The organism is Myxococcales bacterium, from assembly GCA_016712525.1.
GTDB lineage: Bacteria > Myxococcota_A > Polyangia > Polyangiales > Polyangiaceae > JAAFHV01.
The window spans coordinates 2,758,476-2,815,224 of the sequence record JADJQX010000007.1 but is presented as its reverse complement, the minus strand read 5'-3'; the positions used below and the strand labels follow the sequence as shown (position 1 = coordinate 2,815,224).

The window sequence follows — 56,749 nt, the reverse complement described above, 5'->3', positions numbered from 1 at the left end:
AGTCCCCCGAGCCCGTGCGTGCCCAAGATCCGGGCCCACGAAAGAAGGGCCGCGCGCGGGCCGAGGCTCCGCAGCTCGGCCTCTTCGGCAAGGAGCCCGAGGGCATGCCCAAGGAGGTGCGCGCCGTCGTGGACCGCCTGCGCGCGACCGACCCGAACGCCCTCACGCCCATGGACGCCCTCGTCCTGCTCGCTCAGCTGAAACGCGAGCTCGGGGCCTAGTACGTGACCGAAATTCGAAGTGGATCCGCGAGGTTGCGTGCCCTCGTCGGGTACGCTCTGATCGTCGCTGCGGCGGCCTCGTGGGGCACGTGGCCTTGGATCTTCTCGGTGGTGTACGGGCCCGGCGAGCCCCCGATCCCGCGCGAGCTCGGGACGCTCGTCATCATGGCGACGGTCACGTTCGCGCCGCTCCCGCTCCTCGTGCGCGACAGGGCGCGTGCCCATCGCACGACGCGTGACTGGCTCTTCGTCGTGTGGCTCGGCGTGGCCGACGCGGCGAACGTGGCGCTCTTCTTCGGGGCCTACGCGCGCACGATCGTGGCGATCGCGGTGCTCACCCACTCGCTCGCGCCGCTCTTCGTCGCGCTCGTGTCGCCGTTCTTGTTAGGGGAGGCGCCGCGCCTTCGTACGTTCGCCGCGGTGCTCGTGGCGCTCGCGGGCCTCCTCGTCGTCCTCGCTCCATGGAAAGACGCGCTTCGCCCGGGCGACGTCACGGGCGCCCTCTTCGGCGCCGGGAGCGCCGTCTTCTACGCGTCGAACGTGGTCGTCTCGAAGCGGCTCGCCGGGAAATTCTCGGCCACAGAGCTCATGGTCTACCACGGGCTCGTCGCGCTCCCGTGCCTCGCGCTGCTCGTGCCTCGCGGCGCGTTCGCGCACGTCCCGCTCACGCCGGTCGTGAAGCTCGTGCTCGCGGGGCTCGGCCCGGGTGCCCTCGCGGGGCTCGCGTTCACGTGGGGCCTAAGGCGTGTCCCGGCCACGCACGCCGCGACGCTGGCCTTGCTCGAGCCCGTGTGCGCCGTCGTGCTCGGGGTGCTCGTGCTCGGGCAAGCGCTCGCGGGCACCGGGGTGCTCGGCGTCGGGATGGTCGTCGGGGCCGCCGTCGTGGTGCTCGCGTCGCCGCCCGATCAGCGCGAGCCGGAGAGCTGCTCGAGCTCGCCCTCGTCGAGCCAAACGCCGCGGCAATCGTAGTCGTCGCACACGTCGACGAAGACGATCCCGAACACTCCCCACTTGCGGCGCGTCGTCTCGCCCCCGCAGCGCGCGCAGCGAACGGGAGCGGAGGGGCGCTCGAAGGCTTGCCGTGCCATGGCGCTCCCGGAGAGCTTCTCGGTGCGTGCCTTCTCGAGGGCGAGCATGGTCTCGTACGTCACGAAGTGGCCCCCACAGCCCCCGCACGCATGGACCGTCGCCCCCGAGGCGGCGTGGACCCGAGGCGAGAGCGGTAAGGGATCACCACGAACGCCATCGGGCCGTCCGGACATCCGGTACGGCCCGACGGAGGCGTCGTTCACCCGCGATTCGCAGCGCGGGCAGCGGAGGCTCTCAGCCACTGGCGTCGACGTGGGCCTTGTAGGCGGCGGCGTCGAGGAGGCCGGCGGCGGCGTTCGGATCGCTCGGGGCGATCTCGATCATCCAGGCCTTGCCGTAGCAGTCTTCGTTGACGAGCTCGGGCTTGTCGTTGAGGGCGCCGTTGATCGCCACGATCTTGCCCGCGACCGGCGCGTAGAGATCGCTCAGCGTCTTGACGCTCTCGATCGTGCCAAACGCCTTGCCCGCCTCGAGCGTGTCGCCCACCTTCACGTCGAGGCTGACGAGCGTGATGTCGCCGAGCTGCTCGACGGCGAACGACGTGATGCCGACCTGCATGCCGGCCGCCGTGGTGCGCGCCCACTCGTGGTCTTTCGTGTACTTGAGATCGCCCGGAAACGAATCGCTCATCGTGTTTGGTCTCCTCGAAGGTCGCGCGGGCCATAGGGCCCCGAAAAAGTCTGTAGTTTCGGTTACTTACGCTTGTAGAAGGGTGTCTTCACGACCACCGCTTCGACGTTCTTGCCGCGGCAGTCGACGAAGAACGTGGAGCCCACCGCGGAGAGGCTCGTGGGCACGTATCCGAGGCCGATGTTCTTGCCCACGGTCGGCCCCGGGCTGCCGCTCGTGCACACGCCGATCTCGGCGCCGCTCGCGTCGCGCAGCGGATAGCCGTGCCGCGCGATGCCTCGGCCGGTCATCTCGAAGCCCACGAGCTTGCGAGGGAGCTCCTTCGCCTTGATGGCCTCGATCGCCGCGCGGCCGACGAAGTCGCCCTTGTCCATCTTGACGACCCAGCCGAGGCCCGCCTCGATGGGGTTCGTCGTCTCGTCGATGTCGTTGCCGTAGAGCGAGAGGCGCGCCTCGAGGCGGAGCGTGTCGCGCGCGCCGAGCCCACACGGACGAAGGCCCACGGGCTCGCCGAGCTCGACGAGGTGGTTCCAGAGCGTGAGCGCGTCGTTCCACGCGCAGAAGATCTCGACCCCGTCCTCGCCGGTGTAGCCCGTGCGCGCGACGGTGCACTTCACGTTGGCGACGACCGCGTCGCGGAAGTGGAAGGTCTTGAGCTCCTTCAGGGCCTCGGCGTCCTTGCCGCAGCGCGCGAGCACGTCGAAGGCCTTGGGGCCCTGGAGCGCGATGAGCGCGGTCTCGTCGGAGAGGTCCTTGAAGGTGCAGTGATCCTTCGCGGCCTTGGAGAAGACGCCCACGATTTTGTCGCGGTTCGAGGCGTTGCACACGATGAGGAACTTCTCGTCGCCCGCGCGGTACACGATGAGGTCGTCGAGGATGGTGCCCGCCTCGTTGCAACACGCCGTGTAGAGGGCCATGCCCACGCCGAGGCGCGACACGTCGTTCGTGACGAGGTAGTTGACGACCTGGGCGGCGTACTGGCCCGACATCTCGAGCTCGCCCATGTGGCACACGTCGAAGAGGCCCGCCGCGGTGCGCACCGCCACGTGCTCGTCGACGATCCCCTTGTATTGTACAGGCATCTCCCACCCGGCGAACGGAACGATCCGTCCGCCCAGTCGAACGTGGGCGTCGTAGATGGGGGTGCGGCGGAGGGCTTCGGTCATGATGGCGCCACCTTACGCGCCGACATGGCCTCCCGAGAACGACAATCGTCGTGGCGTACCGCGTCGTAAGGGGTGGCCTGCGTCGCACCATGCGGACGTGCCGTCGCGCGGTCGCTCGTGCCTTGCGACGCGACCGATCAGTTCGGCGGCGGCAGTCCGTAGAGGGGCGCGGGCGAGCCGTCGCGGCCCGCATCTTCCGAAGAGCCGTCGCGGCCCGCGTCGGCCGGGGCGCCGTAGAGCGGGGCCACCGTGGCGTCGGTGCCCGCGTCGGTGCCCGCGTCCGGGGCCGGGGCGCCGTAGAGCGGCACCGCCGTGGGGTCGGTCGTGGTCGTGGGCGTGGGGGCGCCATACATCGGCGCTGGGGCCGGGCTCTCGCTCGAGCAGGCGACCGCCGAGCTCACCATGACGGCGCCTCCGAACACCATCGCCGCGCGTGTGGCGCGCGAGAGGGGCGAAGCGACGGGGTTCGTTCCTTCCGCCCCGCAGAAGGGGCAGGCGCTCTCGGTCGTTCGGATGTGTCGGGCGCACGCGGCGCAAAGCCTCAAAGCCATGCGGGTCAGCTTACGTGGGAACGGCCGAGGTGCAAGGAACCGCGCGCGCACGTGCCGCGGGTGCACCGCGTGCGTGGAGCCCCGATAGTCTTGCGGATTTTGCTCTCCTTTCCGGGGAGGGTGGGGGGTGTTACAATGCACGGGCACGGAAATGGGTCCGTGTGCGAAGGGCCTCCCCTTCCGACCCGAGGATCTCCGCATGGCCGCCCGTGACACCGCCGCGACGCCGCTCATCCTTTGGGTCTGTGCGGCCGTGTGCGCGCACTACGTGCTCGGCCAGGGAGGCAACGAGGTCGCGAAGGCCCACGACGACTCGACCTTCTTCTCGAAGATGGCCCACCAGGCGCGCGGGAGGGCGCGGGAGGCCGACAAAATCTTCGAGCTCGGCGCCATGGCCGAGAACGAGATCGCGCCGAACGAGCCCAACGCTCCGGCCCCCGTCTTGCCCAAGGCCCCCGAGCCGAAGAAGGACGATCCGAAGGAAAAAACGCCCGATCCGAAGGCTCCCGAAGAGAAGAAGGAAGAGCCCAAGAAGGTCGTGGTGCTGCCTCCCACCGCCACTCCGCCTCCCACGCCGCCACCGCCCATGCAGCCCGACAAGCGCATCGCGGTGAAGCAGCACGTGAAGCCCGACCAGGAAGACAACCCGAACGCGAAGTTCATCGGCGACGACGCCAACAAGGTCGACAAAGAGACCGTCGCCACGCAGACGTCGCACGACCAAGACGACAAGAACCCCACGCCGGGCGGCAACCACGCGGGCCCCAAAGACCGCGAAGGCGACAGCCAAAAGACCAAGATCGCCGACAGCGAGGACACCCCCGGCGAGAAGAACAAGGCGCCCGGCGACAAGGGCACCGAGTTCGACGTGCAGCCCGCGCCGAAGCCCGCGCCCAAGGTGGCCGCGCTCGAGCCGAAGCCTCAGGCCGCGTCGGGTGCGCCCGGCGGGGACGGCAAGCCTCTTCAGAGCCCGTCTGCCGCACAAAAACCGAGCCCCGACGCGCCCGGCGGCGCCTCGTCGCCCACGCCCGAGGTCGCCCAGGGCGAAAAAGGGTGGACGTTCGATCCCACGCGCCCCGGTGGCTCGGGAGCCGGAAATCAAGGCGGAATGGGCTCGTCGAACAAGCCCTCGTCTTCCGGGATGAAGGGCCTCGCCCTCGGCCTCGGCGCCAAAGCTCCGCCGGGGGCCATCAACCTGAACATGAACCAGGGGACCGTCGTGGCCGCCGTGGGCGCCGACCAGCTCCGCAAAGAGCGCGTGGCCGACGGAGAGCGCCGGAAGAGCGAGCACCGCGGCTCGTACCAGGCCTCGAACTTCGAGAAGTGGCGCAGCGCGATCGAGAACTACGTGACCACGGTGAAGCCGGGGAACCAGACCGCGCTCAACACCGCGCGGGTGCCCTTCGCCACGTACCTCAACACGATCCACAACCGCATCCACCCGATCTTCGCCGAGAGCTTCCTCGGCTCGCTCGATGGCCTCCCGAGCTCGCATCCGCTCTCGAACCCGCGCCTCGTCACGCACCTCGAGATCGTCGTGGGCCCGAAGGACGGGCAAATCGTGAAGATGGGCGTCGTGAAAGCGAGCGGTGTCACCGCGTTCGACGTGGCCGCGCTCGACTCGGTGAAGCGCGCCTCGCCGTTCGGCCCCGCGCCGAGCGCCATCGTCTCGACCGACGGCAACGTGTACCTCCACTGGGAGTTCCACAGGGACGAGGTCTTCGCGTGCACCACCATGAACGCACGGCCGTTCCTCTTGAACTTGCCCCCTGCCGCGCCGCCCGTCGAGCCGCCTGCGGGCAAGCCTCCGAGCACCCCCGAGGAGCGTGAGCGCGCCCCGGGCAACCCGACCGACACACGCCACGGCGCTCCTTAGCCTTCGCTGTTCCGTTCGCTCGCTTCGTGTCGTTCTCCCGTTCGCCACCGTCCGAAAAGCCGGTAGTGTCCCAAGAGCCCGTGACACCCACCGACGCACCTGCTCATGGCTCCGAAAGAGCGCCCGAGCCGCTCACCGGCGCACCGGCGGCCGCCTTTCCGTCCGACACCTTCGTGCGGGTCGTCACGGCCGTGGCCTTGCTCGCCGCGTTCCTGGGGACGCTCGTCTTGCCGGGGTTGCTGGGCAATGTGGGTGACAAGGCGGTGATGTGGGGGGAACGCGCGGCGGCCGTGTCGAGCTACCTCGCGTTCTTCGGCTTGCTCTCGCTGACGAGCTACGGCGGCTACGACCTCATTCTGCGCGCCGAGATCGGCGCCGCGCGTTTCGTGCTGCTCGGCCTCTCCGTGATCATCGTGGGGCTCGCCGCGCCCGCCGTGGCGACGCGCCTCCTGGCGGTGCCTCAGGCCGCGCTCGGCCTGATCGTCGCGGTGTTCGCCGTGATCGCCGCGGTCGTGGCCGTGCGCGCCCCCCACACACGCGCGCCTGCCGGGGTGCTCGCGCTCGTGGGGCTCTCCGCCTTCTTTCGTGCCGTGTCGTGGATCGTCGCGCAGCTCTCCCTCGACAACCCCCTCGGGTTCGCCTTCGGGCGCGCCTTCGCCACGGTCGCGGTGGTCGTCGCCGGTGGCTCGCAGCTCGTCGCCATCGCGTATTTCGCGACACGAGGCCGGTCGCAAGGGCGCTTGCTCGGCAACGCCGCGCTCGCCCTCGGGTTCTTCGTGACGTACGTGGGCGCCAAAAAGCCCGCGTTCGCCGGCGCGCTGGGGCACGTGCTCTCGGGCGCGCTCGCCCACGCGGTGCCGAGCCCGGAGCCGTTCGGCCTCACGCCCGTCGCGACCTTCCTCTTTCCGACGGCGCTCTTTTTGGGGCTCGTCGCGTGCGTGCAGCGTGGGCAAGTGGCGCTCGTCGCGTGTGGTCTCGGGCTCGCGCTCGCGACCCAAGGGCGCTTCGACGTGCCCCTCGCGAGCCTCTTCGCGCTCGTGTCGGGCCTCCTCCTCGTGCGGGCCTCGCAAGACCGGCGGGCGCTCTGGTCGGACCTCATGGCCTCGGGCCCACGCCGCGAAAAAGCGCCCGAGCGCCCCGTCAAGAACGCCCGCGCGTCGGACCGACCTCCCCCTCCCGAGGACCCGCCAGCCGACGTGCGCGCCGAGGTCTCGGCCGAGCCCACCCCGGCCAGCGCGCCTCCGAGCTCCGAGGTCGCCTCTCCTTCCGCTTCGTCCGAGCCGAAGGCTCTCGCCGCTTCGTCCGAGCCGGATGCTCCCGTGGAGCCCGTCGCTTCGGAAGCGCCGTCGGATCCCGTCTCTCCCGCGGCTTCGTCCGAGCCGGATGCCCCCGTCGCGCCGGATGCCCCCGCTCCTCCCGAGGGGGAGCCGAAGGCCTGACCGCGTCGAGATTCGTGCTCGAGCTCGCGCGGAAGGGGCTCGACCGCGGGTGAAGTGGCGCTAAAAGACGCGTCGATGTCCGACGCAGCCGCCCCGAAGCCCATCGAGCTCTCCGCCCTCAAAGAGGTCTCTCCGAAGCGGGCCGTGGCCGTCATTCTCGCCGCGAGCGTCGGCGCGCTGATCCTGCTCGTCACGGTCATCTACGGCCACGGTAAGCCCACCTCCGCGCCGGCGTGGGTCTCGGTGCTGCCGGCCGTGAACGCCACGCTGAACGCCACGAGCGCGGTGCTCATCGGGCTCGGCCTCGCCGCCATCAAGCGCCGCGATCTCGCCCTCCACTCGCGGTACATGCTCGGCGCGATGGGCGCCTCGGCGCTTTTCCTCGTGTCGTACCTCGTCTACCACGGGGTCCACGGCGACACGAAGTTCGTCGGCCAGGGGATCGTAAGGCCCATTTACTTCTTCGTGCTCATCACGCACATCGTGCTCTCGGCCGTGACGTTGCCGCTCGTCTTCTCGAGCTTCTTCTTCTCGCTCTCGGGGCGCTTTCCCGCGCACAAAAAGGTGTCGAAGGCGACGGCGCCGCTCTGGCTCTACGTGTCGGTCACCGGCGTCTTGGTGTTCGCGATGCTCAAGATCTGGAACCCTTGAGCTCTGCCGAGCGAGCCGCGGTCAGAGCTTCGTCAGAGCACGTCGAACGTCATTCCGGCGCGCCTTAGCCTCTCCACGAGGGGCATCCCGAGCGCGTACGCCGGGGTGAGCACGCCGCCTTCGGGGCTCGCGAAGGCCCCTTCGACGAGCGCGAGGGCCGACTCCGAGAGCATCTTCGCCGTCTCGCCGTAGCCGGGGTCGCTCGTGCCTTCGACGCGCGCCTCGAGCTTCCGGCCGCTCGAGGTCGTCGTGTAGAGCCCGATGCGGAAGAAGCCGGCGTCTCGTTCTGCCTTGGTGGGGCCCTCGCCCGGCGTGGGGAAGAGCTTCTCGAGCAACGTGCGCGTGCGTGCGTTCGCGCCGAGCACCATCGTGGTCGCGATCGCCGCGGTGACCGCGCTCGCCATGGCGAGCCCCTTCGGCCCCTTCGAGAAGCTCATGGCCTCGTCGTACGAGAACTGCTTGCCGTAGGCGTGCTTCGCGAGCGCGTTCGAGCGGCGCACGACGCGGGTGTTGATCGCGGCCATGATGAAGGGGGCGGTGTAGCCCTTCGCGTCCTCGTCGAAGGCGACCTTGAAAGCGTCCTTGCGATCGACCGCGAGCTCCGAGGCGGCATCGGGGGTGAGGGAGTACGGGTCGGCGAGGAGCTTTCGCAGCGCGCGATCCTTCTCGGCCTCGGCGAGCACGTTGAGCAGGCTCGCCGCCGTGCCTCCGGAGAAGCCCCCCTTCGCGCGGAGCACGACGAGGCGCGTCTTTCCGAGCGTCTCCCCACGCGCCTTGGCGGCCTCGGCGAGGATGAGCACGCCGAGATCGGACGGGATCGAGTCGAAGCCGCACGAGTGCACGATGCGCGCCCCCGACGCCTTCGCGGCCTCGTGGTTGTCGTCGATGCTCGCGCGAATGAACGGCACCTCGCCCGTGAGATCGGCGTAGTGCGTGCCCCTACGGGCGCACACGCGGGCGAGCGGGCGGCCGAGGAGGGCGTACGGGCCCACCGTGGTGACGACGACGCGGGTCTTCTGAGCGAGCGCGTCGAGGCCGGCTTCGTCCGAAGAGTCGACCACGAAGAGACCGACCGACTTGCCCTTGTCGCCGAGCGACGCGACGACCTCACGGAGCTTGTCGGCGTTGCGGCCCGCGACCGCCCACACGAGCCCCCGCGCGTGTTTCGCCAGGTACTCCGCCACGAGCTTTCCCGTGTACCCGGTGGCGCCGAAGAGAACGAGGTCGTACGTGCGATCCATGCCAGCGAAGGTACACGGGATTTCGCCGCGCAAGGGGGAAACGGCCCGTTCGCTTCGTGTGCCACGGGCCGAAAACACGACGCCCCGCGCCGAGCCGTGCTCTCGGGGCGGGGCGCGAGGGAGGCGGACGGCGGGCTACTTGCGGGCGCGCGTGTAGCAGCCGGGGATGTCGCTCTTTTTGAGCTTGAAGAGGCCGACGCACGAGCCGCCGGGCACGTCGTCGAAGGCCTCCTTGGCGCAGCCGACACCTGCCACACCTTCGGGCGCGGCGGGGCAGTCACTCGAGGCGCACTTGGAAGCCGAGGGTTGCGTGCAGAAGCGCTCGGTCGTGTACGACGACGAGGCGCAGATGCCGCCGCCCGCCTTGCAGTCCGAGTCGGACCGGCACGGCGAGCAGAGCTTGCCGTCGCCCACGCACGTGCCCGCGTTGGGGAAGCAGTACTTGCCGCCCGCGTAGTCCGAGCAGAACGAGTCCACCGTGCAGGTCGTGTCGCTCGTGCATGCCGACGTGCAGAACGCGCCCGCGGAGCCCGCGCCCGCGCAGATCTGGCCGGCCGCGCAGTCGACCGCGGACTTGCAGGGGCTGCAGTAGTCGCGCTTCTGGCAGATCTTGATGGTGCCCGTGCCCGTGCGCTTCGCCGCCTCGGCGCTCGGCGAGTCGTTCACCTCGCCGCAGAAGAAGCCGCCCGCGCAGTCGGCGTCCTGGGTGCAGGCGCGCGTGCAGTAGGCGTTCGCGTCGGCCGGGTTCTTGGCATAACACTGGAAGGCCTGGGCCGCGTCGCAGTCGGGGTTCGCGGCGATGCCGCCCGTGGTCTTGCAGGTCGCGCCCCACTGGCCCTTGTCGGCCTTCTGCACCTTCGCGGAGGCCGCGTTCTCGGCGCAGTAGCACTGGTCTCCCGTGCACACGGCCTCTTGGTTCGCGCGCGCGGTGCAGGTGTACCCGAAGGGGCACGCCTTGGTGGCGTCGACGTTGGAGGTGCACGTCTTGCGGCACTTCACCTCGCCGCCCACGTCGATGCAGGTGTTTCCCGCCGCGCACTTGGACGAGTCGCACCCCGTGGTCTCGGCGGGGGTGCTCGAGCAGCCCTCGGCGACGAGCACGAGCACCGACGCGAGGCTCGCTGCGGCGAGCGCGACCACGAGTCGCGCGCGGCCTTTCGCGGTGGGGGCTTGAGTACGGGCGGAACGAACGAGCTCTGTCATGGCGGCCTCGGGTAAAGAAGAGTGCGCGGACCATAGCGAAAAAGGTCGGCCGCGTCGTACGGAAAGGTGGCACGCCGGCCGCGGGTGCGCACGGAGGGGCCCTCCGAGAAAAAACGCCGTCCGCAGCGATACGACCGGGGGCTTCGTGCGTAGAGGACCTGGGACGTCCTCCGAAGGCCGAGCTTTGGCTCTCCAAAATGGCCTCGCGGGGCCTCCCCGGGTGCCCAATTCGTCTTGACGATTGGGTGGTCAGAGGTAGGGTTCACCCGTCGCGGCCTCGCCGCACGAGCCAGATTGTGCCCCACGAGGTATCTCATGAAGAACGTCGGCGTGTTTGCTTCAGTCGTCTCCACTCTGAGCCTCGCGCTCGCCCTCGGCGCGTGCTCCTCGGCGACGCCGGGAACCGAGCAGGACAAAGGGCTCGAGGGTAACGGCGTAGGTACCCCCACCGGCAAGGAGACGAACCCCGACGGCGTCCCCTACCCGACGACCCGCATCGGCACGAAGCCCGCGACCCATGAGCCGCCGCGCCAGGGCACCCCGGGCGACGTCATGAAGAACTTCAAGTTCTACGGCTACCCCAAGGGCGACAAGTCGCAGGGCCTCCAGCAAGTCTCCCTCGCCGACTACTTCGACCCGCAGACCAAGAACTTCCGCCTCATCCACATCCAGGCCGCGGCGGTCTGGTGCGGCCCCTGCAACCAAGAGGCGAAGGCCGCGGCGAGCATCGCCGGCGAGCTCAAAGAGAAGAAGGTCGCGTGGCTCGCGGTCCTCGTGGAGACGGCCAAGCGCGGCTCCCCGTCGACCCAGGGCGACCTCGACAAGTGGCTCTCGGCGTACCCGTCGGACTTCTCGCACGTGCTCGACCCGAACAACGCCCAGTTCGGCGTGTTCTTCGACGCGGCGGCCGTCCCCTGGAACGCCCAGCTCGACGCCCGCACCATGGAGATCCTCCACGCCAGCACCGGCGGTCCCGGCACGGCCGAGGGTGTCCGCACCGAGGTCGACGGCTGGCTCAAGTTCCTCGACGGCTACGCCCCCGCCAAGTGAGCCGGGAGGGCCCGAGAGGCCTGCTCCGAGCCGACACCCACGACACACGGTACACACGCCGGGCCGCGCGCGACACGATGCACGCGGCCCGCGGCCTTTTCTCCCTCGGACGGTTCCAACTATGCAAAATCGCTCAACTTTCTCTCGTGTGGCGGCGGCCTTCGTTTCGCTCTCGGTCGTCTCGTTCTCGGTGGCGGCGTGCACACCCGCGCAGACCGGCGGAGCCCAGACCACGGCCGCGGGGCTCAAGGCGGGCTCGCACGCGCAAGACTTCACGAGCCGCGACGTCGACGGGAGGACGGTCCACCTCGCCGACTACCTCGGCAAGAAGACCATCCTCCTGAACTTCTGGTCGACGTACTGCGAGCCCTGCCTCGCCGAGTTCCCGCACCTCCGGAAGATGCAGGACGACAAGAAGGACAAGGGCCTCCAGATCCTCGCCGTGGCCATGGACGGCCCCGAGACGGTGGCGCAGGTGAAGCCCTTCGCCCTCCGAAATAACCTGAATTTCCCCGTCCTCCTCGACGAAGACTCGGCGATCTGCGCCGTCTACAACCCGAAGAAGAGCGGGCCGCTCACGGTCCTCATCGACAAGGATGGGAACGTGGCCCAGGTGCGCGAGGGCTACAACCCCGGCGACGAAGAGTCCCTCGCCGTCGAGGTCGACAAGCTTCTGGCGAAGTAAGGCACGCGCGTGGGCTCGGCCGTGCCATGATGCCGGCCGCTCGCCCCGCGGGGGCGCCCCGAAACTGGCCCGTCCATGCTCAAGGTCCATCGTGTGATAGGCCCGCTCGTCGCGGGTCTCGCCGTGGTGCTCGCCGCGCGCCCCGCCCGCGCCGTCGATCTGCCCGACCTCGGCGGCAAACCCGCGAAGGTCGACGTCACCGAGACGTCGATCGTGTCGCAGCGCTTCAACGCGCGCGAAGGCGACGACTTTCGAAACCAGGGTTATTTCGCCTGGTTGAACCGGCTGAACCTCGTCCTCAACTGGGACAAAATCACGGTCGGCGCGCGCATCGACTCGGCCCTCTACGGGCTGCGCCCCGAAGACCGCGAGATGCTGCCGCAAGACCGGCAGATCACCTTGGTCGACGGCGCGAGCCGCTACCGCGACTCGATCTACCCCGCGAAGCTCTACGCGATCTACAAAACCAAGGGCGTCGAGGTCACCGCCGGCGACGGTTACGCGCAGCTCGGGCGAGGCCTCGTGCTCTCGCTCCGAAAGGTCGACGAGCTCGGCATCGACACGACGGCGTTCGGCGGCAAGGTCACGCTGCAGAAGGATCCGGCGCAGGTCACCGTGCTCGCGGGGTTCTTGAACCCGTCGCGTGTCGACGAGCCCACGGGGCGCGCGCTCTTCCTGCCGAAGCCCGTCGAGGGGCAAGCGCAGACGCCGCTCTTCGGCTCCGACCGCGTCGTCGCGGGCCAAATCTTGCTCGGCCGCGGCCTGCCGGTCGTCTTGTCGACGAACGTGGCCTACTTCTCGAAGTGCTCCCCCTACCGCTACGACGAGCGCGGCAACGTGGTCGGCGGGGCGCTCGATCGCCCCTTCGGCTCGTGCGACGAGCGGGACGTGTCCGAGTTTCTCGCGTCGCTCCCGAAGAACCTCTCGCCGACGCTCGCCTCGCCGTCGATCTTAAACGCGAGCCAATCGCTCGAGATCCCTTCCCTTTTCGAGACGGGGAGCCTCTACGTCGAGGCCGCGATCCAGAAGCGCGAGGGGGAGACGGGCCGGGAGGCGGCGCTCTCGGGCAACGCGCTCTACGCCGCCCTCACGACGAACAAAGGCGGGCTCACGAACACCCTCGAGGTGAAGAGCTACCGCAACTTCTACAACGTGGCCGGCTCGATCAACGTCACCAAGGCCTCGGCCTTCGCGAACCTCGCCTACTCGGCGCCGCCGACGATCGAGCCCATCATCAGCGACACGATGTTCGGCTTCTACAACGCGTGCGTGAACGGCGCGCGGGATCGCATCGACGCGCGGCTCTCGCCGAACGTGCTCCTCTACGGCGCCTTCGGGTACTCGGTGACCAAGAGCGAGCTGCCCGGCGGCACGTGCGACAAGTACGGCCGCGTCCAGACCGCCGAGGACACGACGAACCACGTCACCGATTTGCTCACGGGCGTCGAGATGCGGTTCGACCAGAACCGCTCGTTTTTCTTCGCGAACACGAACATCCGCAACGACGTCCGCCCCGACGGCGAGGTCTTCTACAAAGAGCGCGCCGTCCAGTACACGCTCACGAAGTACATCTCGGGGCCGTACTCGTTCGAGATCGCCGGCCGCCACAGGCTCCGCTACCAAGAGAACGAGAACCAGGTCGAGGTGCAGGACGCCTCGGGCAACCTGGTCTTCTCCGAGCGCAAGTGGGTGCAGGGCGAGAACTACACGGCGCTGAAGGTGGCGCCGCAGTGGGTCATCACGCACGGCTTCGAGTACACGACCCAAGACGGGTTCCCTGCGATCTACAACAATGGGAGCATCCTCTGGCGCTTCACCATGCAGAACAACCTGCGCCTCTTCGTCGGGCAGCAGCGCGGCGGTCTGCGGTGCGTGTCGGGCATCTGCCGGCTCTTCCCGGCGTTCTCCGGCGCGCGCATCGAGCTCACGCTGCGCTTCTGATCCGCTCGCCAAAAGTGCTTGATTCGTAACGTATTTTAGCTCGCGAGGCGAGCGACGAGCCAGGCGGCTCCGGCGAGCGTGACGGCCGCGGCGAGGGCCTTGCGTACGGGCTCGCGGGTGTGGCGCTTCGTCACGAAGAGGACGAGCGGGAGCAGCGCCGAGAGGGCGAAGAGCTGCCCCACCTCGACGCCGAGGTTGAAGCCGACGAGCGCTTGGGGGATGCGTGCTCGGTCGAGCGAGAGCTCCTCGAGGCCTCCCGCGAAGCCGAAGCCGTGCACGAGCCCGAAGAGGAAGGTGAGCACGGGGCGCTTCGGGGCCGTCTCGACGACGAGGCTCTCGACGCCGACGTACACGATGGAGAGCGCGATCGCCGGCTCCACCACGCGCGGGGAGAGCGAGACGACGTGGAGCGCCGCGAGGGCGAGCGTGACGGAGTGGGCCACGGTGAAGGCCGTGACGAGGGCGACGTAGTCACGGAGGCGCCCCCGCACGAGGAGGAGGCCCGCGAGGAACACGAGGTGGTCCGCTCCCGTGAGGATGTGAAAGACCCCGAGGTGCACGAACGTGCCGAACGAGGTCGCGCGCGGCTCTCCCTCGTGCGACGCGGCGCCGAGGGTGGCCGTCGGGCTCTCGGGCGTGAGGAGCACGTCGCGTGTCGCGCCCCCCACGACGATCCGCGCGAGGTGCCGATGCCCGCCGAGGCGCGTGAGGAAAGGGGGATGAAGGTGTGTCGGGGGGCCCGAAGGGCAGGTGATTTTCCCTCGGACGAGCACGCCGTCCGCCTCCACGAGGGTGGCCTCGACGCGGTCGTACGCGCACGCGGCGCCGTCATGCGTCGCGAGCCCGTCCAGGACCGCGGCCGCGAGCACGTCGTGCGCTCGACCGAGCTCGTCCGACGTGAGGCGTCCGTCCTTCGAGGTGTCGAGGGTGGGCGCGAGGCGGAGCGCGTCTCCCTGCGCGAGCCCGATCGATACGGAGAGCACTGCACCTTCGAGGCGGACCTCGCCGTTCGAGAGCCCCACCGTGTGCGCGTGTGCGCGCCGCGAGGAGAGCATCACGACGGTCGCGACGACGAGCGCGACGAGGGCGCGGAGGAGCGCGTGTGTGCTCAACGGCCCTTGAACACGGCCTCGCGGCGCTCGAGGAACGACACGACGCCCTCTTGGGCGTCCTCCGAGGCGAAGAGCGGGCGAGCCGTGCCCATGAGGGCAGCCTTCGCGGTCTCGAGGCCTTTTTCGCGGCAAATACGGGCGTTTTCGCGCGTCGCGCGGACGGCGAGGGGGGCGCGCGACGCGATCCGCTCCGCGATCGTGATAGCCCGCGCGACGTGCTCCCCGTGAGGGACGACCTCGGCGACGAGGCCCATCGCGAGCGCCTCGTCTGCGCCGAACTCGTCTCCCGTGAGCAGCCACTTCATGGCGCGGCTCCACCCCGCGACCTCGGCGAAGCGGAGCGTTGCGCCGCCGAACGGCATGATGCCGCGCCGAACCTCCATCTGCGCGAAGCGGGTTCCTTCGGCCGCGATGGTCACGTCGCACGCGAGCAAGAGCTCGATGCCGATGGTGAAGCAGATGCCCGAGACGGCACAAACAACCGGTTTTTTGCGGCGCGGGCCCTCGAGGTCGAGCGGGTCGACGAGGTCTTGGCCGTCGAAGAGGGAGGCCCCCGACGCGACGTGCGGACCGACCTCGGCGAGATCGAGCCCTCCCGTGAAGTGGTCACCCCGGGCCGTGAGCACACCGACCCACGCCTCGTGGTCGCGTTCGAGCTCGGTGTAGGCGAGCGCGAGATCACGCAGCATGCCGACGGTGAACGCGTTGCGCTTCTTCTCGCGGCACAGCTCGATGACGAGGACGTGGCCGCGGCGCTCGGTACGGACGGTGGGCTCGCTCATGGCCCGACAGTACCACGCGGTGGCTCACGCGCTCACGGGCGCACGGTGATCCGCGCGCGGTAGCCCTCTTCCGAGAACGCATCGACATGGGCCCTCGCGAGCGCACGATCGATGCACGCCGTCCTCTCGTCACGCAGTCCAGGCTCGACGCGCACGACACGCCCGTCGGGGCCGAAGTGGATCGTGTGCACGCGAGGTACGTCCCCCTCGGTGAGGCACGCTCGCGCCGCGTCTTGCACCGCGCGAACGGCGGCGACGATGGCGCCGGGGGCCGGGCGGAGCTGCTTCGGCTCGGTCTCTCGGGCAAGGTTCGTGGTCGGCATAGGGATCGGCTTCTCCCCCTCCGAGGGGGCCGCGGCCGCGCGCATCGCGGCGCCGAGATCGGCGGGGCCCGAGGGCTCGGGGGCCGACCGAGGGAGCGCCGCGGTCGGGGTCGCCGTGGCCGTCGCTGGTGCGAGAGCAGGCGGGGCCATCGCGACGGCCGAGGTCCGAGCGCGTGGAGGCTCGCGCGGCGGGGCCGGCACGAGGTCGTGCGCGCGCGCCGACGGGGGGCGGACCGGCTCGGGAAGCGCCTCGGCCGTGACCGCCGGCTCGGCGGAGGTCCCTCGCGAGGACGGCTTGGAACTGCTTGAATCTATGGGCGATTTTGGCGCCTTGGCCTCGGTGCCGGCGCGCCGTTCGGTGAGCACGGCGTCGAGCGCGCGGTCGTGAGAGCTCACCTTGGAGAACGCGTACGCGTGCGCTCCGAGCGAGACGAGCGCGAGCGCGGCGAGGGCGGTGGTCATCGAGGCGAGGCGCCGGCCGTCTCGCGCGCGCGCCGCGGATCGGGGCGGGGAGGCGTCGTCGTCATGGGGCGCCTCGGAGATCCGTCGTGTCCGCTCGCGCACGTCGCGTGCCTCTTCGTCGACGCGCGCGCGAACGCGGGCCATCGCGGCGTCGAGGTCGACGTATCCACTGCTCGTCCGTTGATCGGGGAAAGTCATCTGTGCACCTCTCCCTCGGTGTGTGGGCCGGCGAGGCGCGGGTATTCAGCGAAAATGTGGCAAAAACGCGCCAAAAATCGCCCGATCGCGGTGATCGTTTTTCGGCGCGCGCCCCACCGCGAGCGATGGTGTCGTCGTCAACGCGGGAAGGCCGCGGGGTTGCCGCCGTCGACCGTGAGCACGCTGCCCGTGGTCGTGCGGGCGTGCGCGAGATAGACGAAGGCCCGCGCGACGTCGTCGGCCGTGACCTCGCGTCCGAGCAGGTTCGCGCGGAAGTATTGGTCGGGGGTGAGCCCTCGCGCCTTGGCCCGCGACTCGAGCACCCCGCCATCGAAGAGCGCGGTCCGGATGCGATCGGCGTTGACGGCGTTGGCGCGCACGCCGAGCGGCCCGAGGTCGATGGCGAGCTGCCGCATGAGGGCGACGAGCGCGGCCTTCGCCACGGCGTACGGACCGAAGCCGGGCCCCGGCGCGAACGCGCTCTTGCTCGCGTTGAAGAGGAGGGCGCCGCCCGTGCCTTGGGCGCGGAGCACGGCCGTCGCGTGTTTGGCGACCCGCGTGTGAGAGAGGAGGTTCTCTCCGAGGGAGCGCTCGAGGGCGGCCTCTCCCTCTTCGGTGTCGAGCGTGCCCTCGGGGGCGGTTCCCGCGTTGCTGACGACGACGTCGAGGCCACCGAACGCGAGCACCGCCGCGCGCACGGCGTCTCGGGTCTCGTCGTCGGAGGCGAGATCGGCGCGTTTGGCGACGACACGTGTGCCATGCAAGCGTCTGAGCTCGGCGAAGGTGGCCTCGAGGCGCGCCTCGTCCCGATCCGCCACGACGACGTGCGCGCCCTCGGCGAGGAACCTCGCGGCCGTCGCGCGACCGATGCCCGAGGCTGCGCCCGTGACGAGCGCGATCTTTCCGCTCAAGGCCTTCGGCGGCGCGGGTTTGCCGAGCTTCTTCTGCTCGAGCGACCAATACTCGACGTCGAACAGGTGCTCTTCCGCGACGGGGCGGTAGGTCCCGAGCTCCTCGGCCGCGAGCATGACGTCGACCGTGTGCTCGTACACGTCGGCCGCGGCGTTCGCGTCGGCCGAGGTCGCCCCCACGGTGACGAGGCCGATGCCCGGGGCGAGCACCACCTTCGGGCTCGGGTCGAGCCGAACCACGGCGCGCTGCTTTCGCTCGCACATCGCCGTCACGTAGCCCTCGTAGCGGGCGCGGAAGCCGGAGACGGCCGCGTCGAGGTCGCTCGCGGCAGTGCCGTCGAGCTTCGTCACCAAGGGCCACGGCTTGGTTCGGATCACGTGATCGGGGGTGGCCGATCCCCGCGCGACGAGGCCCTCGAGGTCGTCGCGCTCGAGGAACGCCAGCACCGTCTCGGACGTACGCAGGGCGAGCACGGGGCCGGTCTCTTCGGGAAGGCCTCCGGCGCGGGCGAGGGCGCCGCGCAAAGCAGGGAGCGTGCTTGTCACGACGTCGGCGGTCGCTCGGAGCGCGGGGACGAAGCTCTGGGTGCTCGAGCGATCGGCCGCGAACGCCTCGGCGCGCGAGACGCACGCGATCATGCGCTCGTAGCTCTCTTTGGCCGTCGCTCCGAAGGTGAAGATGCCGTGGTTCTCGAGGAGCATCACGGACGGCTCTTCGTCGCGCGCGAGGGTCTCGTCCCACGCGCGCCGGCACGCGTGCGCGAGGGAGAAGCCCGGCATCACGTACGGCACCCACACGAGGCCCTTCGGGAAGCAGGCGCGAGCCACGGCCTCGGCGTCGGGCTGATCGACGAGCACGAGCACGGCGTCCGCGTGGGTGTGATCGATGAACTTTGCGGGCAGGACGGCGTGGAGCAACGTCTCGACGCTCGGGGTCGGAGCCTCGGCGTCGAGGAGAGAGAGGCGCAGGCCGTTCACCATGGCCTCGTCGGAGAGCTCGGGGAGCTTCGCGAGCGCGAGCAGGGCATCCATGCGGCACGCCGGGTGACCCGCGGGAGCGATCGTGGCGAGGTCCCACCCCGAGCCCTTCACGTGGAGGACGTCCACCGTCTCCCCGAGCAGCGTGCGCGCGGTCGACTTGACCGACGTGTTGCCGCCGCCGTGCAGCACGAGGCTCGGGTTCTGGCCGAGCAGCTTCGCCGTGTACGTGCGGAGGGCGAGGTCCTCCGAGATGCCGTCGGGGCGGTTCGCGACGGCGTCGGCCGCGTCGGCGTCGAGGTAGAGCGATTCCATCGCGAGGCAACAAAGCACGGAGCCGAGCGCCCCGAAAGTGCCGCGATCGAGGCACAAAAGGGGCCTTCTATCGCGTGCTTACGTGAACCGACCGGCTCGTGTTTTTCGCTCTTGACGAAAGGGCCGAAGAGGCGTACTTCTCGGGGCCTCTTCCAGGCGCGTAGCTCAGTGGTAGAGCACTACCTTGACACGGTAGGGGTCGTTGGTTCAACCCCAATCGCGCCTACAAGAATGCAGTAAAACAAGCGGGTCGAGTGCTTCGGTGCTCGGCCCGTTTGGTTTTTTCGGCCTCGGATCGGATCGGCGGCCCGACGACGACGCGTCGTCCCGCCTCCTCCCCAAGGCGCGCGCGGCAGCCGCTCGCGCGGAGATCATGGCGCCGTGCAGTCGCCCACGAGGGCCGTCGCCGTGCGGAAGAGGGGAGGCGCGCCTCGTGGCGCCGGGATGGGCCTCGCGGCCTCTTCGAGGGACGGCGCGGATCGGTAGAGCACCTGCGCGTCGAGGCGTGGGATTACGGCGACGACGGGCGTGCGCGCGAGGGATGCGACGACGCCGCCGCCCGCGAGGGCCGCGAGCGCGGAGGGCTCGGCCAACGTGAGGCCCTCGGGCCCCCGCCCGAAGCCCGCCTCGCCGCCGCGGAAGACCGCGAGGTTCTTACCCAAGCTGCCCACGACCGCGTCGGCGACGCCGTCGCCGTCCATGTCCGACAGCGCGAGCGCGCTCGGGGAGCCGTAGATGGTGACCCCGTTGATGCTCCCCGAGCTCGCCGTTTCGCCGATGGGAACGGCCCACGAGCGCGCGCTCCGATCGCTCGCGAACGAGAGCACGGAGAGCTTCATGCCGAGCCGTTCGCCCACGCCTACCACCACGAGCTCCGGCTTCCCGTCGCCGCTGACGTCGCCCACGGCGACGACGGGCCCGAGGGTCCTCACGTCGAGCGGCAACGTGCGGCGCTCGGGCCCCCCGAAGACCACCTTGAGATCGTAGGCGCGGCTGACCACGACGTCGTCGAGGCCGTCGCCGTCCAAGTCGCCAGCGGCGTGAAGTGTGCTCTCGTTTGCGACGAGGGTGGGGGGCAAAAGCTCGGGACCCTTTCGGAGCGAGACCCAGGTGCCGCTCTCCGCGCCGAGCACGAGGTCGGGCTCTCCGTCCCCGTTCATGTCGGCGAACAGCATCGCGGTCGGCGCGTCGGTCACGTCGAGGCGGACCGCCGGGCCGCTCGGGTAGGCGAAGACCTCGATGGCCTTGCCGGAGGCGACCGCGACGTGTTTTCCATCGCGCGAGACCGCGACGGGCGCGTCCTTCGCGAGGGCGCGCAGGGGGTCGCGTCGGCACACGGAAGACGTGGCCGGCATGCACACCGCGGCCCGGGCGCCGTAGGTCTCGCTGCACGCCATCGTCTCGTGGCAACCCTGGGTGTCGACGACCGCGCCGCCGCCGTAGCGCTCTGGCCTCGGCGAGCAGGTGGCCGTCGCCGGGCCCCGGCACTGGACGCCGAAGGTGCTCGGCTCGCACTCTTCCGGCCCGCCGCACGCGCCGAGCGCGCCGGCCAGGGCCATGGCGACCGTGCCGAGGGCCCGCCACGAGACATGCGATTGTTTTGGTGGAGTCATTGAGTGGTTGAACCAGTAGGTCGTGGGAGCCCCCGCGTCAAGGCCCCTCCGCGCCGCCCCTTCCCTATCCACCTCTCCAGGGCGCTCGCGGCAGCTCACGGCTCGAAGACGCGGAGGCCGGGCAGGCAGCGGAGCACGGCTTTGCACTCGGGCTTCGTCTCGCCGCACAGGTCGTTCGGCTCGTGGAACACGCTGAGGCATGTCTCGATCTCTCCGACGGTCGCCGCGCACGTCCAAGGCGCCTTCGCGCACGTCGCCGGATCCGCGTCGACCGAGAACCTCGCGCCGTTCAAGCACTCGTAGCCTGCGCCGCCGTGGCGCGGGCGGACCTCGGTCCCGAAGAACTCGCAGAGCTTCGTTCGGTCGTCCTTCCCGAGGTCGCGCATGGGGCGGTCCTTCGGGACGCCGCTGCCCGGGAGGAGCCGCAGCCTCCGTCGTTCGAGCCCCGCCGCGGTGGGCAGGAGACGCGTGCCGTAGATTCGTCGTTCGTAGGCGTGCACGCGGTCGGCGTAGTCGTCGTCCCCGAAGAGGCGCGCGCCCAGCTCGTGCGCCTCGAAGATGTCCTGGAGCTTCTGCCGCTCGGCGACGCTCATGACCGATGGCGTGTCGCCGCCGGTCTCGTCGTTCCCCGGCGTGACGAGCCACTCGTGGCAGGTGAAACAGACGACGATCGTGCCGAGCACGCGACCGTCACGGTCGTAGAAGAGGACGGCGTGGTGAGGATCGAAGCCACCGCACCGCACGATGGCCCGAGAGACGCGCTTCTGTCCGTTCGGCCCGACGTAGACGCGATCTCCGAGCTTGCCCTGCGCGATGGGCACGAGCGCCTCGAGCTCCTCCACCGTCGCCGCGGCGACCGGGGCGACCACGTCGGGGCAATACGCGCCGTTCGGCGTGACGGGCTTGTTCGAGCAGCCCGGGACGGTGCTCCGCCGGAAGGTAAGTAGCTCCGCGCGTGCGACGGCCTCGCGCTTCGGGAAGGGGCCCTTGGCCGGCACGCGAAACGGGTGTTTGGGGGGTGGCTGGCCCTTCTCCGCGAACGTGATGCGTCGATCGGCGAGCCGGTCGCGGAGCTCGAGCTCGGCTTGGTACGCGCGCTCCTCGGCGCTCGGCCCGACGCTCGTGGGCGAAGCCTCGGGGAGCGCGTCCGTCGTTCCCGCGTCGGACACCGGGGGGAGCTCGCGGGGGGGAGCGGGAGGTGGTGGGGTGGCCGCGCATCCGGGGGTGGCGACGACGGCCGCGAGCGCGAAGAGCGAGGCGAAGGTGGAGAGCCGCACGTTGCCACAGTAGACGGGGCGGGCGCCGGACGTTTGGGTCGCGCGCTTTCTTCGGGTGAGCCCGCAATCTTCGCCTCACGGTGGAAGATGCGGACCGACAAAAGGTGGAAGGCCTCGGTCGCCGGTAGAAAGGGAGGGGACGACGACCGAAGCCTTCCGGGTGCGCGGGGGGAGGGGGTAGACCCGCGCGCCGCTCTTTGGCCCATGGGCCGAAGCTCGATTTCGTCGCACCCCCTGAGGAACCCGATAGAGTCAGCCTCCCAGATGAACACTCGTATCTCAAGACAAATCGCATGTTGTCGCGACGCGTAAGTCAATGGACAGTCGAGTTGTCACGTCTCGCGGCGCCACGTTCCGCGTCCCGAGGGCGCGGGGCCCTGGTCGGAGTGGGGTGCGGGTCGCCGAGGGAGGCTCGCTCCGGAGCCGCGGCTCAGGGGCTACGGAGATCGTAGGCCAGGCGCCCCGCGGAGCTCTGGTTCCCGCAGCGCCCGGTCGGGAGGGACACGAGCGGGTGCGTCTCGTAGATGCGGAACGCCGAGGTCGTGGCGTTCCACGAGACGCGCGCCGCCGACAGCGACATGACGACCTCGTAGACGAGGTTCAACGCCGGGAACGCGCGGGACTCGGCGACGAGCGCGGCGCTCTCGCCCAAGAGCTCTCCCATGGCGTTCGACGCGTCCCACGCCTTCGTGCGGTGGCTCGAGGACGGGTTGATGAGGTACTCGACCGTGCCGTTCGCGTCGGGAGGGGTGGGGCCCGAGTACGTCCCGATCGGCGAGCCGGCGAGCGTGCCCGTGCGGGTCGTGAGGTCGAAGGTGATGGGGATGTTCACCGCCTGCGTCGCGACGAAGGCCCGTGACCACACGCAGCACATGACGCCGCCTCCGTCGACGATGGAGGCGTTCGCGGGGCAATTCGCGTTCCCGGCGCGCAGCGCGCCGTTCCAGCGGTGCTCGTAGGTCACGCTCGTCACGGTCCCTCGGAGGATCCCGTCGACACCGGGCCGCACGGGGACGGGGCCGCCCGCGTCGCTCGCCGCGTCGGTCACGAGGCCCCCGTCGTCGGGGCCTCCGTCGCTCGCGTCCGGGGAGGTCGCGTCGGAAGGTGGCGTGGCGTCGGCCGGAGGCGTCACGGACGCGTCGGGGAGGGGGACGGCGGTCCCGGTGACCGACGTGGCCGGGGTGGCGTCGACCGTCGAGCCGCCATCGTTCGAATCGGTGGCGGGGGTGGAGCACGCACCGAGCGCGGAGAGCACCACGGCGAGCACGCCCCCCCGGGTGCGTGAGCTCATGCGCGGAGCGTGACACACGAGAGGGGCGCTTGTCGACCCGTCGCGTTCCGCGTGCTCCTCTCGCCGAGGGAGATCAGAACGCGAACGCGATGATCGGGCCGACCCCGAAGCCCTTGAACCCCGTGCCCGTGATGGTCTGGTAGCTCGCCTCAGCGCCGAGCGCAAACGATCGCGTGAAGTGGATCATGAATCCGCCGCCGACATAAAGCGCTGCGCCAGTGGCAGAAGGGGAGCCGCTCCCGGCGATGTGGCCGAGCCCGGCGCCGCCTTCGACGAACGGCGCGAACCGGTCGATGGGGAGCACCAGCTTGCCCACGGGCATGCCCTGGTAAATGTTCGGGTCGAGGAACGTGGCCGAGAGCCGCACACCCGGCACGACGATGACCGTGCCCGTGTCGATGCCGTAGCCGAGGCGCACTCCCAGAGAGAAGCCCGCCCGGCCGGACGCGAAGACGACACCCGGCGCGAGGCCCCACTGGAACCCCGTGTTCCACGCGACCACGATCGCGCGCCCTTCGCTCATCCTCGGCTCGGGCTCCTCCTCCTCGGCCGGAGGGGGAGGGGCGACGATGGGCGCGGGGGCGGGCTCGTCGGGGGGCGCGATCGGCGGAGGGCTGCTCGGGGGTGCGGGCGTTGCCGGGGGGGCCGGATCTTCGGGCGCGCTCGGAGCGGCCGTGTCGCCGGGAGCGGGGGGAGGCGCGCTCTGGGCGAACGCGGGGACGGGGAGGGCGAGCGAGCTTGCGAGGAGGCCGAGCGCGAGGGCCGAGGCGGAGTAGGAGCGAGACACCGAGGGGAGCATGAGGGCCGAAACGGTACTCGAAATGGGCCTTCGTTGCGCGCGACTTAGCGGCCCTATGCGGTCGTCACGCCGAAGCCGAGGCCCACGAGCGGCGTGATGATGGGCCCGTCCGAGGCGAACCCTCCGACGAACGGGTCGGACGCGAGGAGCCAGGCCGTGTCGAGGTCGGCGTAGGTGAGCTTGGGGAGGCACGCGGCGAGCATCGTCGCGCACGTCATGCCGAGGCGGGTCTCCACCATGCCGCCCACCATGACGCCGAGGCCGCGCCGGATCGCCTCCGTGCCGAGCTCGAGCGACGCCGCGAAGCCCCCGAGCTTCACGATCTTCAGGTTCACCGACGTGGCCGCGCGCGCCCGGACGAGCTCCGCGAGATCGTCGGGCCCACGGAGAGACTCGTCGGCCACGACGTCGACCGCGCCGTCGCGCACGACCTTCGCCATGCCGTCCACGTCCTCGCGAGCGCAAGGCTGCTCGAAGCACTCGACGATCGCGCCGTGCCGACGGAGGCCACGGAGCATCGCGAGCGCGTCCTCGGCCGAGAACCCGGCGTTCGCGTCGAGCCGAAAACGGAGGCCCGGCAGACGTTCGTGCATCGTGCAGAGTGCACGCGTCTCGCGATCGACGTCGCGTCCGACCTTGGCCTTGAACGCGCGAAACCCTTGGGCGTGCCACACCTCGCCCACGCGGAGCATCTCCGTGGCCTCGGCGATCGGGATCGTGATGTCGCTCTCGATGCGGGAGGCGAAAGAGCGGACCCCGAAGAGGTCGGCGATCGAGGCTCCGCGTGAGCGCGCGAGGGCGTCGAGGAGGGCACACTCGAGCGCCGATGCCGTGACCTTGGAGCGCTCGGAGACCTCGTACGCGAGATCCCGGCAGTCCGCGATGCGTGCGACGGTGCGCCCCTCGAGCGCTCGGAACGAACGGGCCGCGAGCGCGAGCACGTCGGGCATGTCCTCTTCGGTCACGGGGTAGAGGCACGCGGCCTCTCCGATCCCCAACGTCTCGCCCGCGCGAATGCGGAAGAGGGCGGCTCGGGTCGTCTCCATGCGCGCCGTCGCGATGGTGAACGGCTCGCGGAGGGGGACCTCGAGGGCGGTCGCGGTAGCCGAATCGACTTTTATTTCCATGGGTTATGCTTGGGTTGCTTTGGCGTCGAGGTTGGGCTGGGAGGCCATCGTCCGAACGTCAGGGTGGAAGCTCTCGCCCCTCGTGGAGCGCGCGCGCGGCGCCGGTGAAGGCCGGGACGAGCGCGAGCGAGCCGAGCGAGAGCGCCGCGCCGAGCGCGAACGACCAACGGGGGCTCGACACGTCGGCGATGGCTGCGCCGAGCGCGCCCGCCACCGCGAGGGAGAGCGCGTTGGCCGTGGAGAGCACCGTGTACTGGAGGGAGGCATGCCTCGGGTTCGTCGCGCCCATGAGCGCCGCGAAGAGCACGGTGGTGCCGAGGCCGCTCGCGGCGTGCTCGACCGCGAGGGCGACCGTGACCCGGGCCGTCTCGTCGGTGCTCCCCGGGACGAAGAAGAGCGGCGCGCACGCGAGCGCTTGGAGGACGGCCGCGATCGTAAGGCCGCCGCGATCGCCAGCCTTTTTGTGGAGCAGCCCACCGGCCATCGAGCCCGCGACGCCCGCGAGCGTGCCCACCGTCACGGCGAGCGTCCCGATGCGCTCCTTCGACCAACCGCCGTCGACGAGCACGGGCTTCAAGAGCGTCGACGCCGTGTGGAGTCCGAGCTTGTAGAAGAACGCCACGGCCAGCACGGCGCGCACGTCACGGTGGAGCATGGAGGCGAGCGTGCGACCGGTGAGCCGTATCTCGTCCGCGAGGCTCCTCCTGCGGGCCCCCTTCGCTTCGGTGTCGGCCGGCGTCGCGTCGGGACCGATGCGTGGCTCCCCGATAAGGACGACCCCCGCGCTCCCGACGGCGATGGAGGCCGCGAGCGCCACGATCGCCCATCGTTCGCCGAGCTTCGCGCCGAGCACGAGCAGCCCAGCCCCGCCGAAGACCATGCCCAGCCGGTAGGCGCCTACCTGCGCGACGTTTCCGAGACCGCGCTCCTCTTTTCCGAGGGAGCGCACCGCGAGCCCGTCGACGAGCACGTCTTGGGTCGCGGCGAAGAGGGCCGCGAGCGCGGTGAGCGTGAACCACAGGGCCCGCGAGCTGGCGAGCGGAGCTGCGGCGTAGGTCGCGACGATGGCCGCGAGCCCGAGCTGCAAGAGGAGGACGAGCCTCCGCGCCTTCGCACGCACCGAAGGGAGATCTCCCGCGCGCGCCCAGAGCACCTTCAGCGCCCACGGGAGCTGGAGCCAGCTCACCGCCGCGATGAGGCTGTACGACGCGTGGCTCTGGCGGAGCGCGACGGGCAGATACTCGGCCGCGATCCCGAGCGGGATGCCCTGGGCGAAATAGAGCGCCCCGAAGCCCACGAGCTTCGACGTCGAGACCCCGGGTTCGCGCTCGGCCACGCCCGAAGGCTACACGAGGGCGACGCTCCGCGGTGGCCGACCCACCGAGGGGGGGCGCTGGAACCGCGATAGTTTTTGACGGCCTCCCGAAAGCGCTCCGGCGAAGGCTCGCGTAGGGTTCGGCCCATGAACGCTCCGGAACGCCCCCGACGCTCGTCCCGCCGGGCGCTCTCGTCGGCTCCCGTCGTGCCTGTCTTCGTCGTCGCCGCGTGGGCGGTCGCGTGTGGGGCGGTCGCGCAGTCGCAAGGGTCCTCCGAGTCTCCCGACCCACGTCCCTCGGCGACCAGCGTCGTCACGTCCGAGCCGCCGAAGGACGCCGGCGCTCCCGACGCGAGGCCCCCGAGGTCCACGGCGGGGCCAGGCGCCCACGTCACCGACAAGGGCGTGCTCTTCCGCGTGTGGGCCCCCGCGGCCACACTCGCGTTCGTGGACGGGGACATGGGGCGCGTCGCACTCGCGAAGGAGAACGACGGCCTCTTCGCCGGCGAGGTCTCCGGCGCGAAGATCGGCCAGAGCTACCGCTTCGTGCTCGCGACGCCCGCCGGAGAGCTCACGCGCCTCGACCCGTACTGCCGCCAGCGGGGCGCCGACCGCGTGAGCTGTATCGTTACGGATCCATTCGCGTTTTCGTGGACCGATGGCGCCTTCGTGCGGCCACCGAAGAGCACGCAGATCGTCTACGAGATGCACGTCGGGAGCTTCTCGCGGGACCCTGCGAAGGGCCATGGAACGTTCGCCTCGACCAAGGCTCGCCTCGACGATCTCGCCGACCTCGGCGTGAACGTGCTCGAGCTCATGCCCGTGTTCGAGTTCGGTGGGAACCCGAACGGGTGGGGATACAACCCGCACCTCCACTTCGCGCCCAAGAGCTCGTACGGCACGGCCGACGAGCTCCGCGCGCTCGTCGATGCCGCGCACGCGAAGGGGATGGCGGTGTGGCTCGACGCGGTCGTGAACCACCACGACGGGTGGCGCGAGGCCCCGCTCCGCTGCTTCGACGGCGTGTGCCCGGGTGGCTCCGCCGGGGTCTACTATTTCGGCCCGGGCGCGTACGCGAGCACCCCGTGGGGGCCTCGACCGAAGTTCGACGAGCCTGCGGTGCGGGCCATGTTCGTCGACGCGACCCGCGCGTTCATCGACGAATTTCACGGGGACGGGTTCCGCTGGGACTCGACGTCGAACGTGCGCGGCATCGACGGCCAAGGCACGACCCCCGGCGGGAAAGAGCTGCTCGTGGCCCAGAACGAGGTCGCGCGGCAGAAAGGCGCCACCACGACCGCCGAGGACCTCAAGGGGTTCGCCGAGCTCACACGCCCCGTCTCGCGAGGGGGCTTCGGGTTCGACGCCCAGTGGGACGGCTTCGGCTACGACGTGATGAAGGTGCTCGAGCCCGCGTCGGACGACGGGCGGGACCTCGGCCTGCTCGAGAGCATCTTGCGGGGCGGCTACGACGGCGACGGCTTCGCGCGTGTGCTCTTCACGGAGACGCACGACACGGTCGGCAACGGGGGCCGGCGCTTCCCGAACCGCGTCGATCCGGACAATCCCGAGAGCTTCGCCGCGCGTCGCCGCTCGATGCTCGGGGCGGCGCTCCTCTTCACGGCGCCCGGGGTTCCGATGCTGTTCCAAGGTCAGGAGGGCCTGGCGCTCGGTACGTTCACCGACCCGCCCGTGACGCTCGCTCCGCGCTCTCCGGAGGGCGAAAAGGTGCGTGCGTTCTACAAGGATCTCGTGGCGCTCCGAAAAAATACGGCCGGGAAGGCCGGTGGGCTCGCCGAGGCGGGGGTCGAGATCCTGCACCGCAACGACGCGGCCAAGGTGCTCGTCTACCGGCGCCACGGCGCCTCCGGGGAGGACGTGCTCGTCGCCGTGAACCTCAGGAACCGCGCCTACGCACGGTACGACTTCGGCGTGCGTGACGGCGGGGTCTACCGTGTTCGCCTCACGAGCGACCGCGCGGCGTACGGCTCGGACTTCGCCGACGCGAGCGTCGCTCCCATCACGGCGCTCGCGCAGCCCTACGACCAAAAGCCCTTCACGTTGCCCATCGCGCTCGGCGCGTACGGTGTGGTGGTGCTCTCGCGATGAGCCCACGTGCGCTCGGCAGGACCGGGATCTCCGTGCCTCTCGTGGGGCTCGGCTGCGGCCCCTTGGGCGACGCGCGTCTCTCGGACGAGGACGCCGAACGGCTCTTGAGGGTAGCTCTCGAGCAGGGGCTCACCCTCTTCGACACGGCCCCGAGCTACGGGCTCTCGGAGGCACGCATCGGGCGGTTCCTCCGGGGCTCGTCCTCGTCGCGTGCCGGGGTGATCGTCGTGACCAAGCTCGGTTACGGTGTAGCCGGGGTGCCCGACTGGACCCCCGCGTGCCTCTCCCTCGGCGTCGACCAGGCGCTCGCCACGTTGGGCGTCGACGTCCTCGACGTGGCGCTGCTCCACTCGTGCTCGGAGGACCGGCTCGCCGACGAGGGCCTCCTTCGCGCCCTCATGGACGCCAAACAGGCTGGAAAAATAAGGGCGTTCGGATACTCGGGCGATGGCGCGGGGCTCGTCGCTGCCGTCCGCTCGGGGGCGTTCGACGTCGTGGAGTGCTCGGTGAGCTGCCTCGACCGGAGCGGCCTCGACGCCGTGCGAGGGGCCGGTCTCGGTGTCATTGCGAAGCGGGCCCTGGCGAATGCCCCGTGGCGGGGCAACCCCGACGGGCGTGACGACATCGCCGAGTATGTACGTCGCTACGATGCCCTCTTCGGCTCCGCCCCCATGACCTTCGCGGACGACGAGCTCTTCCTGCGCTTCGCGTCGTTCCTCCCGGAGGTGCATTGCACGCTCGTGGGGACGACCCGCGCCGACGCCATCGTCCGCGCCGCCGAGCTCGTCGCAAGGGGCCCTCTGCCCGCCGCCGTCACCGACGAGCTCCGGGCACGTTATGCCCCGTTCGAGCGTGTGTTCCACGGCGTCGTGTGAGCTCGCGGAGGGGCTTTGCGGCTCTTGGCGCCGCGGTGTAGAGACCGCGCGTGCCTACGGTCCTCCTCCTCGTGGTCTCGAACGTGTTCATGACCTTCGCTTGGTATCGCCACCTCCGGCACCAGGCGGCGTCGCCGCTGTGGGTCGCCGTCGTCACGAGCTGGGGCATCGCGTTCTTCGAGTACTGCTTCGCCGTGCCAGCCAATCGCCTCGGGTACGGCAGGCTCTCGCTCGTCGAGCTGAAGGTCACCCAGGAGGTGATCTCGCTCGCGGTCTTCGGTGTGTTCGCCACGCTGTGGATGAAAGAGAAGCTCTCGTGGAACCACGCTGCGGCGGCCGTCTGTTTGGTGGGAGCGGCCTACTTCACGTTTCGTAAGTAGCTTGTTTCGCTCGGGATTCTGACGGCGTTCGTTTCGCCTCGACGTGGCCCATGGGAGGCCCGCATCATAGAACGCATGAGCCTTCGCCTCTGCGCGGCGTGTAGCCGCCACGTTCGAGAAGCCACGTGCCCGTTCTGCGGCACGACGGAGACCGCCGCGCTGCCCGTCCCGCACTCGCGTGCGACGCGAGCGGCGATGGTCTTCGGAGCCGCCACGTTGGTCACGGCCGCCGTCGCGTGCGGAGGCGAGACTACCGGGCAAGACGCGGGCACGAGCCCCACGGCGACGGCTGCTCCCGTCTACGGCGCGCCGGTCCCGGTGGATGCCGCCGTCCCCGACGCGACCCCGGGCCCCGACGGTGGCCCTGTGGCTGCGTACGGTGCACCTCCGCCTCCACCCGATGCGGGGGCGGTCCCTCCCTACGGCGCCCCTCCGCCGGACGGTGGCCGATGAGCCTCCGGGTCTGCGCGGGTTGCGAGCGTCACGTGCGCTCGGAGAGCTGCCCCTACTGCGGCACCACGATGGTGGCGGAAGGCGCGACGGCGGCCGCCGATTCCTTCGGTCGGATCGGTCGCGCCGTGCTCGCGTTCGGTGGGGTCACGGCGTTCTCGGCGGCGATGGTCGCGTGTTACGGCGGCCCGCAGCCTCCGCAGCGCCCGGCCGACGCTCACGATGTCGACGCCCCGAACGGTCAGGCCGTCGAGGCCGATGGCGGAGCGAAGACCGGGCCCTGAGGAGTCGTAGCTAGAGCTACTCGACCCGGCGCGGGCGCGCTACGCTCGCCCGGGTGGCACTCTCCCTCTGCGCGGCCTGCGCCCGGCACGTTCGCTCGACCGACCCTCTCTGCCCGTTCTGCGGACACGGACCCGTCGGACCGGCGGTCGCTCCACGCACGATGGCCGAGGGCGCGACCCGGGCTCAAATTTTCCTCGGTGCGGTCTCGATCGTTGCGGTCGCCGGGGTGAGCGGTTGCTCGAAGGTCGAGCCGCCACAGGACTCGACCAAGGGCATCGTGATGCCCTACGGCGCGCCACCGAACCCCGCTCCCGACGCGGGGAGCCGGGCCGATGCCGCCGCGCCCATGCACCCGCCGAGCCCTGTCGGAGCGTACGGCGCGCCGCCACCTCGAGCTTCGGGCGACTCACGCGACCCGCTCAAATAGGGGCGCGTCTCGACGGTGGCCAAACCATGGCTTGCGCAATCGCGAGATGGTGATACCACCTCCCTCACTCACAAGAACGTTGCCGCATCGACGGTCGCCAAGCCCAAACCTTGGGAATGCGCCTTTTTCTGCGAGATTCGTTGTTGCGTGGGTGCGCGTCCGGTCGCGCACCACCACTCGGCTCCCCACGGCGTGGGGCCGGGCTCGAACAAGCCGCAGAAATTAGGCAATTCATCATGGGCAATCGTCTCTACATCGGCAACCTCTCCTACGACGCGACCCAAGACTCGCTCCGCGACGCGTTCTCGCAGTCCGGCACCGTCACGGACGTTCGCGTCATGACCGACCGCGAGACCGGCCGGTCGCGTGGCTTCGCGTTCGTCACGATGAGCACCTCCGACGAGGCCACCTCGGCGATCGCGCAAATGAACGGCGCGCTCCTCGACGGCCGCGCCCTCCGCGTGAACGAAGCCGAGGATCGTCCCGCGGGTGGCGGTGGTGGCGGCGGCGGCCGTTTCCGCCGTTGAATCTCCCCTCGATCGTGGAGGCGTCCCCCATGAGGACCACGGTCCTCGACGACGGCGCGCAGACGGTAGGCGCTCTCTGGGCGCGTCACGTCCACGCGACCTTCGTCCGAGAGGGGCGCCCCGCGCTCGGCGGTTGGCCGGGCACCCTCGGGGAGGCGCGCGCGCGCATCGCGCCCTTCTTCCGTGCAGAGCTCACGCGACTCGGCATGACGGCTCTCTCCATCGACGAGTCCCGCAGCGCGGCGACCACCGCGTACCGCAAAGCGAGGCGTGTATGGCTCGACCTTCAGGCCTAGATCCCGAGCGTCTCTCGATCGCGAACCAGTTTCGTGATCGGCGCGACACCATCTACGACCTCACGTGCGGGCCACTCTGGCTGAGTCTCCGCATCGGCCCGACCGCCGACACGGAGCCTTCGGGTTACCGTGCTTCGGCGAGCGACGGCCACCGAGGTCGGCTCGAAGCCGCGCCGATCACCGCCGTCGGTTCGACGCGGCTCGCCGTGCTCGAGGCGGTCGGCGCCGAGTGGGAGGGCTCTCACGAAGCGCGTGGGCTCCCCCGCGTCGACTGGGCCGACGTACGTCGTGCTCTGGAAGACGTGAGGGCGTTCCGATGAGCGACGCCAACGAGCTCGCCGAGCGTGTGGAGGCCGCACGCCTCACGCTCGACGCCGCGACCGCACAGCTGAAAACCATCCTCTCCGGGGGCGAGCGGCTCCCGAGGGCCGAGAAGGTCCAAGTGACCGACGGCCTCGCCGACGCGTTCACGGCCGTGAGGAACGCACGGGATGCCCTCGGCACTCTCGAGCGTGTCCTCGCTTCGCCCGCGCCCGACGACGAATGACGACCGCCGCGCACCGACGCTCCCTCTTCGAGTGTCGGTGCGTGACGCAAGTTACCGTCGTGACGCCACCTTCTCCCGCTCGATCGAGCGACGCTCCTCTTCGCTCACGGCCGTCGGGTAGTCGCCGTCGAAGCAGGCGAAGCAGTGCGGGCGCCCGGCGAAGAGCTTCCGGAACTCGCTGATGTCCGGATAGACGACCGCGTCGGCGCCGATCGCCGCCCGCACCGCGTCGAGGTCGTGTGTCGCCGCGATGAGCTCTGCCCGGCGTGCGATGTCGATGCCGTACACGCAGGGGTGCTTCAACGGGGGCGCGGCCGAGACCATGTAGACCTCTTTGGCGCCGCTCTCCCGGATCACCTTCACGATGTGCTTCGAGGTGGTGCCGCGGACGATGGAGTCGTCCACGATGGCGACCTTCTTTCCCACGAGTACGTCCCCGATAGGATTGAGCTTTTGGCGAACCAGACGCTCCCTGTCGATCTGCGAAGGGACGATGAAGCTCCGGCCCACGTGGCTGTTCTTCGTGAGGCCGCGGCGGTAGGGCACGCCCAGCTCCTCGGACATGGCGGAGGCCGCGAAGTAGGCCGACGAGGGCACGTCGATGACGACATCGGGGTGGAGCCCGGCGTCCCGTACGGCCTTGGCGAGGAGGCGCCCCATGCGCACGCGCTCTCCCGCGACGAGGTGCCCGTCGAAGACCGAGTCCTCACGGGCGAAGTAGATGTGCTCGAAGCTGCAGAAGGCGCCGCGCCCCTTCGTATCGACGCTCGTGTGCACCGTGCCCTCGGCGTCGACGTAGAGGGTCTCGCCGGGCTCGAGGTCGCGCACCCTCTCGAAGCCGAGGTAGTCGAACACGGTCGACTCGGACGCGAACGCATGCTCGACGCCCTCGGGGGTGACACGGCGACCGTACAGGAGCGGACGGATGCCGTGGACGTCCCGGAACGCCAGCATGCCCTTTTGCGCGAGGATCGTGATGGTCGAGTAGGCCCCGTCGACCTTGCTCCGGAGCGCCCGTACGGCGGTGAATACACCTTCGGGCGTGAGGTCTTTGTAGCCGACGACCTCGAGCTCCTGCGCGAGGGTATAGAGGAGCAGCTCGAGGTCGTTCGTGGTCTCGATGACACGATGACGATCGCGCTGGAGCTCCTTGCGGAGCGCCTCGAAGTTCGTGACGTTCCCGTTGTGCACCATGGCGAGCCCGAAGGGGTAGGCCATGGTGAAGGGTTGGGCGTCGAGCAGCTCGGTGCTGCCTTGGGTGGCGTAGCGTGTGTGACCGAGCCCCATCGAGCCGCGGAGCCCTTCGATGTCACGGGCATCGCGGAACACTTCGGCGACGAGACCACGCCCCTTGTGGAGGTGGAACTTTCGGTCGAACGTGACGACGCCGGCGGCGTCCTGGCCACGATGCTGCACGGCGGTGAGCGCGTAGACGAGGCTCTCGGCGACGCCCGATTTACCGAAAATGCCGACAATTCCGCACATGGTGGTCTCTCACTTCCAAATCGACGGTCACGACTCTCGAACAGCGAACACGGCCGTTTCGGGCCGTGAGACGAAAAATCGGCGGCACAGATCGCGGATCATGACCGCGTGCTCAGGCCGTTAAGAAAAGCGCGGAGCGCCTCGGGATAGAGCGCGTGCTCGACGGCGAGGCCACGCTCTTCGACGTCGTGCAGGGAGGTCACCCCGCGAAGATCGACGGCGCGTTGGGCGAGGATGGCGCCGGTGTCGAGGCCCTCGTCGACGAGGTGCACGGTGATCGTCGTCTCGTCGAGGTGGCGCTCGAACGCGAACGCGTAACCTCCGAGCCCCTGGTGCGCGCGTGTGTCGGCGGGGTGGATGTTGACGATGCGCCCGCGGTAGGCAGCCACGAACGTGCCCGACAAGACCCGCATGAACCCCGCGAGCACCACCACGTCCGGGGCGTGCGGCTCGAGGCGGCGGAGGAGCTCCTCGTCCCAGGCCTCGCGTGAGCGGCCCTCGCGAGCGAGCGCGATGGTCGGGATCCCGTTCTCTCCCGCGAAGACGAGCGCCTGCGCCGAAGGTTTGTCGCTCCCGACGACGACGATCTCGGCGACACCCTCGAGCGCGCCGGACCTCGTCGCGGCGTGAATGGCGCGGAGGTTCGACCCTCGCCCCGAAGCGAGCACGGCGATGCGTTTCACGGTCGACCCCCGATGTCTCGCCGGTACACGAGGCCTGGAGCTCCGTGCTCGGCGACCCGCGCGTACGCCGCGCGTCGTGCCTCGTCGGGGCTCGCTCCCCGGCCGACGACGACGAGCGCGCGCCCCGACGGGAGAGACAGCGTGTCTCCCTCGCGCCGCGCGTTGGCGACGCACACGTGCGACGTGGGACGGGCCTCGAGGCTCGCCGAGACGGCCACCGGCGCCCCCTCCGGCGCGCGCGGATATCCTTGCCTCGCGAGCACCACGGCCAGCGTGTGCGCGTCGTGAACGGTGAGCGTCTCGCGTTCGAGCGACCCCTCGGCGCACGCCCTGCAGAGCGCGACGAAGCTCCCACCGACGAGCGGGAGCACCACCTCGGCCTCGGGATCGCCGAAGCGCGCGTTCAGCTCGAGGACCTTCGGCCCCCGCGGCGTGAGCATGAGGCCCACGTAGAGAAATCCGCGGTACGCGATGCCGTCGGCGACGAGGCCGCGCACGATGGGGTCCACGATCGTCTCGGCGATCTCGGCGTGGAGCGGGTCGTCCTTGGGGAGGACCGGGGAGAACGCGCCCATTCCCCCCGTGTTGGGACCGAGGTCTCCGTCCGAGAGGCGCTTGTGATCCCGCGAGTCCGGGAGCACCTTGGCGCACCCGTCCGACACGAGCAGCATCACCGTGAGCTCGGGGCCTTCGAGGCGCTCCTCGACGAGGAGCTTCTTGTCTTTGCCGTAGCGCTCCCGCAGCTCGGCGACGGCGTCGCGCGTCTCGCGTGGGTCGCCGCAGACGATGACCCCCTTGCCCTCGGCGAGGCCATCGAGCTTCACGACGGCGCCCTCCGGAAAGGCGTCGAGGCGGGAATCGTCCTCTTCGCTCGCGAGCACCACGGCGCGCGCCGTGGGCACCCCGTGCCGCTCGAAGAAGGCCTTGGCGTAGGTCTTCTCGCTCTCGAGGCGCGCGGCCTCTCGACCCGGCCCCACGACCGGGATCCCGGCCTCGCGCAGGAGGTCGGCGACCCCTTCGGAGAGGAGCGCCTCCGGACCGATGACCGCGAGCTCCACGCCACGCTCGCGCAGGAACCCCACGAGCGCGTCTCTCTCGACCTCTCCCGTCGACCCGGGGATGCCTGGGTTTCCGGGCACGACGAGGACCGACGCTTCGCCGATGTCGGCCGCGAGCCTCGCCTGGAGCGCATGCTCGCGCCCCCCTTTTCCGAGCACGGCGACCTTCATGAGCCGAAGGCCTCCTCCGCCATCGCGAGCACCTTTCGGGCGATTTTCCCCGCGTCACCGAGGTACGACGTGACCTCGAGCGCGCGGAGCTGCTCCTTCACTCCGTGCTCGACGTCGAGGCCGTCGACGAAGGCCTTCATCTCGGCGGGCCCGATCGCGCGCCCACGGGTGAGCTCGAGGAGCCGCTTGTACGGGTCGTCGTCGACGTGGAGCCGCAGGATCGTCTGGATCGGCTCGGCGAGGAGCTCGGGCGTGGCCTCGAGCGCCTTTCGGCACGCCTCCTCCGACAGGGCGACGCGGGAGAGCCCGACCTGCACCTCCTCGTACGCGAGCACGTGGTGCGCGAGCGCCGCCCCGACATTTCGGCTCACGGTGCTGTCGGACAGATCGCGCTGCATGCGCGACTTCTGGAGCTTGTCGGCGAGGAACGCGAGCTGGGCGTTCGAGAGCTGAAGGTTCCCCTCGGCGTTCTCGAAGTGGATGGGGTTCACCTTGTGGGGCATCGTCGACGATCCCACCTCGCCGGCCTTCGCCTTCTGCACGAAGAGCCCACGTGAGACGTAGAGCCACATGTCGGTGCAGAGGTCGAGCACCACGTTGTTCGCGACGCGCACCTCGGAGAGCCAGCGGGCCCACGCGTCGTGATCCTCGACCTGGGTCGTGGCCACGTTGGGGACGAGCCCCAGGCGCTCCACGAGCCGCTTCTCGTACGCCTCCCAGTCGTACGTCGGGTGAGCGGCCACGACCGCCGAGCGGTTCCCGGTCGCCCCATTGAGCTTTCCGTAGATGCGAACGCGGGAGAGCGCGTCGTACGACCGAAGCAAGCGCCCCAGGAAGACGGCGAGCTCCTTCCCGGCGGTCGTGGGCGAGGCCGGCTGCCCGTGCGTTGCGGCGGGGAAGGGGGTGTCCGCGTGCGTGCGCACGAGGGGGACGAGCGCCATCGCCACGTCGCGGAGGAGGGGGAGCTCGACCTCGGCGAGGAAGGCGTCGAACAGCGTCCCGTAGGCGAGGTTGTTCACGTCCTCCGACGTGAGGCCGAAGTGGATGCGGTTCGGCTTTCGGAGCGCCGCCTTTCGCTTCAAGTAGAGCTCGCACGCCTTCACGTCGTGGCGAACCTCGGCCTCGATGCCCTTGAGCTCCGCGTAGGCTGCGGCGTCGAAGGTGGCGTGCGCGTCGCGGAGGCGCGCGGTCTCCCCCTCGTCGAGCGCGCCGAAGAGGCCCGTGTCGGACAGGGCGATGGCGTGCTCGACCTCGACGCGGAGCCGCGCCTTCATGAGCGCGTGCTCCGAGAAGTAGCTCGCGAGGCGCTCGAGCCGCGCGCCGTAGCGCCCGTCGAGCGGGGAGATGGCCATGGCACGAAGGTCGTTCATGAGTTCTCCGAGAAGGCGCGCGAGAGGGCGTCACGCGCGGTTTGGGCGTCGAGCTCGAGCCGCTGACGAATGGGCGAGGACCCGAGTGCACGGAGCGCCGAGACGGCCGCCCGCTCGGTGGAGCGATCGTCGAACGGGCTCGCGAGAAAAACAGGGAGATCGAGGTTCTCGTGGAGGGCGTCGAAGAGCCCCTCGTGCGACTCCCCGATGGCGATGGCCGCGCCAGGCTCGATGCATCCCGTGTAGGTTGCACATAGAGAGTGGAGCCTCGGCTCGTAGGGCGAGACGATGTGCGGATACGCACGGGCGCCGTGCTGCTCGAGCCGAGAGGCGATGGCACGAGCGGCGCCCGCGTCGGCAGCTCGCGAGGCTACGACGAGCACGAACCCGGGGCGGATCGTCCCTCGTGCGACGAGCGCCTCCACGAGCCGCGCGGCGGGGTCGGGGGCTCGGGAGAGCGAGAGCCCGGTGACGCGGTGGAAGAGATCCGTGTAACGTGCACGGGTCTCGTCGATGACCCGCGGAGGCAAGAAAAGGGGGAAATGCCCTGTTCTTTCGCGCTCTTCGAGCATGTAGGCGCGCACGTACTCTTTGTCGAGGGGCTCGGCGTCCTTGGGAGACCGCGCGTGGCTCTCGGCGTCCCAGATGCGCGACGAGTCGGGCGTGTGGATCTCGTCGATGAGGACGAGGCGCCCGTCGACGAGGCCCATTTCGTATTTGGTGTCGCAGAGAATGAGGCCCCTCTCGGCGAGCACTTCGGTACCCCGAGCGAAGAGCTCGAGCGCCGTCTCGGCCATGCGGGCGTAGAGATCGCGGTCGACGAGGCCCTCGCGGACGAGCCCTTCGGGGGTGATCTCCCGATCCGACTCCTCTTTCGTGGTGGGGGTCACGATCGGGCGCGGGAGCTTCTCGTTCGGGCGGAGCCCCTCGGGCAAGTGCACTCCCGAGATCTCGCGCCGGCCCTGCGCGTACGCGCGGGTCATGGAGCCTGCCATGTACCCCCGGACGACGAGCTCGACGCGGATCGGCGCCGCCTCGCGGACGACCTGCGCGTTCTCGGTGAGGACCTCGACGAGGTGGTTTTCGACGATGTCGCGGGTCTTGTCGAACCAGAACGCCGAGAGCCGATTGAGCACCTCACCCTTCCCGGGAATGGGCGTCTTGAGCTTCAGGTCGAAGGCGCTGATGCGATCGGTGACGACGACGAGGCGCTCGCTCGGGGACAGTCGGAAACTGTCGCGGACCTTGCCGGCGTGGACCTTGTCGAGCTGCGGGCTCTTGGTTTTATCCAGGGGAATCACGGTACCTCAGTGCCTGAAGTGGCGAGTCTCGGTCATGATCACCGTGACGCCGCGGGCCTCGCCAACAGCGACGACTTCGGCGTCTAGGATGGAGCCTCCGGGCTCGAGCAGCACGCGGAACCCACCGTCCGCCAAGACCTCCAGCGTGTCGGCGAAGGGGAGGAAGGCGTCGGACACCGCGTAAGCCTTCGCGCAGGCCGCGTTCAGCTCGTCCCCCGTGAGGCCGTGGTCGCGCAGCGTCGCGTGCGCTCGTTCGACCGCGATGCGCGCGGAGGCCACGCGGTTCGGTTGGCCGGCTCCCATGCCGAGGAGCATCGCCTCGCCTCCGGGCAGGCGTGTGACGATCGCGATGGCGTTCGACTTGATCGATCTCACGACCCGTGTCCCGAGCTCGGCGAGCTCTCGATCCGGAGAGAACGGCGATTTCGTCGCGACCTCGAGCTTCGTGAAGAGCTGCTCGTCCGGGTCTTGCACGAGCAGGTGCCCGAGGCAGAGCCGCAGATCCTCGGCGCCCGTGACGTCCTCGGGTCGGAGCGGCAAGACGCGGAGGTTCTTGTTCGTGGCGAGGTAGGTGACGGCGTCCGCGTCGAACTCGGGCGCGACCACGACCTCGACGAACTTTCGCTTCGACTTGTCGGGATCGTCGAGGCCGAGCGACACGACGTCGGCTCGCGACACCTTGCCGCCGAACGCGATGACCGAGCCGAAGGCCGAGACCGGATCGCTCGACCACGCGAGCTCCAAGGCTCTGCCACGGCTCGAGGCGACCGCGACCCCGCACGGGTTGCCGTGCTTCACGATGGCGCAAGCGTTCTCTCCGTGGCCGCGCACCGCGGCGAGCGCAGCCTCGACGTCGAGGAGGTTATTGTACGAGAGCTCCTTGCCGGAGAGGAGGAGCTCGGTGGGGGATTTTCCACGCCCCCGCCGCACGAGGACCGCGGCCTTTTGGTGGGGGTTTTCGCCGTAGCGGAGGCGTCTCGCCGCGCTCGAACACGAGCGTCCGGGAGGGCTCGCCAGCGAGCTTGTCGAGGTGCTCGGCGATCTGGGTGTCGTACTCGGCGGTCGCGCGGAACGCCGCCCTCATGAGCTTGGTCCGCGTATCGAGCGAGAGAGCTCCGCCGGTCGCGTCGAGCTCGGCGACGAGCGCCGCGTAGGCGGAAGGCGAGACCACGGAGGCCACGTGGCGGTAGTTCTTCGCGGCGGCGCGGATCATCGTGGGCCCGCCGATGTCGACGTACTCGACGAGCTCGGGGAGGGGCAGCCCCTTGTCACGGTACTCGGCGAACGGATAGAGATTGGCGACGACCATGTCGATCGCGATCGTGCCGAGCTTCTCGGCCTCGGCGCCGTCGCGGTCGCGGTCGAACAGGATCCCCGACGAGATCTCGTACGAGAGCGTCTTCATGCGCCCGCCGAACGCCTCGGGTTTCCCCGTGAGCTCGGTCACGTCGGCGACCGAGAGGCCCGCCTCGCGGAGGAGCGATGCCGTCTTCCCGGTCGAGTAGAGAGCGGTCCCGTGCCTCGCGAGGCATCGGGCAAGCTCGACGATTCCGGTTTTGTCCCACACGGACAGGAGGGCACGACGAACGTGGACGTTCATGACAGCGAGGTCTCCTTCTTGCGGCGCTGCGGATCGGCCGCTCGCGCGATGTTCTCGAAGATCGAAAGCCCGTCCCCTCGTTCGGGGAGAGCGCCCGCCCGGGCCCTCTCGGCCCAGCCGGGGTGGAGGTGAGGCAGGAGGAACGCCTCCGGGTGCGGCATCATGCCGAGCACGCGGCCCGTCGGGTCGGTGAGCCCGGCGCACGCGAGCTCGGAGCCGTTGGGGTTCTCGGGATAGGCGTGGGCGGGCCGGAGCTCGGCGTCCACGTAGGCGAGCGCGACGAGGCGCTTCTCCAGGATCGCTTCGCGCACCCTCGCGTCCCGCGTGACGAGCTTCCCTTCGGCGTGGCGCACCGGGAGGTCAAGGAGGTCTCCGTCCGCGAAGGCCGGTGAGGGCGAGGCGAGCCCGCGGCAGCGAACCCAGCGATCTTCGAAGTGACCCGAGTCGTTGTGGGTGAGGGTCACCTCGAGGTCGTGGGCCTGCCCGACGTTAGGCAAAATCCCTGACTTTACGAGTATTTGGAAGCCGTTGCAGATCCCGACGAGGAACCCTCCGTCGGTCACGAACGCCGCGAGCTCGTCGAGGAGCGTGCTCCCCGAAGGTCGCCTCTCGAGGCGCACGCGGTTCGCGAAGACCTTGCCCGAGCCGAGATCGTCGCCGAACGAGAACCCTCCCGAGAGGTGGACGACCGAGGCTCCCGTGAGCGAGACGTCGCCCGCGAAGAGGTCTTGAGCATGGACGATCCGGGCCTCCATGCCTACCGCTCGGTAGGCGTGCGCGGTCTCCTCTTCGCAGTTGAGACCGTAGCCGGTGACGACGTAGGCGATCACGAGAGCCTCGTTTCGTAGGCGTCCGCGAGGGACGAGACGGGGAGGTCGACGAGCGTTCCGCTCTTCGCAGAGACGAGGAGGCGCTCCCCCCGGACATGGCCGAGGCGGGTGGCGCGATCTCCGAAGAGGGCCTCGACGGCATCGGCGTCGCTCGGGCGCACCGAGACCACGAATCTCGCGTTCGACTCCGAGAACAGCGCGGCGTACGCGTCGAGGCCCGTGTCCGGGAGATGCAGCTCGGCGCCGAGGCCCGAGCCGATGCACGACTCGGCGAGCGCGACGGCCAGGCCTCCGTCGGAGAGATCGTGCGACGAGGCGAGGAGCCCCGCGTCGTGGGCGCGCGCCATCTGCCCGTAGAGCGCGAGGGTCTCGGGGATGCGGACGCGTGGCGCCGTTCCACCGAGGTCACCGCCGAGCTCGGCGACGATCGACCGACCGAGCTCGTCGTAGGTCTCGCCGAGCAGGTAGACGACGTCGCCCTCGGCTTTCCACTCGGACGTCACGAGCCGCCTCACGTCGCGGATCTTCGCGACCATGGTGACGAGCAGCGTCGGTGGGACGGAGATCTTCCGCCCGCCCGAGCGGAAGTCGTTCTTCATGCTGTCTTTGCCGGAGATCATCGGGATCTCGAAGGCGCGCACCATGTCGGCGAGCCCCTCGGCGATCCGCACGAGCTTGCCTAGCTTCTCTCGACCGTCCGGGTTCCTCTCGGGGTGGAACACCGAGTCCGGCACGCAGAAGTTGTCGCACCCGGCGAAGGCCTCGAAGGGGCCGGAGGCGTCCTGTGGGAGGCGCGCCCCGATCGAGACGAGGGCACGAACGGCCTCGTCGAACGCGCTCTGCGCCATCGCGTAGGCGTCGAGGTCTCCGTACCGCGGGACGATGCCGCTCGAGACGGCGATCCCATCGTGTGCGCCGTGGCGGACGAGCATGCACCCCGCGTCCTGCGGCGCCTTGCCTCGCTTCCCCATGTAGGGCTTGAGTACGGTCTTGCCCTTGACCTCGTGATCGTAGGCACGCACGACGGCCTCGCGGCTCGCGACGTTCGGGTGGGCGAGCGCGCGCAAGAGGAGCGCCCCGAGATCTCCTTCGTAGGGAAGGGACGATGTGCGTCGAGGTGGGGCGACCGTGGCCTCGAGGGAGAGCTTCGGCACGCCGTCGTGCAAGAACGTGAGGTCGAGCCGCGCCACGTTCGTTCGGCCGTGGACGACCTCGAGCTTGCCGGAGCTCGTGAACTCTCCGATGTCCGCCGCCTCCACCCCGCGCCGCGCCGCGAGCGCCATGAAGGCGTCGAGGTCCGAGGGGCGAATGGCGAGCGTCATTCGTTCTTGGGACTCCGAGAGGAAGATTTGCCACGGTACGAGGCCCGGATACTTGAGCGGCACCCGGCTCGTGTCGATGATGGCGCCTCCCGTGATGCGTGCGAGCTCCCCGGCCGACGACGAGAGGCCGCCCGCGCCGCTGTCGTTCACGCCGGCCACGAGCCCGAGCGCCGCCGCCTCTTCGAGGAGGTCGACCACGAGCTTCTGCGTGAACGGGCTCCCGACTTGGACCACCCCGCGGCTCTGCCCCGACTTGAGCTCGTGGGACGAGAACGTCGCTCCATGGATGCCGTCCATGCCGACGCGCCCTCCCACGGTGACGATGCGACACCCCGGGGTTACGTCTTTCGTGTGGGCCGGCGCGCCGTTCGCGAACGCGGGCACGAGCGCCGAAGAGCCGCAGAAGACGAGCGGCTTCCCCGAGAAGCGATCGTCGAAGACGAGCGCGCCGTTGACCGTGGGCACGCCCGACTTGTTCCCCCCGTCTCGCACGCCGGCGTGGACGCCCTCGAAGATGCGTGCAGGATGCAATTGCCCGGGGAGCAGGGGCTCCGTATAGCTCGGGGGGCCGAAGCAGAGGACGTCCGTGTTGAAGAAGAGGCGCCCGCCGCCGCGCCCGGTGCCGACAGCGTCGCGATTGCACCCGAGGATCCCGGTGATCGCTCCCCCGTACGGATCGAGGGCGGAGGGCGAGTTGTGCGTCTCGACCTTGAGCGTGAGGTTCGTCTCGGGGTCGACGCGAACGATGCCCGCGTTGTCGTCGAACACGGTCACCACGAAGCTTTGGCCCCGAGCGTCGAGCTTCGCGAGGACCTCGCGCGTCGGGCCGACGACGCAGGTCTTGAAGATCGATCGGACGGTCCGCAGCTCGCCGAGCTCGTGGTCGTCGACCGTGACGTCGGCCGCGAGCTCCTTGTGTTTGCAGTGCTCCGACCACGTCTGGGCGAAGATCTCGAGCTCGCAGTCGGTCGGCTCGGTCGGGAGGCCGTGCGCGGCGCGATCGCGGCGAACCTCTTCGCTCGCGAAGTGATCGCGAATGGCGTGCATCTCCGCGAGGGACAGTCCGAGCGCGCGGGACGTCGAGAGCTCGGCGAGCCCCGCGTCGTCGGCCGGGAGCGCGACGCTCTCGACCCGCGCCTCCGCGTGAAGGCTCGTCTCGGCGGGCCGGCGAGGCGAAAAGGGGAGCTTTCCCCACGAGAGCGTGTGCACGTTCGGGTTCCCGAGGACGTCCCGAGCGAGCTCTGCCAGGGTCGCGTCCGGCAGCGGCTCGTCCAGTACGACGAGCTCCTCCGTGAAGAACGTCCAGGTGGGCACGGGCTCCGCGAGGGTGAGCGCGAGCATCGCCTCCGCGCTTCGAGCCTCGTCGTCGGTGGTCCCGGGGAGCTTCGCGAGGTGAACGTACGTGCCCTCGCCCGACGCACCTACGGCTCGTGCCACCGTGACCTCGTCGACGATCGGATCCGCCACGGTCCGGCTCGCGAACGCCAAGAGGACGTCGTCGGGGATGTCGCGTGACATCGCCAGGAGCCGGATGGACCTCGCCCCCACCGCGCGCCCGACGTGGTGCTCCACGGCGGCTCGTACGTCACGGGAACGTGGGTCGGTGGCCCCCTTCTTCGGGGCGATGGTCACCACCTTGGGGGGCTCGTGCGTCATGTCGTGGTCTCCAACGGGAAGGTCAGCTCCGCGCGCTCGATCCCTCGGGACCGAACGCGAATGGTTCGAGTGTCGTCGACGTGGCCCGCGACCTTCGCCTCGTGGCCGTGGGCCCGCGCCGCCGCGAGCACCTCGGGCACCGCGCGCTCGTCGCACACGAGCAAGAAGCCTTGGCCCATGTTCCACGCCCGGTAGACCTCGGCGTCCGACGCGGCCCCCAGACGCTGCGCCAAGACGGCGGACTCGGGCGGGTCGAAGAGGTCGTCGAGGCGCGCGCCGTAGGTCGTTCGACGAAGTATCCTCCCGAGTTTGTTCGGGATTCCGCCGCCCGTGACGTGCGCCGCGCCCAAGAGCTGCACGCCCGCGTCGAGCAGGTCGGAGACGAGCGGGGCGTAGATGACCGAGGGCTCGAGCGCCCGCGCCCCCCACGTCGTGCCGAGCGCGTCGACCTCGTGCCACGATGGCCCGTGCGCGCCCTCGAGGATGCGCCGCAGGAGCGAGAACCCGTTCGAGCGAAACCCCGGGCTCGCGAGCGCGACGATCGCTGCGCCAGGGTATAGCGCCGCGCCCGTCAGCGGCGAGCGGCCGGGCGGATAGTGCCCGATCGCCGTCGCGCACCAGTTGAAGTGCATGCCGTCGCCGTAGCCGCACACACGCCCCCCGAGCTCGGCGATTTCCCCCCCGCTCACGGCGATGCGAGCACGTTCGCACGCCGCGTAGAGGCCCCGCATCAGCGCGTCGACGACGTCGGGATCGATCCGGTCGACGTCGAGCACGTTCGTGAGCACGAGGGAGGTCGCTCCCGCTGCCGCGAGGTCGTCGGTGACCATGGCCACGAGATCGAAGGCGATGGTGTCGTAGACGCGCGTGCGCTCGGCCACCTCGACCTTGGTGCCGATGCCGTCCGTGGTCGTCGCGATCCGCGCGCCGTCGACGAGGGACGCTTGCGCGTAGTGAGCGCGGAGCTCAGGGTCGCAGGCTCCCTCTCTCCCCTCACGGAAACGATGGGTCTTCGAGGCCCACTCCGCCGCCTTTGCCGAGGCGACGTCCTTTCGATCGAGGTCGCCCAGGCGCTGGCTCATGACGGGAGGATCTCCTTGAAGATCAACGTTCGGTCTCGGTCGGCCCCGAGAGACAGGAGCGCGATCGGGCTCCCGCTCTCGCGCTCGATGAAGTCGAGATAGGAGCGCGCCTCTCTCGGCAGCGTGTCCTTCGAGGTCACCCCTTCGACGCTTTCGAAACCGTCGAAGTCCTTGTAGACGGGGGTTCCCGCGCGGTACTCGGTGCACACCCGGAGCCGCTCGAAGCCGGCGAGCACGTCGAGCTTGGTGATGGCGAGGTCGGTCGTGCCGTTGAGCCGCGAGGCCTTGCGGAGGAGCGGCAGATCGAGCCACCCGCAGCGGCGTGGGCGGCCCGTGGTGGCGCCGAACTCACCGCCCACCGTCCGGATGCGCTCGCCGGTCTCGTCGGAGAGCTCCGTGGGGAACGGGCCATTGCCGACGCGGGTCGTGTACGCCTTGCACACGGCGACCCGTCGATGAAGCTCCACGTACACGCCCGTCCCGCTCGACGCGCCGCCCGCCGTCGTGGTCGACGACGTCACGAACGGGTATGTCCCGTGGTCGATGTCGAGGAGGGCACCCTGCGCACCCTCGAACAGAATCTTTTCGTCGCGCGCGATGGCCGCGGCGATCTCCTCGGCGACGTCGCCGATGTGGGGAGCGAGCCGTGAGACCACCTCGGAGAGCTCCTCGGCGACGAGCTTCGCCGGCGGGAGCTCCGCTTCGCCTTCGTGGAGCCTCGCGTAGAACGCGCGCTGAGCTTCGAGGCCAGGAAGGTGAGCGCCCGAGAGCACGTCCCCGAGGCGCACCCCGGTGCGTCGCGCCTTGTCGGCATAGGCCGGGCCGATGCCGCGCCCGGTCGTGCCGATGGCCTTGCCGGTGATCCCATCCGAGATCTTCTGGTACGTCGTGACGACGTGGCACAGCTCCGACATGGAGAGCCGCTCGGCCGAGACGTCCACTCCAGCGCCTCGAAGGGCGTCGATCTCCTTGGCGAAGCCGAGCGGATCGACCACGCAGCCGTTGCCGACGACGCCCTTGCACCCCGGGTGCAAGATCCCGGCGGGCACCAGGTGGAGGACGATCTTCTTGCCACCGACGACGAGCGTATGACCCGCGTTGGCGCCGCCCCCGAAGCGCACGGAGAAGGTCGCGCGCGCCGCGAGGTGGTCGACGACTTTGCCCTTCCCTTCGTCGCCCCACTGCGCCCCCGTGACGAGAACGTTCGGCATGAATCCTCGGGCAGGGAGGAACGGGACGGGAGAAAGTCCCGCTGCCGGCCGCCTTGCGGGCGCATGAAACGCTCTTCATGTGTCACCCGTGTGACATCATCGTTTCGTCTTCGCTGGCTCGGCTCCCGGTGTCGTCCCGCCAGTGGCACGCGCTGCGGGAAGCTCGGTGCCGCCTCGCGCGCCTCTCGGACATCGGCCTTCGGCGAGGCCTCGGGTGAGTCAGGGCGGTCCGTCCACGGCGTAGCCACTTCGCGGCTCGTGAGCGCGTCGGCGATCGTGGCGCGAGCTCGGCATGCGTCGTGTGTCGTGTCCTCGGGGCGGGAGCGCGACCGCGCGCGCGTCGGCGACACGTCGCCGCATCGTGACGGCGCGGTGCCATGCACGACGACACGGTGACACACGCGTGCACGCACCGTTCTGTCACCGACCGATCGCCAGAAGGGCTCCATCTCCTCACCTCCACGTCACGGCGGCTCGGTACTTGGGCGGCGTGTCCCTCGCAGCCTTCGACGAAAGCCACGACTTCTCCGCGCGTCGCCTGCTCGTGGGCTATGCCTGCGGCGCTACCGTCCTGATCGGCCTCGTCGTCCTCGGCGTGGTATTCGGTCAAGAGATCAAGAAGAAGGTCGCCGAGGAGGCGACTCCGGTCGTCTTCACTCCCAAGGCGCCCGAGCCGGCGAGGCCCGCGGTCGCCAAGGTGGAGCCGCCGAAGCCCGCTCCGGCGAAGGCGAAGTCGCTGGCTCCGCCTCCTCTCGGTCGCCCCGAGTCCCTCGCACCGAAAGAGGTGCCTACGACGGCCCCGAAGGAGGGGAACCCCGACGCCCCCGTGGCGGAGCTGCCCGGGGTGCCGGGTGGGAGCCCGGACGGCGTGGTCGGGGGGACCGGAACGGGCGGAGGAGTCGCCTCCGCGCCCAAGCCTACCGTGACGGCGACCGCAGCGCCGCCTCCGGCTCCGATGGCGTTCGTGACCGAAGCGATCCTGCCACCGAGGGCCCTTCGACAGGAAATGCCGACATTTCCCGAAGAGGCGCGCAAGGCTGGCGTCCAAGCCGTCGTGACCGTGAAGTACGTGGTGACCGAGGACGGCACCGTGACGGACGTGACGGTCGTCCGAGGGCACCCGATGCTCGACGCCGAGGTGGTCCGCGCCGTCAGGGCGTGGCGCTTTGCTCCGGCGACCCTCGACGGTCGCCCCGTGCGCGTGACGCGATATGCGAAATTGCCATTCCGCCCGAGGGCCTGAAGTGGGCCACCTCGGTCGGCGACAACCCGAGACATACGGAGCTTCGAGATGAATCTGAATCCCATTCACATCTGGTCGACGATGGGCCCGCTCAGCAAGCTCATCGCGGCCATGCTGCTCCTCATGGCCGCCACCACGATCGCGATCGCGGTCGAACGTTGGATATCCCTCGCGCGGGGGAACGCCGCCACGAAGTCCTTCATGCGGGCCGCCGGCCCTGCGCTCGAGAACGGCAAGTTCCTGGAGCTCGTTGGGCTCGCGACCGGGAACGACGGCTCGCCCTTCGCGAGGCTCATCGGGCCCACGCTGAAGAAGCTCTCCGAGAAGAAGGGCAACGTCGACGCGGTCGAGCTCGTGCGCCGCGAATCGGAGCGCCAGAAAGAGGCCGTGAGCGGCGAGCTCCGTCGGGGGCTCTCGGTGCTCGCGAGCATCGGCTCGGTCGCGCCGTTCGTGGGTCTCCTCGGCACCGTCGTCGGCATCATCTCGGCCTTCCAAGGCATCGCCGCCACAGGCTCCGGCGGCCTCGGCGCGGTCTCGGCAGGTATCGCCGAGGCGCTCGTCGAGACGGCGCTGGGGCTCCTCGTCGCCATTCCGTCCGTGCTCCTCTTCAACCAGCTCAACGCCAAGATCACGTCGCTCGAGGGGACTCTGGCTCGCGCGACCGGCGAGCTCATCGACGACCTCGAGAACCGGCAGGGCGAGGCTTCGCTCGAGGCGGCCGAGTGAGCGCCGGGAAGCCGAAGTCGCGAGTGCCGATCACTCGGCCTCGTGCCGGTGCCACGGTATCGCCGGAGATCAACGTCACCCCGCTGGTCGACGTCGTGCTCGTGCTCCTCATCGTCTTCATGGTCATCGCGCCTCAGCTCGAGCACGGCGAGCGTGTGGAGCTCCCGAGCGTCACCCAACCCGACGACGCTCAAAAGACGGCCTCGGTCGACCCCGTCACCGTGACCCTGTCGGCCTCGGGGACCTTGTACGTCGAGAAGGAGCCCGTGAGCCCCGAGGCACTCGAGCAGAAGCTCGCCGAGGTTCACGCCGCCGCGCCCGAGCGGAAGGTCGTCTTGAAGGGTGACTCTACCGCCCTGTACGGAAAGGTGCGCAGCCTCTTCGCGCGGGTGCAAAAGGTCGGATTTCCTGGGTGCGCGCTGCTCGTCGAGAAGCAGGAGCCTGGCAAGAAAGGGAGCTCCTGATGGGAGTCGCGCTCGATTCCGGAGGTGGGTCGAAGCCCAAAGGGGCCACCCCTGCCATGAACGTGACCCCTCTCGTGGACGTCGTCCTCGTCCTCTTGATCGTGTTCATGGTCGTCGCGCCCCTCCTCTCGAAGAAGTTCTCCCTGGCGCTCCCGAAGCAGGCGGACGAGAAGTCCGCGCCGTCCCAGGCCGATGTGCCCATCGTCCTCACCGTGGACGCCGACGGGACGCTTCGTCTCAACCGCGAGGTCGTCCCCCCGCCTGCGTTGGGGCCTCGCGTCGCCGCGGCGCTCGCCGCCAAGTCCGACAAAACCGTCTATTTCGACGCGGACGACGCGGCTCCCTTCGGGGCTGCCGTCCACGCGATGGACACCGCGCGCGCCCATGGCGCGAAGACCGTCTCGATCCTCACCGCGAAAGCGGTCGACTGACACTCACGAAAGCGAACGAACGTGGATCTCACGACGCGACCCGGTTCACCGAGGAGGCGACTCGGGTTGCTCCTCCTCACGCCCATCCTCGTCCCTCTCGTGTCGGGGCTCCTCGGCGCCAGGGAGGCCTTCGCCGAAGAGCGCGGAGGAGAGAAGGAGGGCGAAGCGAAGCGAGCCCCGAGCGGCGCCGAAGCTCCCACTCTTACAGGTCGGATCTCGAGCCGCGAGGACAAGGCCCCCCTCGCCGGCGCCGAGATCACCGTGCCTAGCTTGAAGCTCGTGGCCATTGCCGACGACGAGGGGCGCTTCTCCCTCGCGCTCCCTCCAGGGGTCCACACGCTGCGTGTCGTGGCCGACCTCCACAAACCGGCCCGGGTGAAGAACGTACGCGTCGTGCCCGGCCGTGTGTCGAGCGTCGACGTCGCTCTCGAGCCCGATGAATCGGCGATGGAGGAGCTCTCGGCGGTCGAGTACGAGCCGGATCGCAACACCGCCGCCGGGCAGGTGGCGCTCCGCCGGAACGCGGCCGGGGCGACAGACGCCGTCGGTGCACAGGATATCGCCAAATCTCCCGACAGGTCCGCGGCGGACGCCGTGCGCCGCGTGGTCGGCGCGAGCGTGGTCGAGGGGCGGTACATCGTCGTGCGCGGTCTCGGAGACCGCTACACGAGCTCGCTCGTCGACGGGCTCCCCGTGCCGTCCACCGAGCCCGATCGCACGGCCGTCCCGCTCGACATGTTCCCGTCGCTCGTCATCTCGGATCTGTCGATCAAGAAGACCTACACTCCCGATCTGCCAGGCCAGTTCGCCGGCGGGACGCTCGACATTCGCACTCGGAAGGCCCCCGACAAGTTCACGTTCCTCGCGACGCTCGGCCTCGGTTTGAACAGCGAGACCACGTTCGTGCGGCGCCCGTCGTACGTCGGGGGCAGCCTCGATTGGCTCGGCGTCGACGACGGGACGCGAAAGCTCCCCGCGGAGCTCCCGCAAGAGCGCATCACCCGCCTCCGTCCCGACGGAACCGTCGACCCGAACCTCACCCAGTACGGGAAGGCGCTCGCCACCCCGATCGCCCTGACGGACGCCATGTCGCTCCCGAGCGGGACGGGGAGCCTGCTCGTCGGAGATACGCTCAAGCTTGGGAAACAGTCGCTCGGGTACGTCGCGTCGCTCGGATACACGCGCCGATTCCAGCGCCGAAAGGACGAGATCCTCCGCACGTACGGCATAGACCCGCAGCGCCCCGGAGAGCTCGTTCGCTTCAACGACTACCGTGTAGACACCGGCACCGACACCGTCACATTGGCCGGATATGGCAGCCTCGAGTGGAAGCCATCTCCGGACCACACCGTCGGGTTCATCGGCCTTTTGTCGCGCAATGCCGAGATCGAGGCGCGCCGCATCACGGGCTACAACGACGAACAGCAGGCCGAGGTGCGCGACGAGCGGCAACGGTTCGTCGCGCGTCAGCTCATGTACGGACAGCTCCGCGGCGACCACAAGGTGCGCGCGCTCGCGAACGGGGAGCTCGGCTGGAGCCTCGGCTACGGGCGCGCCACCTCGAGCGACCCCGACCTCCGCGAGTCGGTGTACGTGGCCGACCCCGAGCAAGGCTTCTCGTTTCGCGAGGGCACGCAGAGCGGCCAGCACTTCTTCGCCACCCAAGGCGAGACGACCCGGACGATTGGCCTCTCCTACAAACAGCCTATCCACGAGGGCACGCTCCCCATCAAGGTCGAGCTCGGTGGAACGGGGACGCTTCGCGGTCGGAGCTTCGACGCGCGCAGGTTTCGCTACATCCGCGCACGGGCGGCGGGGCCCGAGGTGTTTCGCCGCCCGCCCGGGGAGCTCTTCACGCCCGACAACGTCGGACCCGCGCTCGAGCTCGAAGAGTGGACTCGTCCGACGGACGTCTACGCCGCCAAGTACGATGTCGTGGGTGGCTACTTCATGGCGGACGTGAGCCCCCACGAGCGCGTGCGCGTCGTGCTCGGCGAACGCGTCGAGAAGTCCCTCCAGTCGATCGACTCGTTCGACCCGTTCGCGGCCACCGCGACCGAACGTGTCACGTCGTCGCTCGAACGCACGGATCTCCTCCCGTCCGCGAACGTCACCTTCAAGACGTCCGAGCGCACGAACCTCCGGTTCGCGGTCTCGCGCACGGTCTCGAGGCCTCAGCTCCGCGAGCTCGCGCCGTTCATTTTCAGCGACTTCTTCGGCGCGCGCGAGATCCTCGGCAACCCGGAGCTCGACCGCGCACGAATCGTGAACCTCGACGCCCGCGCCGAGTTTTTCCCGGGCGAGGCGCAGGTCCTCTCGGCGTCGTTCTTCTACAAGAGCTTCGACTCCCCCATCGAGCCCATCATCCTCCCGACGAGCCGCGGCGTGCTCTCCTACGCCAACGCGAAGGGCGCGGTGAACGCCGGAGTCGAGCTCGAGGCTCGCAAGTCCCTGAGCTTCGTCCACCGGACGCTCGACGAGCTGTCTCTGCTGGGGAATCTCACGCTCGTCCACTCGCGTGTCGAGCTCGATCCGCTCGCTGCCGGTATCCAGACGTCGCAGTCGAGGCCGCTCGCCGGCCAGTCGCCCTTCGTCGTGAACCTCGCCCTCGACTGGGAGCACGCGAAGACGAAGACCCGAGCCAGGTTGCTCTACAATGTGTATGGGGCACGTATCTCGCAGGTCGGTCAGAACGGCCTCCCCGACGTGTACGAGCAGCCTCGTCACCTCGTCGACCTGAGCGTCGGTCAGGGGCTCGGGGAGCACGTCGACCTCAAGCTCTCGGTCGAGAATCTCTTCAATGCCCCCGTGCGGTTCAGCCAGGGCGAGTCGGGCGTGTTCCTCACGAACCGGTACCTGACCGGGACGAACGTCTGGTTGACGGCGTCGTATCGGTACTGAAGCCTGATCCAGGAATCGAAGTCCGGCGGCCGCGAGGTGGCGCCGGCGCAGAGGGCGAGCTCCCGAAAAGGAGCCGCCCTTTCGCTTTGGGGTGGCGCGACCCTCCCGTGACGACAGGGGATGAATCGGTCCGAGGGCTCTGGTTCTTGGACGATTCCCTTTCGCCGCGCGGCGTCTCCGGTTCGCCGCGGTTGCCGTTCCCGGGGAGGGGTCACTTGGTCGCGCCGAAAAAGCATGGCCTGAACGTTTTCAGTCGCCAAATGACGCGAGGGGCACACGAGCTCGTGCGCCCCTCGGGTCGTCCTTCGGTGAGCTTACTTCACTTCGCCGACCAGACCGCCCAGTTGCCGCGGGTCGCCCAGTTGTCGTTCGCGTCCTTGAACGCGCCGACGTAGGCGGCGCTCGTGTCGAAGAACCCGTCGTTCGGGGGAGTAGCCGCGTTCTCGACGATGGACTTCTTCGGACCGAAGACGGGCTTCTCGGTGTCGAACGCGCCGCTCGTCTCCGGATCGACGTTCCAGAGGTTCTTGTTCGCCGGCGTCTTGATCCAGTCGATCTCGTTGAACGCCCCGTCGTTGTCCTTGTTCGGGGCGGCCGTGCCTGTCTCCGGATAGGCAAGGTTCTCGAGGACGCCCGCGTTCTTGGCGTTCCAGAAGAGGCTGTTCGTGAGGGTCAGCGCGTTCTGGGTGACGGCCTGGGCCGTCGACGTGTCACGAATGTCGATCGCGGCCTCGAAGCCCGAGACGAGGAGGTTCTTCAAGGTCACGCGCGTGTTGCGGCGGAGGAGCATGCCGTACTGGATGTTGTCGACGTCGGCGTTCTTGCCGAAGAGCGAGGCGTTCATGATCGTCGGGTTCGAGAGCGGCGAGTTCCCGGAGCCCTGCGCGTCGTTGTCGGCCTCGAAGCCGTTGTCCTCACCCACGTGCTGCGGCGACTGCTGGAGCACGATGAACTGGAGACGACCGGAGTAGCCGTTGTCCCAGTCGAAGCCGTCGTCCTCGTTGCCTTGGCACGCCAGGTACTTGGCGTCGACGGTCCCGCCGAAGAACTCGAAGCAATCGTCGAGGGCCTGGCGGACCTGGATGTGGTCGACCTTGGTGCCGCGGCCGACGCCCGCGAACGTGACACCGTTCACCTCGTTGTCCTGCGAGAGGATGACACCCGCGTACTCGATGCGGACGAAGCGGAGCACGCCGCTCGAGTCCTCCGGGTCGGTCCCACCGTACTGCGTCCCGGCGGCGGTCGTCACGATACCTTCGACGTTGCCCTTCCCGCCGGGGTTGTTCACCGGCGCGTTGCCGAGGATGACGAGCCCGCCCCAGTCACCCGGGCGGCGGTCCGCCGGCGCAGCCTGGCTCGTGAAGACGATCGGCTCGTCCTCCGTGCCCTCGGCCATGATCTTCGCGCCGGGCTCCACGAGGAGGATGGCCTTGCTCTGGGACTCTCCCTTGATGACGGTGCCCTTCTCGATGGTGAGGGTCGTGCCGGACTTCACCGTGACGAGCCCGCGGAGGAGGTACTCCTTGGAGGGAGAGAGCGTAAGGGCCGCCTTGATCTCGCCCGAGAGGGTCTCGATGGTCGTGGGGGTGACCGGCATCGCTCCGTCCGGGAGCGGCTCGGTGGAGGTCGGCGCGGTCGGTACGCTCCCGTCGTTCTTGGCGTTGACGGGCAAGGTGCCGTCGTCCGAGCAGGCGACGAACGCCGAGAGGAAGGGGACGACGAGGGCGAGGGTGGACGCGCAAACGGCCTTACGGGACTTCATGACGAATACCTTTCCTGAAGGGGAGTGCCGCTTTCGGCAGGTACCCTTTTGGCGAGGCCTCGTGACGCGCTGCCCTCGTACGATCGAACTGTCGGCGACGAACGTGTGAAGTGCCGAGCACCCGATCCTCACGGGATCGGCACACTCCGGCCCGTGTGTGACATCCGCGTGAGATCCCGAGATCGCCGCGACGGGATCGCGCTCCCCGCCCGCGTCAGCGCCGATCCGTGATCCAGCGACCGAACGCGGAGGGCTCGTGCGCCACGCCGAGCAGGGCGCCGGCTCCACGGCCGACGTCCCCGAGGGTCAGGTTGCTGCCGGTGCCGTTCGAGCGCCCGACGAGCGGCCCGTCGACCATCATGAACCCGAAGCGCGACTCGGGGAACGCGCCGCCGTGGTCCCGGAAGTTCTGAGCTCGGCCGTGGTCGGTCACCACGATGATGGTGGTCTTCTGGCCGCGCTCTCCGAGGTAGGCGAGGCGCGCCCGCACGTCGCCGACGAAGGCATCCGCCTTCACCAAGGCCCCGAGGTAGCCGTCGTAGCTCGAGGCGTGCGCGTACTCGTCCGTGTCGCCGAGGCCCACGAAGAGAAAGTCGGGGCGCTTCGTCTCGAGGACCCGCAGGGCGATCTCGGCGGTGGAGGCGTCGGGGCGGTAGTCTGCGTGGCCTGGGCCGGCCCCACCCTCGCGCGCGGCGGCGAGCAGCGTGTCGAGCGTGCCGTCCCCCTCGGTGTCGAGGTGGCCGTGGCTCCGGCCGCACGTCGCGTCGAGCGTGGCCTCGTTCATGGCGGCCGCGAGGCAGATCCGCTCCCAGGACGTCACGACCGTAGCGCGCTTGCCTTGCTCGGCGAGCGCGTCGACGACCGTGGGGACGGGGGTTCGACCGCACTCGTTGGTGGTGCAGTGGGCCGCGCGGGCTCCCGTGAACATCTCCGTGTACCCAGGTAGGGAAACGTAGTTGGGCCCCGAGCTCGTGACCCGCTCGTCGCTCCCGAAGAGCCGCGCGTTCTCGCCGAGCGCGTGGAGGTTCGGGGTGAGCTCCTTCGCGCCCTTGAGGGGCCTCCGGTGAACGAAGGCCGGGTCCTCCCCTTGGAAGATCTCGCGGGGGCGCACGCCGTCGATGGCGATGACGACGACCGGGTACTCCGCCGGCCCGTCCGACCTGCCGCGTGGCGCTCCCGCCGAGAAGGCCGATTCGGTCTCGCCCGTCTTGGCAAAGGCTATCGCTCGACCCGCCGAGGGCGGCACGAGGAGCGCTCCGAACACGAGGACGGCGAGCAGACGTTTTCTCATAGGCCGAAGGGTCAAGCCGCACGGTGACGGCTCCATTCCACCTTCGTAAGTGTTTGGTCGCGAGCGGGCGTGCGCAAGCGGGCGAACGTGTGACGTCGCCGTGTCACGAGCCCGAAGCGTGCCGCGCGGCCTACTTTGCCGTGAAGCGCCCGTCTCCGTCCGCGTCGACGAAGAACGGCGTCGTGAACGCGATGGCGCGAGCGTCCTTTTCGTGCAAGACGCGCGGGAGAGGGGTCTTCGCGTCGACCCACACGCCGACGGTCGCGTCGTGTTCGAGCGCGAGCGTCACCTTGGTCGCGAAGCGCTCGCCGTTCTTCGGCTTGCCCTGCACGGCGAACGTCCGCACCGCCTTCCCGTCGACCAAGATCTCGATCGACTCGACGGGGACCCACGCGGGCGCGAAGACGCGGAGGCTCACCGTCACGCGCCCCTTCGTGGCCTTGACCACGCTCCCCGGGAGCTGCCCGTCGACGCTCGCCTCGAGGTACGGGCCCGAGCTCACCACGGTGCTCCTCGCACGGAGCGCCGAGACCACACGGGCCTCGAGCGGGGCCTCGCCGCGGGGGAGCGTGACGTACGTGCGCGGGTACCCGGGCTCCTCCAAGAAGAGCTTGTGCGAGTCGCTGTTGCCCGTGGCGGCCACGAGCTTCCCCCGCCGCGCGAGGCCGACGAGATCCATGTACCCCTCACGGACCCTCTCCGGCGACTCGAGCCAGATGCCGTTGTGGGCCTCGACCGCGTCGAAGTCCTCGGCGAAGTCCGCGCCGGCCTTGCCCGTCGCCGCGTCGAAGCCGGTCTGGTCGAAATAGCCAATCTTCGGGGGCATGCGCGGGTGGTTCACCTGCACGATCGCCGCTCCGGCCCGGCGTGCCCCGGCGAAGAGCTCGCGTGGGGCGACTCCGAAATAGGGAATCGTCGCCGCCTCGGGGGCCACTCCGGCGGCTGGTGTGGGCAGAGGGAAGGCGTTGAAGTGCCCGAAGAGCGGGCTGCCGCCGGACGTGATCTCGTCCCCTATGGCGAGCGCCGGGAAGAGCGCGCTCGGCACCTTCGCGAGGCGGGCCTTCGCAGGGCCGTAGTCCGTAATGCGGTTGTGGTCGGTCGCGACGGCGAACGAGAGGCCCTCCGCCGCGAGCGTCGCGAGGCGCTCCTCGAGGGACACGGTCGAGTCGGGGCTCGGGGCCGCGTGTAGGTGAAAATCGGCCGAGAACGCGCCCTCCGGGAGCACGCTCCGGAGCTCGGACGCCACGTCGATCGAGCCCCCCGGCCCGAGCTCCACGTGGCGCTCGTCGAGGGTCGAGCCCGGGCCTCGTGTCACGAGCACGTGGTACTTGCCGGGGCGCACCTCGACGTCGGCGCGCCCGTCGAGGGAGTAGACGCTGTTCTTCGCCGATACGCTCCGCCGCGTGCCGTCGTCGCTCGGGACGAGATCGACGAGCTCGGGATCCGGGGTGTCGCCTTCGCCCCGCACGATGGCGTGGAACGGCGCGGGCACGTGGCCGTCGGTGTGCACGGTGAACCCGATGCGCGCCGAGCTCGGGCACGACGCGGCCGCGAGCTCGGGGGCCGTGAGCGCGAAGGTGGCGCACACGACACCCCTCGCGTCGGCGACGGCGGCGGTCTTGGCGAAGTCGCGGGGGAGGGTCGTCGCGAGCCCCTCGGGAGGGATCGGGAGGCGCGTGACCACGTCGCCCGCGGCGTCGAGGAAGGTCACGCTCCCCGCGCGACCCCGGAGGCCGAACGTGCCCGTCACGGTGGGGACACCCGTCGCCGCGAGGGCGAGGGCGGGGCGCGCGGCGGTGATCCTCACGAGCCTCTCGGCGCGCGTGCCCGGGTACGTGAGCGTGACGGGGGAGGGGAACGTCTCTTTGGCGATGTGAACGAGCTTGCGTGTGGCCTTGGCGCTCCCCGTGGGCACGATGACCAGCGTCGACGTAGGGCCCTCGACGGCGAGCGCGCGCACGGCGTGCGTCCCTTCCCAGGCGGCGGGGGCGGCGTCCAAGATCACGGGCGAAGGCCCCGG

53 protein-coding genes and 1 tRNA gene (2 of these 54 only partly in view) are annotated in these 56,749 nt (G+C 69.7%); 24 read left to right on the top strand and 30 right to left on the bottom strand.

Going from position 1 to position 56,749, the window contains the following annotated elements; translation table 11 throughout:
* Both mutS and IPK71_28985 read left to right on the top strand, forming a co-directional pair.
* Window positions 1–221, top strand: partial view of a DNA mismatch repair protein MutS gene (gene mutS, locus IPK71_28990; GenBank protein MBK8217782.1) — the 3' portion only. 2,452 nt of this gene lie to the left of the window's left edge; 221 of the gene's 2,673 nt are visible here — the last part of the coding sequence; its start codon lies off the left edge, out of view; its stop codon occupies window positions 219–221.
* A 33-nt stretch (window positions 222–254) separates the two neighbouring features.
* Window positions 255–1,190 (top strand): EamA family transporter, encoded by a 936-nt coding sequence (locus IPK71_28985; GenBank protein ID MBK8217781.1) that lies wholly within the window; start codon window positions 255–257, stop codon window positions 1,188–1,190.
* On the opposite strand, the gene IPK71_28980 is transcribed toward IPK71_28985, so the two are convergent.
* The 4 genes from IPK71_28980 to IPK71_28965 form a co-directional block, all read right to left on the bottom strand.
* Window positions 1,127–1,372, bottom strand: a complete 246-nt coding sequence (locus tag IPK71_28980) for a zf-TFIIB domain-containing protein (protein MBK8217780.1) — start codon at window positions 1,370–1,372, stop codon at window positions 1,127–1,129. The genes IPK71_28985 and IPK71_28980 overlap by 64 nt on opposite strands.
* 172 nt (window positions 1,373–1,544) lie before the next feature.
* On the bottom strand, window positions 1,545–1,940 hold the full coding sequence (gene gcvH / locus IPK71_28975) for a glycine cleavage system protein GcvH (GenBank protein ID MBK8217779.1): 396 nt from the start codon (window positions 1,938–1,940) through the stop codon (window positions 1,545–1,547).
* A gap of 62 nt (window positions 1,941–2,002) precedes the next feature.
* Entirely contained in the window at window positions 2,003–3,106 is a 1,104-nt protein-coding gene (gene gcvT / locus IPK71_28970; protein MBK8217778.1) for a glycine cleavage system aminomethyltransferase GcvT, read from the bottom strand.
* 137 nt (window positions 3,107–3,243) lie between these two features.
* A complete protein-coding gene (locus IPK71_28965) occupies window positions 3,244–3,657 on the bottom strand; it encodes a hypothetical protein (GenBank protein ID MBK8217777.1) in 414 nt (137 codons plus the stop codon).
* Window positions 3,658–3,856: 199 nt separating this feature from the next.
* Between IPK71_28965 and IPK71_28960 the strand changes: the two genes are divergently transcribed.
* The 3 genes from IPK71_28960 (at window position 3,857) to IPK71_28950 (ending at window position 7,623) form a co-directional block, all read left to right on the top strand.
* The gene (locus tag IPK71_28960; protein ID MBK8217776.1) at window positions 3,857–5,533 is read left to right on the top strand and encodes a TonB C-terminal domain-containing protein; all 1,677 of its coding nucleotides are present in this window, start codon (window positions 3,857–3,859) and stop codon (window positions 5,531–5,533) included.
* Between the two features lie 26 nt (window positions 5,534–5,559).
* Window positions 5,560–6,972 carry a hypothetical protein gene (locus IPK71_28955; GenBank protein MBK8217775.1) on the top strand — a complete coding sequence of 471 codons (1,413 nt, stop codon included), beginning with the start codon at window positions 5,560–5,562 and terminating at the stop codon, window positions 6,970–6,972.
* Window positions 6,973–7,047: 75 nt separating this feature from the next.
* On the top strand, window positions 7,048–7,623 hold the full coding sequence (locus IPK71_28950; protein ID MBK8217774.1) for a DUF420 domain-containing protein: 576 nt from the start codon (window positions 7,048–7,050) through the stop codon (window positions 7,621–7,623).
* A 32-nt stretch (window positions 7,624–7,655) separates the two neighbouring features.
* Here IPK71_28950 and IPK71_28945 read toward each other — a convergent pair whose 3' ends face one another.
* A complete protein-coding gene (locus tag IPK71_28945; protein ID MBK8217773.1) occupies window positions 7,656–8,864 on the bottom strand; it encodes a saccharopine dehydrogenase NADP-binding domain-containing protein in 1,209 nt (402 codons plus the stop codon).
* A 135-nt stretch (window positions 8,865–8,999) separates the two neighbouring features.
* Window positions 9,000–10,067, bottom strand: coding sequence for a hypothetical protein (locus tag IPK71_28940; GenBank protein MBK8217772.1), 1,068 nt, complete (start codon window positions 10,065–10,067; stop codon window positions 9,000–9,002).
* Window positions 10,068–10,382: 315 nt separating this feature from the next.
* On the opposite strand from IPK71_28940, the gene IPK71_28935 reads away from it, so the two are divergent.
* The 3 genes from IPK71_28935 to IPK71_28925 all read left to right on the top strand — a co-directional run bounded on the left by IPK71_28935 (window position 10,383) and on the right by IPK71_28925 (window position 13,743).
* On the top strand, window positions 10,383–11,117 hold the full coding sequence (locus tag IPK71_28935) for a redoxin domain-containing protein (GenBank protein ID MBK8217771.1): 735 nt from the start codon (window positions 10,383–10,385) through the stop codon (window positions 11,115–11,117).
* Between the two features lie 148 nt (window positions 11,118–11,265).
* The gene (locus tag IPK71_28930) at window positions 11,266–11,802 is read left to right on the top strand and encodes a TlpA family protein disulfide reductase (GenBank protein MBK8217770.1); all 537 of its coding nucleotides are present in this window, start codon (window positions 11,266–11,268) and stop codon (window positions 11,800–11,802) included.
* 75 nt (window positions 11,803–11,877) lie between these two features.
* On the top strand, window positions 11,878–13,743 hold the full coding sequence (locus tag IPK71_28925; protein ID MBK8217769.1) for a hypothetical protein: 1,866 nt from the start codon (window positions 11,878–11,880) through the stop codon (window positions 13,741–13,743).
* Between the two features lie 35 nt (window positions 13,744–13,778).
* Here the strand turns inward: IPK71_28925 and IPK71_28920 are convergent, their stop codons facing one another.
* From IPK71_28920 to IPK71_28905, 4 genes are all read right to left on the bottom strand, one after another.
* Complete coding sequence (locus IPK71_28920) at window positions 13,779–14,855, bottom strand: HupE/UreJ family protein (protein ID MBK8217768.1); 1,077 nt, start codon at window positions 14,853–14,855, stop codon at window positions 13,779–13,781.
* A complete protein-coding gene (locus tag IPK71_28915; protein ID MBK8217767.1) occupies window positions 14,852–15,637 on the bottom strand; it encodes a crotonase/enoyl-CoA hydratase family protein in 786 nt (261 codons plus the stop codon). The genes IPK71_28920 and IPK71_28915 overlap by 4 nt, the downstream gene beginning before the upstream one ends.
* A gap of 32 nt (window positions 15,638–15,669) precedes the next feature.
* Window positions 15,670–16,620 (bottom strand): hypothetical protein, encoded by a 951-nt coding sequence (locus IPK71_28910; protein MBK8217766.1) that lies wholly within the window; start codon window positions 16,618–16,620, stop codon window positions 15,670–15,672.
* Window positions 16,621–16,757: 137 nt separating this feature from the next.
* The gene (locus IPK71_28905; protein MBK8217765.1) at window positions 16,758–18,824 is read right to left on the bottom strand and encodes a bifunctional aldolase/short-chain dehydrogenase; all 2,067 of its coding nucleotides are present in this window, start codon (window positions 18,822–18,824) and stop codon (window positions 16,758–16,760) included.
* Between the two features lie 154 nt (window positions 18,825–18,978).
* Between IPK71_28905 and IPK71_28900 the strand changes: the two genes are divergently transcribed.
* A tRNA-Val gene (locus IPK71_28900) sits at window positions 18,979–19,050 on the top strand.
* A gap of 145 nt (window positions 19,051–19,195) precedes the next feature.
* Here IPK71_28900 and IPK71_28895 read toward each other — a convergent pair.
* From IPK71_28895 to IPK71_28870, 6 genes are all read right to left on the bottom strand, one after another.
* The gene (locus tag IPK71_28895) at window positions 19,196–20,383 is read right to left on the bottom strand and encodes a hypothetical protein (GenBank protein MBK8217764.1); all 1,188 of its coding nucleotides are present in this window, start codon (window positions 20,381–20,383) and stop codon (window positions 19,196–19,198) included.
* 149 nt (window positions 20,384–20,532) lie between these two features.
* Window positions 20,533–21,714, bottom strand: coding sequence for a hypothetical protein (locus IPK71_28890; GenBank protein MBK8217763.1), 1,182 nt, complete (start codon window positions 21,712–21,714; stop codon window positions 20,533–20,535).
* A gap of 430 nt (window positions 21,715–22,144) precedes the next feature.
* Window positions 22,145–23,005 carry a hypothetical protein gene (locus tag IPK71_28885; protein ID MBK8217762.1) on the bottom strand — a complete coding sequence of 287 codons (861 nt, stop codon included), beginning with the start codon at window positions 23,003–23,005 and terminating at the stop codon, window positions 22,145–22,147.
* A 73-nt stretch (window positions 23,006–23,078) separates the two neighbouring features.
* Window positions 23,079–23,792: a hypothetical protein gene (locus tag IPK71_28880; protein ID MBK8217761.1), complete on the bottom strand. Its 714-nt coding sequence runs from the start codon at window positions 23,790–23,792 to the stop codon at window positions 23,079–23,081.
* A 65-nt stretch (window positions 23,793–23,857) separates the two neighbouring features.
* A complete protein-coding gene (locus tag IPK71_28875) occupies window positions 23,858–24,931 on the bottom strand; it encodes a hypothetical protein (protein ID MBK8217760.1) in 1,074 nt (357 codons plus the stop codon).
* Window positions 24,932–24,989: 58 nt separating this feature from the next.
* Window positions 24,990–26,267, bottom strand: coding sequence for an MFS transporter (locus IPK71_28870; protein MBK8217759.1), 1,278 nt, complete (start codon window positions 26,265–26,267; stop codon window positions 24,990–24,992).
* Window positions 26,268–26,393: 126 nt separating this feature from the next.
* On the opposite strand from IPK71_28870, the gene IPK71_28865 reads away from it, so the two are divergent.
* The 10 genes from IPK71_28865 (at window position 26,394) to IPK71_28820 (ending at window position 32,142) form a co-directional block, all read left to right on the top strand.
* Entirely contained in the window at window positions 26,394–28,355 is a 1,962-nt protein-coding gene (locus IPK71_28865; protein ID MBK8217758.1) for an alpha amylase C-terminal domain-containing protein, read from the top strand.
* Window positions 28,352–29,230: an aldo/keto reductase gene (locus tag IPK71_28860; GenBank protein MBK8217757.1), complete on the top strand. Its 879-nt coding sequence runs from the start codon at window positions 28,352–28,354 to the stop codon at window positions 29,228–29,230. The genes IPK71_28865 and IPK71_28860 overlap by 4 nt, the downstream gene beginning before the upstream one ends.
* A 50-nt stretch (window positions 29,231–29,280) precedes the next feature.
* Complete coding sequence (locus IPK71_28855; protein MBK8217756.1) at window positions 29,281–29,610, top strand: DMT family protein; 330 nt, start codon at window positions 29,281–29,283, stop codon at window positions 29,608–29,610.
* Between the two features lie 75 nt (window positions 29,611–29,685).
* A complete protein-coding gene (locus IPK71_28850) occupies window positions 29,686–30,063 on the top strand; it encodes a hypothetical protein (GenBank protein ID MBK8217755.1) in 378 nt (125 codons plus the stop codon).
* Window positions 30,060–30,344, top strand: a complete 285-nt coding sequence (locus tag IPK71_28845; protein MBK8217754.1) for a hypothetical protein — start codon at window positions 30,060–30,062, stop codon at window positions 30,342–30,344. Before IPK71_28850 ends, IPK71_28845 begins: the two co-directional genes overlap by 4 nt.
* A 53-nt stretch (window positions 30,345–30,397) precedes the next feature.
* On the top strand, window positions 30,398–30,772 hold the full coding sequence (locus IPK71_28840; protein ID MBK8217753.1) for a hypothetical protein: 375 nt from the start codon (window positions 30,398–30,400) through the stop codon (window positions 30,770–30,772).
* A gap of 236 nt (window positions 30,773–31,008) precedes the next feature.
* Window positions 31,009–31,299, top strand: coding sequence for an RNA-binding protein (locus IPK71_28835; GenBank protein MBK8217752.1), 291 nt, complete (start codon window positions 31,009–31,011; stop codon window positions 31,297–31,299).
* Window positions 31,300–31,328: 29 nt separating this feature from the next.
* Window positions 31,329–31,595, top strand: a complete 267-nt coding sequence (locus tag IPK71_28830) for a hypothetical protein (GenBank protein ID MBK8217751.1) — start codon at window positions 31,329–31,331, stop codon at window positions 31,593–31,595.
* Window positions 31,574–31,915 carry a hypothetical protein gene (locus tag IPK71_28825; protein ID MBK8217750.1) on the top strand — a complete coding sequence of 114 codons (342 nt, stop codon included), beginning with the start codon at window positions 31,574–31,576 and terminating at the stop codon, window positions 31,913–31,915. The genes IPK71_28830 and IPK71_28825 overlap by 22 nt, the downstream gene beginning before the upstream one ends.
* Window positions 31,912–32,142: a hypothetical protein gene (locus IPK71_28820; protein ID MBK8217749.1), complete on the top strand. Its 231-nt coding sequence runs from the start codon at window positions 31,912–31,914 to the stop codon at window positions 32,140–32,142. The genes IPK71_28825 and IPK71_28820 overlap by 4 nt, the downstream gene beginning before the upstream one ends.
* A gap of 51 nt (window positions 32,143–32,193) precedes the next feature.
* Here IPK71_28820 and purF read toward each other — a convergent pair whose 3' ends face one another.
* The 11 genes from purF to IPK71_28765 form a co-directional block, all read right to left on the bottom strand.
* A complete protein-coding gene (purF, locus tag IPK71_28815) occupies window positions 32,194–33,627 on the bottom strand; it encodes an amidophosphoribosyltransferase (protein MBK8217748.1) in 1,434 nt (477 codons plus the stop codon).
* 98 nt (window positions 33,628–33,725) lie between these two features.
* Window positions 33,726–34,310: a phosphoribosylglycinamide formyltransferase gene (purN, locus tag IPK71_28810; GenBank protein MBK8217747.1), complete on the bottom strand. Its 585-nt coding sequence runs from the start codon at window positions 34,308–34,310 to the stop codon at window positions 33,726–33,728.
* Complete coding sequence (gene purD / locus IPK71_28805) at window positions 34,307–35,539, bottom strand: phosphoribosylamine--glycine ligase (GenBank protein ID MBK8217746.1); 1,233 nt, start codon at window positions 35,537–35,539, stop codon at window positions 34,307–34,309. The genes purN and purD overlap by 4 nt, the downstream gene beginning before the upstream one ends.
* Window positions 35,536–36,909, bottom strand: a complete 1,374-nt coding sequence (gene purB, locus IPK71_28800) for an adenylosuccinate lyase (protein ID MBK8217745.1) — start codon at window positions 36,907–36,909, stop codon at window positions 35,536–35,538. The genes purD and purB overlap by 4 nt, the downstream gene beginning before the upstream one ends.
* Window positions 36,906–38,210, bottom strand: coding sequence for a hypothetical protein (locus tag IPK71_28795; protein ID MBK8217744.1), 1,305 nt, complete (start codon window positions 38,208–38,210; stop codon window positions 36,906–36,908). Before IPK71_28795 ends, purB begins: the two co-directional genes overlap by 4 nt.
* A 6-nt stretch (window positions 38,211–38,216) precedes the next feature.
* Window positions 38,217–39,140, bottom strand: coding sequence for a hypothetical protein (locus tag IPK71_28790; protein ID MBK8217743.1), 924 nt, complete (start codon window positions 39,138–39,140; stop codon window positions 38,217–38,219).
* Window positions 39,073–39,810, bottom strand: coding sequence for a hypothetical protein (locus IPK71_28785; GenBank protein ID MBK8217742.1), 738 nt, complete (start codon window positions 39,808–39,810; stop codon window positions 39,073–39,075). The genes IPK71_28790 and IPK71_28785 overlap by 68 nt, the downstream gene beginning before the upstream one ends.
* A complete protein-coding gene (locus tag IPK71_28780; GenBank protein MBK8217741.1) occupies window positions 39,807–40,640 on the bottom strand; it encodes a phosphoribosylformylglycinamidine synthase subunit PurQ in 834 nt (277 codons plus the stop codon). Before IPK71_28780 ends, IPK71_28785 begins: the two co-directional genes overlap by 4 nt.
* Complete coding sequence (locus IPK71_28775) at window positions 40,637–43,618, bottom strand: phosphoribosylformylglycinamidine synthase (GenBank protein ID MBK8217740.1); 2,982 nt, start codon at window positions 43,616–43,618, stop codon at window positions 40,637–40,639. Before IPK71_28775 ends, IPK71_28780 begins: the two co-directional genes overlap by 4 nt.
* Window positions 43,615–44,700: a phosphoribosylformylglycinamidine cyclo-ligase gene (locus tag IPK71_28770; GenBank protein MBK8217739.1), complete on the bottom strand. Its 1,086-nt coding sequence runs from the start codon at window positions 44,698–44,700 to the stop codon at window positions 43,615–43,617. Before IPK71_28770 ends, IPK71_28775 begins: the two co-directional genes overlap by 4 nt.
* Window positions 44,697–45,911 carry an adenylosuccinate synthase gene (locus IPK71_28765; protein ID MBK8217738.1) on the bottom strand — a complete coding sequence of 405 codons (1,215 nt, stop codon included), beginning with the start codon at window positions 45,909–45,911 and terminating at the stop codon, window positions 44,697–44,699. The genes IPK71_28770 and IPK71_28765 overlap by 4 nt, the downstream gene beginning before the upstream one ends.
* A gap of 490 nt (window positions 45,912–46,401) precedes the next feature.
* Between IPK71_28765 and IPK71_28760 the strand changes: the two genes are divergently transcribed.
* The 5 genes from IPK71_28760 to IPK71_28740 all read left to right on the top strand — a co-directional run bounded on the left by IPK71_28760 (window position 46,402) and on the right by IPK71_28740 (window position 51,676).
* Window positions 46,402–47,154: an energy transducer TonB gene (locus IPK71_28760; GenBank protein ID MBK8217737.1), complete on the top strand. Its 753-nt coding sequence runs from the start codon at window positions 46,402–46,404 to the stop codon at window positions 47,152–47,154.
* A 48-nt stretch (window positions 47,155–47,202) separates the two neighbouring features.
* Window positions 47,203–47,880 (top strand): MotA/TolQ/ExbB proton channel family protein, encoded by a 678-nt coding sequence (locus IPK71_28755; GenBank protein MBK8217736.1) that lies wholly within the window; start codon window positions 47,203–47,205, stop codon window positions 47,878–47,880.
* Between the two features lie 29 nt (window positions 47,881–47,909).
* Window positions 47,910–48,344 (top strand): biopolymer transporter ExbD, encoded by a 435-nt coding sequence (locus tag IPK71_28750; GenBank protein ID MBK8217735.1) that lies wholly within the window; start codon window positions 47,910–47,912, stop codon window positions 48,342–48,344.
* Window positions 48,344–48,775: a biopolymer transporter ExbD gene (locus IPK71_28745; GenBank protein ID MBK8217734.1), complete on the top strand. Its 432-nt coding sequence runs from the start codon at window positions 48,344–48,346 to the stop codon at window positions 48,773–48,775. Before IPK71_28750 ends, IPK71_28745 begins: the two co-directional genes overlap by 1 nt.
* Before the next feature lie 66 nt (window positions 48,776–48,841).
* Window positions 48,842–51,676, top strand: coding sequence for a TonB-dependent receptor (locus IPK71_28740; GenBank protein ID MBK8217733.1), 2,835 nt, complete (start codon window positions 48,842–48,844; stop codon window positions 51,674–51,676).
* Between the two features lie 319 nt (window positions 51,677–51,995).
* Here the strand turns inward: IPK71_28740 and IPK71_28735 are convergent, their stop codons facing one another.
* The 3 genes from IPK71_28735 to IPK71_28725 form a co-directional block, all read right to left on the bottom strand.
* Entirely contained in the window at window positions 51,996–53,438 is a 1,443-nt protein-coding gene (locus IPK71_28735) for a hypothetical protein (GenBank protein ID MBK8217732.1), read from the bottom strand.
* A gap of 214 nt (window positions 53,439–53,652) precedes the next feature.
* Complete coding sequence (locus IPK71_28730) at window positions 53,653–54,729, bottom strand: alkaline phosphatase family protein (protein ID MBK8217731.1); 1,077 nt, start codon at window positions 54,727–54,729, stop codon at window positions 53,653–53,655.
* Window positions 54,730–54,859: 130 nt separating this feature from the next.
* On the bottom strand, window positions 54,860–56,749 hold the 3' portion of the coding sequence (locus IPK71_28725; protein MBK8217730.1) for a PHP domain-containing protein. The gene runs 540 nt beyond the window's last position; the window shows 1,890 of its 2,430 coding nt (coding positions 541–2,430); its start codon lies beyond the right edge, outside the window; the stop codon is at window positions 54,860–54,862.

Bases quoted from the DNA above. Each gene is read 5' to 3' on its own strand.
- gcvH (MBK8217779.1), bottom strand. From the start codon at position 1,940: ATGAGCGATTCGTTTCCGGGCGATCTCAAGTACACGAAAGACCACGAG.
- gcvT (MBK8217778.1), bottom strand. From the start codon at position 3,106: ATGACCGAAGCCCTCCGCCGCACCCCCATCTACGACGCCCACGTTCGA.
- IPK71_28965 (MBK8217777.1), bottom strand. From the start codon at position 3,657: ATGGCTTTGAGGCTTTGCGCCGCGTGCGCCCGACACATCCGAACGACC.
- IPK71_28960 (MBK8217776.1), top strand. From the start codon at position 3,857: ATGGCCGCCCGTGACACCGCCGCGACGCCGCTCATCCTTTGGGTCTGT.
- IPK71_28950 (MBK8217774.1), top strand. From the start codon at position 7,048: ATGTCCGACGCAGCCGCCCCGAAGCCCATCGAGCTCTCCGCCCTCAAA.
- IPK71_28945 (MBK8217773.1), bottom strand. From the start codon at position 8,864: ATGGATCGCACGTACGACCTCGTTCTCTTCGGCGCCACCGGGTACACG.
- IPK71_28940 (MBK8217772.1), bottom strand. From the start codon at position 10,067: ATGACAGAGCTCGTTCGTTCCGCCCGTACTCAAGCCCCCACCGCGAAA.
- IPK71_28935 (MBK8217771.1), top strand. From the start codon at position 10,383: ATGAAGAACGTCGGCGTGTTTGCTTCAGTCGTCTCCACTCTGAGCCTC.
- IPK71_28925 (MBK8217769.1), top strand. From the start codon at position 11,878: ATGCTCAAGGTCCATCGTGTGATAGGCCCGCTCGTCGCGGGTCTCGCC.
- IPK71_28915 (MBK8217767.1), bottom strand. From the start codon at position 15,637: ATGAGCGAGCCCACCGTCCGTACCGAGCGCCGCGGCCACGTCCTCGTC.
- IPK71_28910 (MBK8217766.1), bottom strand. From the start codon at position 16,620: ATGACTTTCCCCGATCAACGGACGAGCAGTGGATACGTCGACCTCGAC.
- IPK71_28905 (MBK8217765.1), bottom strand. From the start codon at position 18,824: ATGGAATCGCTCTACCTCGACGCCGACGCGGCCGACGCCGTCGCGAAC.
- IPK71_28895 (MBK8217764.1), bottom strand. From the start codon at position 20,383: ATGGCCCTGGCCGGCGCGCTCGGCGCGTGCGGCGGGCCGGAAGAGTGC.
- IPK71_28885 (MBK8217762.1), bottom strand. From the start codon at position 23,005: ATGAGCTCACGCACCCGGGGGGGCGTGCTCGCCGTGGTGCTCTCCGCG.
- IPK71_28875 (MBK8217760.1), bottom strand. From the start codon at position 24,931: ATGGAAATAAAAGTCGATTCGGCTACCGCGACCGCCCTCGAGGTCCCC.
- IPK71_28865 (MBK8217758.1), top strand. From the start codon at position 26,394: ATGAACGCTCCGGAACGCCCCCGACGCTCGTCCCGCCGGGCGCTCTCG.
- IPK71_28860 (MBK8217757.1), top strand. From the start codon at position 28,352: ATGAGCCCACGTGCGCTCGGCAGGACCGGGATCTCCGTGCCTCTCGTG.
- IPK71_28850 (MBK8217755.1), top strand. From the start codon at position 29,686: ATGAGCCTTCGCCTCTGCGCGGCGTGTAGCCGCCACGTTCGAGAAGCC.
- IPK71_28845 (MBK8217754.1), top strand. From the start codon at position 30,060: ATGAGCCTCCGGGTCTGCGCGGGTTGCGAGCGTCACGTGCGCTCGGAG.
- IPK71_28835 (MBK8217752.1), top strand. From the start codon at position 31,009: ATGGGCAATCGTCTCTACATCGGCAACCTCTCCTACGACGCGACCCAA.
- IPK71_28830 (MBK8217751.1), top strand. From the start codon at position 31,329: ATGAGGACCACGGTCCTCGACGACGGCGCGCAGACGGTAGGCGCTCTC.
- IPK71_28825 (MBK8217750.1), top strand. From the start codon at position 31,574: ATGGCTCGACCTTCAGGCCTAGATCCCGAGCGTCTCTCGATCGCGAAC.
- IPK71_28820 (MBK8217749.1), top strand. From the start codon at position 31,912: ATGAGCGACGCCAACGAGCTCGCCGAGCGTGTGGAGGCCGCACGCCTC.
- purF (MBK8217748.1), bottom strand. From the start codon at position 33,627: ATGTGCGGAATTGTCGGCATTTTCGGTAAATCGGGCGTCGCCGAGAGC.
- purD (MBK8217746.1), bottom strand. From the start codon at position 35,539: ATGAAGGTCGCCGTGCTCGGAAAAGGGGGGCGCGAGCATGCGCTCCAG.
- purB (MBK8217745.1), bottom strand. From the start codon at position 36,909: ATGAACGACCTTCGTGCCATGGCCATCTCCCCGCTCGACGGGCGCTAC.
- IPK71_28785 (MBK8217742.1), bottom strand. From the start codon at position 39,810: ATGAACGTCCACGTTCGTCGTGCCCTCCTGTCCGTGTGGGACAAAACC.
- IPK71_28775 (MBK8217740.1), bottom strand. From the start codon at position 43,618: ATGACGCACGAGCCCCCCAAGGTGGTGACCATCGCCCCGAAGAAGGGG.
- IPK71_28770 (MBK8217739.1), bottom strand. From the start codon at position 44,700: ATGAGCCAGCGCCTGGGCGACCTCGATCGAAAGGACGTCGCCTCGGCA.
- IPK71_28765 (MBK8217738.1), bottom strand. From the start codon at position 45,911: ATGCCGAACGTTCTCGTCACGGGGGCGCAGTGGGGCGACGAAGGGAAG.
- IPK71_28755 (MBK8217736.1), top strand. From the start codon at position 47,203: ATGAATCTGAATCCCATTCACATCTGGTCGACGATGGGCCCGCTCAGC.
- IPK71_28745 (MBK8217734.1), top strand. From the start codon at position 48,344: ATGGGAGTCGCGCTCGATTCCGGAGGTGGGTCGAAGCCCAAAGGGGCC.
- IPK71_28735 (MBK8217732.1), bottom strand. From the start codon at position 53,438: ATGAAGTCCCGTAAGGCCGTTTGCGCGTCCACCCTCGCCCTCGTCGTC.
- IPK71_28730 (MBK8217731.1), bottom strand. From the start codon at position 54,729: ATGAGAAAACGTCTGCTCGCCGTCCTCGTGTTCGGAGCGCTCCTCGTG.